At 73.7% G+C, this 57671-nt stretch carries 43 protein-coding genes and 2 pseudogenes (1 of these 45 running past the window's edge); 23 read left to right on the forward strand and 22 right to left on the reverse strand.

Annotation, left to right across the window (positions count from 1 at the left end; all coding sequences use genetic code 11):
- Positions 1-410: 410 nt before the first annotated feature.
- The 3 genes from ACFVGO_RS20160 to ACFVGO_RS20170 form a co-directional block, all read right to left on the reverse strand.
- The gene (locus tag ACFVGO_RS20160) at positions 411-1454 is read right to left on the reverse strand and encodes an LLM class flavin-dependent oxidoreductase (protein WP_359898374.1); all 1044 of its coding nucleotides are present in this window, start codon (positions 1452-1454) and stop codon (positions 411-413) included.
- 287 nt (positions 1455-1741) lie between these two features.
- Positions 1742-2131: an SCO5389 family protein gene (locus tag ACFVGO_RS20165; protein ID WP_380354479.1), complete on the reverse strand. Its 390-nt coding sequence runs from the start codon at positions 2129-2131 to the stop codon at positions 1742-1744.
- A 141-nt stretch (positions 2132-2272) separates the two neighbouring features.
- Positions 2273-3817, reverse strand: a complete 1545-nt coding sequence (locus tag ACFVGO_RS20170) for an MFS transporter (RefSeq protein WP_380633157.1) — start codon at positions 3815-3817, stop codon at positions 2273-2275.
- A 520-nt stretch (positions 3818-4337) separates the two neighbouring features.
- Between ACFVGO_RS20170 and ACFVGO_RS20175 the strand changes: the two genes are divergently transcribed.
- Positions 4338-4919 (forward strand): hypothetical protein, encoded by a 582-nt coding sequence (locus tag ACFVGO_RS20175; RefSeq protein WP_380633225.1) that lies wholly within the window; start codon positions 4338-4340, stop codon positions 4917-4919.
- Here ACFVGO_RS20175 and ACFVGO_RS20180 read toward each other — a convergent pair.
- From ACFVGO_RS20180 to ACFVGO_RS20190, 3 genes are all read right to left on the reverse strand, one after another.
- On the reverse strand, positions 4897-5625 hold the full coding sequence (locus ACFVGO_RS20180) for a prolyl oligopeptidase family serine peptidase (RefSeq protein ID WP_380633217.1): 729 nt from the start codon (positions 5623-5625) through the stop codon (positions 4897-4899). The genes ACFVGO_RS20175 and ACFVGO_RS20180 overlap by 23 nt on opposite strands.
- 361 nt (positions 5626-5986) lie before the next feature.
- Positions 5987-7177 (reverse strand): Ig-like domain repeat protein, encoded by a 1191-nt coding sequence (locus tag ACFVGO_RS20185; protein ID WP_380633159.1) that lies wholly within the window; start codon positions 7175-7177, stop codon positions 5987-5989.
- Positions 7178-7514: 337 nt separating this feature from the next.
- Entirely contained in the window at positions 7515-7766 is a 252-nt protein-coding gene (locus ACFVGO_RS20190) for a hypothetical protein (RefSeq protein WP_380633161.1), read from the reverse strand.
- Positions 7767-8216: 450 nt separating this feature from the next.
- On the opposite strand from ACFVGO_RS20190, the gene ACFVGO_RS20195 reads away from it, so the two are divergent.
- The gene (locus tag ACFVGO_RS20195) at positions 8217-9995 is read left to right on the forward strand and encodes a S8 family serine peptidase (RefSeq protein WP_380633218.1); all 1779 of its coding nucleotides are present in this window, start codon (positions 8217-8219) and stop codon (positions 9993-9995) included.
- 106 nt (positions 9996-10101) lie between these two features.
- Here ACFVGO_RS20195 and ACFVGO_RS20200 read toward each other — a convergent pair whose 3' ends face one another.
- From ACFVGO_RS20200 to ACFVGO_RS20215, 4 genes are all read right to left on the reverse strand, one after another.
- Positions 10102-11142 (reverse strand): zinc-binding alcohol dehydrogenase family protein, encoded by a 1041-nt coding sequence (locus tag ACFVGO_RS20200; RefSeq protein WP_380633163.1) that lies wholly within the window; start codon positions 11140-11142, stop codon positions 10102-10104.
- A gap of 120 nt (positions 11143-11262) precedes the next feature.
- On the reverse strand, positions 11263-11736 hold the full coding sequence (locus ACFVGO_RS20205; RefSeq protein WP_359898382.1) for a nucleoside deaminase: 474 nt from the start codon (positions 11734-11736) through the stop codon (positions 11263-11265).
- Between the two features lie 99 nt (positions 11737-11835).
- Positions 11836-12672 (reverse strand): alpha/beta hydrolase, encoded by an 837-nt coding sequence (locus tag ACFVGO_RS20210; RefSeq protein WP_359898383.1) that lies wholly within the window; start codon positions 12670-12672, stop codon positions 11836-11838.
- Positions 12673-12692: 20 nt separating this feature from the next.
- The gene (locus ACFVGO_RS20215) at positions 12693-13130 is read right to left on the reverse strand and encodes a universal stress protein (protein ID WP_380633165.1); all 438 of its coding nucleotides are present in this window, start codon (positions 13128-13130) and stop codon (positions 12693-12695) included.
- A gap of 182 nt (positions 13131-13312) precedes the next feature.
- Here ACFVGO_RS20215 and ACFVGO_RS20220 point away from each other — a divergent pair, with 182 nt between their 5' ends.
- Together ACFVGO_RS20220 and ACFVGO_RS20225 are read left to right on the forward strand one after the other, a co-directional pair.
- A complete protein-coding gene (locus tag ACFVGO_RS20220) occupies positions 13313-14134 on the forward strand; it encodes a helix-turn-helix domain-containing protein (protein WP_380633167.1) in 822 nt (273 codons plus the stop codon).
- A 36-nt stretch (positions 14135-14170) separates the two neighbouring features.
- Positions 14171-14347: pseudogene (locus ACFVGO_RS20225) on the forward strand (putative quinol monooxygenase); the annotation flags it as partial.
- Positions 14348-14657: 310 nt separating this feature from the next.
- Here the strand turns inward: ACFVGO_RS20225 and ACFVGO_RS20230 are convergent.
- Together ACFVGO_RS20230 and ACFVGO_RS20235 are read right to left on the reverse strand one after the other, a co-directional pair.
- The gene (locus ACFVGO_RS20230; RefSeq protein WP_380352965.1) at positions 14658-15266 is read right to left on the reverse strand and encodes an ester cyclase; all 609 of its coding nucleotides are present in this window, start codon (positions 15264-15266) and stop codon (positions 14658-14660) included.
- 164 nt (positions 15267-15430) lie between these two features.
- Entirely contained in the window at positions 15431-16156 is a 726-nt protein-coding gene (locus tag ACFVGO_RS20235; RefSeq protein ID WP_380633169.1) for an SDR family oxidoreductase, read from the reverse strand.
- A gap of 130 nt (positions 16157-16286) precedes the next feature.
- Between ACFVGO_RS20235 and ACFVGO_RS20240 the strand changes: the two genes are divergently transcribed.
- Positions 16287-17219 (forward strand): LysR family transcriptional regulator, encoded by a 933-nt coding sequence (locus ACFVGO_RS20240; RefSeq protein WP_359898388.1) that lies wholly within the window; start codon positions 16287-16289, stop codon positions 17217-17219.
- Between the two features lie 56 nt (positions 17220-17275).
- Here the strand turns inward: ACFVGO_RS20240 and ACFVGO_RS20245 are convergent, their stop codons facing one another.
- Positions 17276-17683, reverse strand: a complete 408-nt coding sequence (locus tag ACFVGO_RS20245) for an ArsR/SmtB family transcription factor (protein ID WP_380633171.1) — start codon at positions 17681-17683, stop codon at positions 17276-17278.
- 107 nt (positions 17684-17790) lie between these two features.
- Here ACFVGO_RS20245 and ACFVGO_RS20250 point away from each other — a divergent pair, with 107 nt between their 5' ends.
- From ACFVGO_RS20250 to ACFVGO_RS20310, 13 genes are all read left to right on the forward strand, one after another.
- Entirely contained in the window at positions 17791-19788 is a 1998-nt protein-coding gene (locus ACFVGO_RS20250; protein ID WP_380633173.1) for a heavy metal translocating P-type ATPase, read from the forward strand.
- A 270-nt stretch (positions 19789-20058) separates the two neighbouring features.
- Positions 20059-21498: a hypothetical protein gene (locus ACFVGO_RS20255; protein ID WP_380352971.1), complete on the forward strand. Its 1440-nt coding sequence runs from the start codon at positions 20059-20061 to the stop codon at positions 21496-21498.
- Complete coding sequence (locus tag ACFVGO_RS20260) at positions 21498-23039, forward strand: hypothetical protein (protein ID WP_380633175.1); 1542 nt, start codon at positions 21498-21500, stop codon at positions 23037-23039. The genes ACFVGO_RS20255 and ACFVGO_RS20260 overlap by 1 nt, the downstream gene beginning before the upstream one ends.
- Positions 23040-23093: 54 nt before the next feature.
- The gene (locus ACFVGO_RS20265; protein WP_380352974.1) at positions 23094-23489 is read left to right on the forward strand and encodes a hypothetical protein; all 396 of its coding nucleotides are present in this window, start codon (positions 23094-23096) and stop codon (positions 23487-23489) included.
- On the forward strand, positions 23486-23662 hold the full coding sequence (locus ACFVGO_RS20270; protein WP_380633177.1) for a DUF6760 family protein: 177 nt from the start codon (positions 23486-23488) through the stop codon (positions 23660-23662). Before ACFVGO_RS20265 ends, ACFVGO_RS20270 begins: the two co-directional genes overlap by 4 nt.
- 1879 nt (positions 23663-25541) lie before the next feature.
- Positions 25542-25973: a phage tail protein gene (locus tag ACFVGO_RS20275; protein ID WP_380352977.1), complete on the forward strand. Its 432-nt coding sequence runs from the start codon at positions 25542-25544 to the stop codon at positions 25971-25973.
- Positions 25974-26010: 37 nt separating this feature from the next.
- Entirely contained in the window at positions 26011-26745 is a 735-nt protein-coding gene (locus ACFVGO_RS20280) for a LysM peptidoglycan-binding domain-containing protein (RefSeq protein WP_380633179.1), read from the forward strand.
- Positions 26742-28457 carry a VgrG-related protein gene (locus tag ACFVGO_RS20285; RefSeq protein ID WP_380633181.1) on the forward strand — a complete coding sequence of 572 codons (1716 nt, stop codon included), beginning with the start codon at positions 26742-26744 and terminating at the stop codon, positions 28455-28457. The genes ACFVGO_RS20280 and ACFVGO_RS20285 overlap by 4 nt, the downstream gene beginning before the upstream one ends.
- Before the next feature lie 76 nt (positions 28458-28533).
- The gene (locus ACFVGO_RS20290) at positions 28534-28956 is read left to right on the forward strand and encodes a GPW/gp25 family protein (protein WP_380633221.1); all 423 of its coding nucleotides are present in this window, start codon (positions 28534-28536) and stop codon (positions 28954-28956) included.
- Complete coding sequence (locus ACFVGO_RS20295; protein ID WP_380633183.1) at positions 28953-31091, forward strand: hypothetical protein; 2139 nt, start codon at positions 28953-28955, stop codon at positions 31089-31091. The genes ACFVGO_RS20290 and ACFVGO_RS20295 overlap by 4 nt, the downstream gene beginning before the upstream one ends.
- A complete protein-coding gene (locus ACFVGO_RS20300) occupies positions 31088-31621 on the forward strand; it encodes a phage tail protein (protein WP_380352983.1) in 534 nt (177 codons plus the stop codon). The genes ACFVGO_RS20295 and ACFVGO_RS20300 overlap by 4 nt, the downstream gene beginning before the upstream one ends.
- Positions 31618-34935 carry a putative baseplate assembly protein gene (locus ACFVGO_RS20305; RefSeq protein ID WP_380633185.1) on the forward strand — a complete coding sequence of 1106 codons (3318 nt, stop codon included), beginning with the start codon at positions 31618-31620 and terminating at the stop codon, positions 34933-34935. The genes ACFVGO_RS20300 and ACFVGO_RS20305 overlap by 4 nt, the downstream gene beginning before the upstream one ends.
- Before the next feature lie 49 nt (positions 34936-34984).
- The gene (locus tag ACFVGO_RS20310; protein WP_380633187.1) at positions 34985-38890 is read left to right on the forward strand and encodes a beta-propeller fold lactonase family protein; all 3906 of its coding nucleotides are present in this window, start codon (positions 34985-34987) and stop codon (positions 38888-38890) included.
- An 8-nt stretch (positions 38891-38898) separates the two neighbouring features.
- Here ACFVGO_RS20310 and ACFVGO_RS20315 read toward each other — a convergent pair whose 3' ends face one another.
- Positions 38899-39339: a phage tail protein gene (locus ACFVGO_RS20315; RefSeq protein WP_380352988.1), complete on the reverse strand. Its 441-nt coding sequence runs from the start codon at positions 39337-39339 to the stop codon at positions 38899-38901.
- Positions 39340-39369: 30 nt separating this feature from the next.
- The gene (locus ACFVGO_RS20320; RefSeq protein WP_380633189.1) at positions 39370-40890 is read right to left on the reverse strand and encodes a phage tail sheath C-terminal domain-containing protein; all 1521 of its coding nucleotides are present in this window, start codon (positions 40888-40890) and stop codon (positions 39370-39372) included.
- Between the two features lie 295 nt (positions 40891-41185).
- Here ACFVGO_RS20320 and ACFVGO_RS20325 point away from each other — a divergent pair, with 295 nt between their 5' ends.
- Positions 41186-41875: a phage baseplate assembly protein V gene (locus ACFVGO_RS20325; RefSeq protein WP_380352991.1), complete on the forward strand. Its 690-nt coding sequence runs from the start codon at positions 41186-41188 to the stop codon at positions 41873-41875.
- Positions 41876-41926: 51 nt separating this feature from the next.
- Positions 41927-42058: pseudogene (locus tag ACFVGO_RS20330) on the forward strand (transposase); the annotation flags it as partial.
- 50 nt (positions 42059-42108) lie between these two features.
- Here ACFVGO_RS20330 and ACFVGO_RS20335 read toward each other — a convergent pair.
- From ACFVGO_RS20335 to ACFVGO_RS20360, 6 genes are all read right to left on the reverse strand, one after another.
- Positions 42109-43350 carry an IS110 family transposase gene (locus ACFVGO_RS20335; protein WP_380633191.1) on the reverse strand — a complete coding sequence of 414 codons (1242 nt, stop codon included), beginning with the start codon at positions 43348-43350 and terminating at the stop codon, positions 42109-42111.
- Between the two features lie 713 nt (positions 43351-44063).
- The gene (locus ACFVGO_RS20340; protein WP_380633193.1) at positions 44064-45305 is read right to left on the reverse strand and encodes an IS4 family transposase; all 1242 of its coding nucleotides are present in this window, start codon (positions 45303-45305) and stop codon (positions 44064-44066) included.
- A gap of 45 nt (positions 45306-45350) precedes the next feature.
- On the reverse strand, positions 45351-46190 hold the full coding sequence (locus ACFVGO_RS20345) for a hypothetical protein (protein WP_380633195.1): 840 nt from the start codon (positions 46188-46190) through the stop codon (positions 45351-45353).
- 234 nt (positions 46191-46424) lie between these two features.
- Positions 46425-46994 (reverse strand): hypothetical protein, encoded by a 570-nt coding sequence (locus ACFVGO_RS20350; RefSeq protein WP_380352998.1) that lies wholly within the window; start codon positions 46992-46994, stop codon positions 46425-46427.
- Between the two features lie 11 nt (positions 46995-47005).
- Positions 47006-49105: an AAA family ATPase gene (locus ACFVGO_RS20355; protein WP_380633197.1), complete on the reverse strand. Its 2100-nt coding sequence runs from the start codon at positions 49103-49105 to the stop codon at positions 47006-47008.
- Positions 49102-49731, reverse strand: coding sequence for a Pvc16 family protein (locus tag ACFVGO_RS20360; protein WP_380353000.1), 630 nt, complete (start codon positions 49729-49731; stop codon positions 49102-49104). Before ACFVGO_RS20360 ends, ACFVGO_RS20355 begins: the two co-directional genes overlap by 4 nt.
- Before the next feature lie 339 nt (positions 49732-50070).
- On the opposite strand from ACFVGO_RS20360, the gene ACFVGO_RS20365 reads away from it, so the two are divergent.
- Complete coding sequence (locus ACFVGO_RS20365) at positions 50071-50871, forward strand: siderophore-interacting protein (RefSeq protein ID WP_380353013.1); 801 nt, start codon at positions 50071-50073, stop codon at positions 50869-50871.
- 10 nt (positions 50872-50881) lie between these two features.
- Here ACFVGO_RS20365 and ACFVGO_RS20370 read toward each other — a convergent pair whose 3' ends face one another.
- On the reverse strand, positions 50882-52447 hold the full coding sequence (locus tag ACFVGO_RS20370; protein ID WP_380633199.1) for a hypothetical protein: 1566 nt from the start codon (positions 52445-52447) through the stop codon (positions 50882-50884).
- Positions 52448-52834: 387 nt separating this feature from the next.
- Between ACFVGO_RS20370 and ACFVGO_RS20375 the strand changes: the two genes are divergently transcribed.
- Positions 52835-54745: a glycoside hydrolase family 5 protein gene (locus ACFVGO_RS20375; RefSeq protein ID WP_380633201.1), complete on the forward strand. Its 1911-nt coding sequence runs from the start codon at positions 52835-52837 to the stop codon at positions 54743-54745.
- Positions 54746-55256: 511 nt separating this feature from the next.
- On the forward strand, positions 55257-57671 hold the 5' portion of the coding sequence (locus tag ACFVGO_RS20380; protein WP_380633203.1) for an amino acid adenylation domain-containing protein. Its footprint extends 630 nt past the window's final position; the window shows 2415 of its 3045 coding nt (coding positions 1-2415); its start codon is at positions 55257-55259; its stop codon lies off the right edge, out of view.

A 57671-nucleotide genomic window follows, 5' to 3' on the forward strand; every position in this document is an offset into this window, starting at 1 on the left:
TGTGTGGGGGGGGGGGGGGTGTCATGGGGGGAGGCGGCTCGAACCCCCCCCCCCGGGTCCGGTGGTCGCCGCGTCCCTGCGAGGGCCGAGTGGTGACCCGCGTCCTTCCCGCGTGGTACACGGCCGGGACGCCGCGGACCTGGTCGGTGAGCCCGCAGTTCGGACAGGGGTGCAGGGCGGGCGGCGGCGGTACGGGTGTGGCGTGGTAGGGCCCCATCGCGGTCTCCCCCCGGGGTGGCGTCCGGCCGGGCCGGCCGTCCGTCCGTACCGGCTTGGGACGCCGTGCCGGACGCGGTGGTTGCGGCCGACTCCCGCTGTCTGTACGCCTGTTGGGGGCAGGGGCAGGGGCAGGGGCAGGGGCAGGGGCAGGGGCAGGGGCAGGGACAGGGGCAGGGAAGGGGTCGGGCGGGTCAGCCCTCGGCGGGCGCCGGCTGTGGACGCCAGCCGAGGGCGGGCCCGAGCCGGGTCGCCAGGTCGGTGAGGATCTGCACGTAGTCCTCGTGTTCGAAGGTGAACGGCAGGGCGAAGGCGACCTCGTCCACCTCGCGGTAGCCGGCGTGGGCGTGCAGCCGTTCGACGAGTTCCTCGGTCGTCCCGACGAGGTCGGGGGCGAACAGCAGCCGGGCCGGGCCCTGCGGGGCGAGGGTGCGCGGGGTGCGGGCGAGGGCGTACGCCCGGTACTTGGCGCGTTGTTCGGGGGTGGCGCTGTCGGTGGGGATGACCACCAGGCCGTGGGAGACCCGGGCGCGCTCGCCGTCGGGGTGGCGCTCGCGGAAGGCGCGGATCTGGGCGGCCTGGATGGCGGCGAAGTCGAGCGGGCCCTCCTCGCTCTCCGGCTTCACGACACTGCTGGTGAGCAGGTTGAGCCCCTGCTCGCCGGCCCAGCGGGCCGAGCGCAGGCTGCCGGCGCCGTACCAGAGCCGGGACGCCAGGCCGGGGGAGTGCGGCTGGACGCGGCGGGAGTACACCTCGATGCCCTCGGTGCCGGCGAAGTCGGAGGCGTCCTCGCCGCGGACCAGGGCGAGCAGCCGTTCGGCGCGCCGGGGGCTGAAGTCCTCCTGCTCGCCGGTGTCCGGGTAGAGCGCGCCGCGCACCTGCTCGTAGTGGGTGGGCGGGCCGACGCTGAAGCCGGGGTTGAGCCGGCCGCCGGAGAGCACGTCCACGGTGGCCAGGTCCTCGGCGAGCCGCAGCGGGTTCTCCCAGCCGAGCGGGGTGACGGCGGTGCCTAGCTGGATGCGGCTGGTGCGCTGGGTGGCGGCGGCGAGGACGGCGATCGGGGAGGAGATGCCGTACTGGAGGTGGCGGTGGCGCAGCCAGGCGCTGTCGAAGCCGAGCCGCTCGCCGAGGGTGATGAGGTCGAGGGTGGACTCGTGGCCGCGGCGGGGGTCCGCTTCGTCGAAGAGCCCGATGGTCAGGAAGCCGAGTTTCCGCAGTGGGCGAGGGGTCGGCGACATGGTGGGCTCCGCGGGGGTGAGGGGCGGCCTGGTGAGGGCCGGTCGAGATGGTGCGTTTCGAACGTAAGCGGGCGCCGCGCCGTCCGACAAGATCGACGCACGATCCGGTCACCGGCCCGCAATACGGCGCAATGCTGGTGTCACGTGCGGCGGCTCCCACCCCGGTGGGCAGGGTGGGAGCCGCCGCGATCCGGGCCGCGCCCGGGCCGGCTCGAGTAGCGCCCGGGCTTTGCCCGGGCTTTGCCCGGGCTGTGCTCGGACCGCGTCCGGGCCGCCTCCGGGGGCTGTCAGCAGCTGCGCAGTTCCGGGCTCTGGTTGCGGATCTGGTTGTGCAGCGAGGTGAACTCGCGGTACGCCGCGCCGTCCTCGGTGCCGGGGCGGAAGGCGCCGACGCGGTGGCAGTTGACGAAGGCGAGCTTCACCCCGAAGTGGCTCTCCAGGCTGCCCCGGATCGCGTTGCTGGCGAGCGCGCGCAGCAGCTGGGCGCGCTGCTCGTCGCTGGGCGTGGTGTTGTCGGTGGTGAACTCCTCCTGGCCGGTGGCGAGTTCGGTGCTGAGCCCGGACACGACCTGGTAGGCGTACGGAAGGGAGGTGCGGACGGTCTCGAGGAAGTCGGCCTCGTCGACGCGGCCCTGCTGGGCCTGGGCGAGGAGGGCGGGGGAGACGTCGAGCGACATGGAGGTCCTCTTTCGGGGATGCGTGGGCTTCGACCGGTGGCGGGCAGCGGTGACCGGCGGAACGGGCAGCGCTCACCCGCACCGGTTATCGAAGATGAAAACCATTGCAAGAAGGACTCTCCCGGTCACCCCGACGCCCTGTCAAGCGCCGCCCCCCGAAGGACTGACGGCCGGCGGCACCGGCAGGTGGCCGACCTTGATCACGAACACCGCGATCAACACCGCCAGCGCCGCGAAGACCAGGCCCATCTGGAACGCGCTGGCGATGCCGTGCACCAGCACCTGCGAGGAGTACGGCGCCGGGAGCCGGCCGGTGGCCCGGAACTGGGCGAGCTGCTGCGGGGTGGCCTGCCGCAGGAACGCCCCGGCCTGCTGCCGGGCCTCGTTGCGGCTGGCCGTACCGAACACCGTGACCAGGATCGACAGGCCGAGCGAGCCGCCCACCTGCTGGGTGGTGTTGAGCATGCCGGTGGCCGCGCCGGTCTCGTGCGGGGCGACGTGGGAGACGGCGGTCAGCATCACCGGGACGAAGATCGAGCCCATGCCGAAGCCGAACAGCAGGGTCGGGCCGAGGATGCCGCCGACGTAGGTGCTGTCGATGTCGATCTGCGTCGCCCAGACCACCCCGCTCAGCACCAGCAGCGAGCCGGTCACCAGGAAGGGCTTGGGGCCCCAGCGCAGCTGGTTGCGGGCGGCGAACTGGGCGGCGGCGATGATCGCCACGCTGATCGGCAGGAACGCGAAGCCGGCCCGAAGCGGGCTGAAGCCGAGGATCTCCTGCACGAACAGGGTGATGAAGAAGAAGATGCTGAACATCGTCGCGGCCACGCAGAGCATCAGCCCGTACGCGCCCGAGCGGTTGCGGTCGCGGAACAGGTGCAACGGGGTGATCGGCTGCGGCACCCGCCGCTCGTTGAACAGGAACGCGACCAGCAGTGCGGCGGCGAGGCTGAAGGCGGTCAGCGTCACGGGGTCCGTCCAGCCGTGGTCGGAGGCACGGATGAAGCCGTACACCAGCGAGACCATGCCCGCCGTGGCGGTGAAGGCGCCGGTCAGGTCGAAACGCCCGGGGTGCCGCTCGGACTCGTTGATGTACAGCGGCGCCAGCAGCGCGATCGCGATGCCGATCGGCACATTGACGAAGAACACCCAGCGCCAGGACAGCCAGGAGGTCAGCATGCCGCCGAGCAGGAGCCCGATCGCGCCACCGGCCCCGGCCACGGCCGAGAACACTCCGAAGGCCCGGTTGCGCTCCGGGCCCTCCTTGAAGTTGGTGGCGATCAGCGCCAGTGCGGTCGGCGAGGCGATGGCGCCGCCCAGGCCCTGGAGCGCCCGGGCCGCCAGCAGCCAGGCCGAGGACTGCGCGACGCCGCCGAGCAGCGAGGCCAGGCTGAACACCAGCACGCCGACCATGAACACCCGCCGCCGCCCGAGGATGTCGCCGGCGCGCCCGCCGAGCAGCAGCAGCCCGCCGAAGGTGAGCGTGTAGGCGTTGATCACCCAGGACAGTTCGGTGGTGTTGAACCCCAGCGCCGACTGGATGTGCGGCAGCGCGATGTTCACGATCGTGATGTCGAGAACGACCATCAGCTGTGTCGCCGCGATGACGGTGAGAGCGATCCCCGGGTGCTGGCCCCGACGTGCGGTCGCGGGCGAAGCCTCGGCCAGGGCGCGCGAGGTGGCCATGGCGGTCCCCCAATGGGTTCGAGGGTGAACGGCGGGCAGGGGACGGATTCGTTCACCACTACCGACGGTATCCCCGGGGCATAGGGAACACAATCGTTCATTACGGACAATCGCGCGCGTCCCGGTCCGGTGTTCTTCCTGGCCGAGCCGACGGTGATCCGCACCCCTCCAGCTCGGCGGGTCTCAGGAAGCGGTACAGCGGCGACGAGGTCAGCTCCGGCGATCCCGGCTGCCCGGGAGAGCGGCTGATCCGCCTGGTTGTGCGCGGTGATCGCGTGTTCGACGGCCCGCAGGTCGGTGAGCAGCTCGGCGGTCTCGGGGACGGGTGTGCCGAAGGCTCGGCCGTCCCCGAGACGTGCCGCCCCCGGGTCTGCCGAGCGGCCGGTGAGCACCTCCAGGCCGGCCGCGTCGGCGGTTTCGACGGTGCGGATGGAGGAAGGCGCCTTCGTGCCCTTCGAGGCCGTCCGCATTGGCATCGCGGGCGGTGTGGGTCAGGTAGCGCCGGACCAGGCCTTCGGCCGTGGTGAGTTCGCGCTGGACGGCTTCGACGGTGCCGATCACCCACTACATCGTCGTGGATCTCGGCCCGCGCCTTGCGCAGCCGGGCCAGAACGTGTTCGTGCGAGCTGCCCCGCCGGGTCAGCCTGGTGTCCTGGTAGGTGACGGCGCGCCGCAGCACGTCGTCGTCGCACGGGAAGTGCACGTCGTCGAGTCGCAGTTGGGCGATGGTGACGCCGGGGAGGCCGGGACCTTCGCGCCCACTGTCTACCTCGGTCGCGCCCCGGCCGCGAGGAGTCAACTCGCCGAGGCCCTCAGCGGTGTCGGCGAGGACCGGGTCCGCCGGCGAGCGATCGATGCCGCCCTGCTCGCCGCCACCTGGCTGCGTACCGGGCACCTCGACCGGGCGTGCGCGGCCGGCCGGGACGCCGTCGCCTATGCCGCCAGGACAGGGTCAGGCCTGTGCATCGAGCGGGTGGCCGGCGTCCTGGCCGACCTGCGGGCCCACGACGACTACGCCCCGGCCCGGGAGCTTCGCGAGTTCGCCCGGGTCGTGCTGCCCGAGGCCGACGGCATGGCTGTCATGCTCTCGGGCGGCTCATGAGGCGGCGGTAGAAGTCGAGTTCGGCGCGGAGGGCCTGTTCCCGGGCGGCGGGCGCTGACAGGTAGTGGTCGCCGCCGTCCAGCAGCAGGCTGTCGTGGCCACCGCCGAGGGCGGCCAGGTCCTGGGCGAACTGCATGGCCTCCTTGGCGGACGTGATCGTGTCGGCGGTTCCGTGGATCGCCAGCACGGGACAACGGATCCGTTCCGGCGCCACCGCTCCGGCAGGCCCCCGCAGCACGGCCGCGTGGGGACGCTGGAACTCGGGGACGGACAGCTCCCACCGTGCGGGGTCGATGATCGCAGAGGTGGCCGTCGCGCCGGCGAACGGTCCGGGACGACTCGCTGCCTGGAGCGCCGTGTACCCACCGGCGCTCGCGCCGCTGATGAAGACCGCCCCGGGCAGCGCCACGCCGGCCGACCGCAGGTGCTCGGCCACCGCGGCACAGTCCTCGACGTCGTACTCGCCCCAGTGGCCGTGCAACGCCTGCCGGAACGCACGACCCCGGCCGGTGCTGCCCCGGTAGAGGACGTCGGCGACGGCGAATCCGTGACTGACGAAGAACTGGGTCGTCCAGTCCAGCCGCAGGGGCACATCGTCCGTCGGGCCGGGGTGTGCCCGCACCAGAAGCGACACAGGTGCTGCCGTCCCTGCAGGTCGGTGGAGCAGGAAGCTCACACGGTCGTCGCCACCCCGGGCGGCCTCCATCGACGGCGGGACGGGCGACCAGGGCGGGGCGGGCACGCACCCAGTGCCTATCGGGACAGCCGGGGCGTCGGCTTGCGCCGCGAGGTCGAGCGACCACAGACTCGGAGCGGACGAGGGGGTGGATCCGATCACGGCGAGTCGGCCGTCGTCGAGGCCGTTGCAGAAGCTCTGAAGGTGAGGCAGGTCGGCCGCGCGGGCTGCGGCGATCCGTCACGCTTCGTTACCACCGATTACGGGACAGAGTCGTTCGCTGGACATACCCGGCTCGCGGCACCTGGGACTGTTCGGATCATTGTCACCTGGGCGCGATACCGCGGTGCGTGGCCCCGCCTCGCAGCGGGGCCGGCGCTCTGCGGTGTTCTCAGGCCGTCACCGTCACCGTGGTGGTCTCGGGGTTGGTGCTGTTGCCCTGGTAGACGGTGTCGCCGCTGTAGACGGCGGTGATGGTGTGGGTGCCGGTGGTGCGGAAGGCGGTGACGGTCCCGGCCGCTGCGCAGTTGCCGAGGGAGAGGAACAGGCGTCCGGTGCCGAGGGTCGTGCCGGTGGTGGTGTCGGTGAACGTGACCGTGCCGGTCGGCCTGGTCGTGGCGGTCGTACTGGCCGGGCAGACGATGTCACTGAGCACGACCGGAGCGCCGACCCGGGTGCGGGAGGGCATCGCGGTCAGGGCCGTCTTCACGGGCTTGCCCGGGGTGGTGTAGCTGATGGTGATGCTCGGGGCGGCGCTGGTGGCGGTGGGGCCGGTGCCGCCGGCGGGGACGAGCGACGAGCCTCCGCCGCCTCCGCCCCCGCCGCCGCTCGGACTGATGAAGGGGTTGATGTTGCCGCCGCCGCCTCCGCCGTAGTAGCCGCCGCCGCCGGCACCGCCGGTCAGGGAGGCGCCCGGGCCGCCTCCGGTGCCGCCAGTACCGAGCGTGCCGGGCCCACCGCCGTAGAACCCGCCCCCGCCGGTGCCGCCGGCCCCGCCCTGGGTGGACGTCCCCGCCCCGCCGCCGTGTCCTCCGTTGCAGGTCGCGTCCGCGCCCGGCTGGCCGGCGTCTCCGCCCGGGCTTCCGGTGCACTGGCCGGCCCAGCCGGCTCCGCCGCCGCCCGCGGCCACGATGAGGCGGGAGTCGGTGGTGGTGAGGGGCGTGGTGCCGGGCTGGGTACGGACGTCGGAGGCGCCGCCGCCGCCTCCGCCGAAGTGGGTGCTGCCGCCGCCGTTGAAGCCGCCGGTGCACTGCGCGCTACCGGCGCACTGGGCGCCGCCGGTGGCGGTGCCGCCGACTTCGACGTAGAGGGTTTGTCCCCCGGAGAGCCCGGTGAGGGTGCCGGACACCTGGGCGCCACGGCCGCCGCCGACGCCGTTGTCCTCCACGCCGCCGGCCCCGCCGATCGCCGTGACGTCGACCTGCGTGACACCGCCGGGCACGGTGAACGTCTGCTCGGCGCCGGTGGAGGCGAACGTACAGGTGGTGGTGGGGCCGGACACGGTGCAGGTGCCCTGTGCGTGGGCGGGCGCGGGCAGCGCCAGCGGGGCGACGGCCGTAGCGCAGAACACGGCGGCCGCCACGGCCGCCACCCGGCTCCGACGCCCGGACGAACCGGCATGGTGCCCGTGCGTTGAGCTCGGCCGGTCGGCGACCTCCGACAGTGGGAATGTCACGATCAACTCCAGAAAAGGGAAGAGGTTCTCTCGGCGAGGGATCGCCTTCCGTCACTGTCGATCACACGGGCGGGGTCGCGGTTGCCCACCGAGCTGACACACCGCCGGTTCACACCGGCGGCCCCTGGCTAACCGTTCGGCAGCACCCGAGCCCGAAAGTGCGATCACAGCCCCGAAGGAAGCGCACGGGTGCCGGGCACGGACTCGTCACCAAGCGCTCAGCCCCGCCAACCGGGGCACTCGGTCACATCTGGTCAGCATCCCGGATCGGGAAGGTCTGTTGGGGGAGCTGGCGGGCGGTGGCCGGTCGGTGAAGGCTGAGCCGGACGGCGGCCGGGCGCAGGCCGAGGTCGGCGGCGAGCGCCTCGGGGGTGAGATCGGGTTCGCGCTGCAGGCGTTCGAGGACGGCTTGGCCGGCCCGGTTCTCGGTGGAGCACACGGTGCGGTAGGCAGCCAGGGCGCCGCCGCCGAGGGTGAACAGCCCTGCGGCGCACACCGCAGAACCGCTCCAGCCGCGGCGACGCGGACCTGTTCTCGCTCTGGATCAGGACGAAGGTCCGAGGGCGGCTGTACGGCTTGGAGTTCAGGGTCTGTTTCATCGCCGGCGAGCCCTGTGCCGACGCGGAAGTGCTTCGTGAACCGACGGACGCCGCCCGGCCGTTCATCGGCCCCGCCGGACCCATCGCGAGGGAGGCCCTGCCGGGTGCCCCGCGGCTGGCCGCGCACCCCCGACCTGGGGCGCCGCGGACCCCGCGACATCAAAACGTAACGTCTCCGTGAGAAGTCGTCGGGCGTAAAGTCTTCCCCAAGTCCAGCCCAATCTGGCATGTTTCCTTCAATTCCCGTGCGATCCCCCTCACGCACGGGCCGATTAGGAGGACACGTGTCACCCCTGATATCCCGGCGGCTCGGCCGCCCGGCCGCAGCCCTCGCCGTGCTCTCGGCCATGGCGCTCGCCACCCCCACCGCGTTCGCGACCGCTGCCACCACGACCACCACCCCCACCGTCTCCGGGGCCGTCTCCGCGCCCGCCGCCCAGGCCCCCGCCGCCCAGACCCCCGCCGTCGCGGGCACCGCGGCCGGCTGGGCCGCCGGCACCCGCGCCTACCTGGTGATCAGCGCCCCCGCCGACATCGCCGCCGCCAAGACCGCCGTCGCCGCCAAGGGCGGTACGGTCTTCGCGAGTTACGACGCGATCGGCGTCATCGTCGCCCACTCCACCAGCGCCGGCTTCGCCGCCGCGCTGCGGACCGTCACCGGCATCCAGCAGGTCGGCGCGACCCGCACCTCCGACGTGCCGGCCGACGCCTACAACCCGGCCCTGCCCGCCAACCCCGCCCAGGCGGCCACCACGCTCACCGAGTCCAACCGCTGGGACATGACCCAGATCAAGGCCGACCAGGCCTGGAACGTCACCACCGGCTCCCCGTCCGTCAAGGTCGGCGTGCTCGACACCGGCGTGGACGACCAGCACCAGGACCTCGCACCGAACTTCGACGCCGCCGACTCGGCCTCCTGCGCCTACGGCAAGCCCGACACCCGCACCGGCGCCTGGCGCGACGTGGACACCCACGGCACCCACGTCGCCGGCACCATCGCGGCCGCGAAGAACGGCAAGGGCGTCATCGGCGTCGCACCGGGCGTGAAGATCGCCTCGGTCCGGATCGCCGAGCCGACCAGCACCCTCTTCTACGCCGAGAACACCGTCTGCGGCTTCGTCTGGGCCGGCGACCACGGCTTCAAGGTCACCAACAACAGCTACTACACCGACCCCTGGCAGTTCAACTGCCCGAACGACCTCGACCAGGCGGCCATCATCGAGGGCGTCAAGCGCGCCCAGGAGTACGCCGAGGGCAAGGGCTCGCTGCAGGTCGCGGCGGCCGGCAACTCCGACTACGACCTGGCCAACAAGACCACCGACAGCGAGAGCCCGAACGACTCCACCAAGGTCACCCGGACCATCAGCAACGCCTGCCTCGACATCCCCACCGAACTCCCCGGCGTGGTGACCGTCGCTGCCACGGGCAGCGGCAGCGGCAAGGCCTCCTACTCCAACTTCGGCCAGGGCGTCATCGACGTCGCGGCGCCCGGCGGCGACGGCGCCACCGGCGTCTACTCGACCCTGCCCGGCGGCAAGTACGGCACCAAGAGCGGCACCTCGATGGCCTCCCCGCACGTCACCGGGGTGGCCGCGCTGATCGCGAGCACCAACCCGTCGCTCACCCCGGCGGACATCCGGGCCCGGCTGGCGAGCCAGGCCAACGACCTGGCCTGCCCCGCCTCCGACAGCCGCTGCACCGGCACCACCGCCGTCAACGGCTTCTTCGGCGAGGGCCAGGTCGACGCGCTGAAGGCGGTCGGCGGCGCCACCCAGCCCACCGGCACGTACTTCGAGAACACCGCCGACGTGGCGATCCCCGACAACACCACGGTGGAGAGCCCGATCACCGTCACCGGCGTCAGCGGCAACGCCCCGGCGGCGCTCAAGGTCGGCGTGGACATCAAGCACACCTACCGCGGCGACCTCGTCCTCTCCCTGGTCGCGCCCGACGGCACGGTCTACCTCCTGGAGGACTTCCCGAACAGCGACAGCACCGACAACGTCGCCAAGACCTACACCGTCAACGCCGCCGCGAGTGCGGCGAACGGCACCTGGAAGCTCCGGGTGAAGGACGGCGCCTCCGGCGACACCGGCACGATCGACGCCTGGAACCTCACCTTCTGAACCTGCTGAACCTTCTGAACCCTTTGGCCCCGCCGTTCCCCCCGGCCGCCCGACGCCCGAGCGCGTCGGGCGGCCGGATCGCGTGCGGGACGCCGACCACCGTGCGCTACTCCGCGACGAGCACCGCGACCCCCGTCACCCGGTCCGCGGTGAGGTCCGCGAGCGCCGCGTCCGCACGGCGCAGGGGGTAGCGGCTGACGTGGACCACCGGGCGGGCACGGGCCGCCTCCGCCAGGAAGGCCAGCCCGTCGGCCCGGGTGTTGGCGGTGACGCTGCGCAGGGAGCGCTCCTGGAACAGGTGCCGCTGGTAGTTCAGCGCCGGGATGTCGGTGAGGTGGATGCCGGCCACGGCGAGCGTGCCGCCGCGGTCCAGCGCGGTGAGGGCGACGGGCACGAGTTCGCCGACCGGTGCGAACAGGATCGCGGCGTCCAGCGGTTGCGGGGGCGGGTCGTAGGAGTCGCCGGCGAAGACGGCGCCGAGGTCCAGCGCCAGCCTCCGGGCCGCCGCGGCCCGGGTGAACACGGCCACCCGGGCGCCCCGGGCGAGCGCGACCTGGGCGGTCAGGTGCGCGGACGCGCCGAAGCCGTAGATGCCGAGCAGCCCGCCCGCCGGGAGTTCGGCCCGCTCCAGGGCCCGGTAGCCGATGATCCCGGCGCACAGCAGCGGGGCCAGCTCCTCGGCGGGCGGGCCCTCGGGCAGCCGGTAGGCGAAGCGGGCGTCCGCGGTGAGGTGCCCGGCGTAGCCGCCGTGCCGGTCCCAGCCGGTGTAGCGCGACGCGGGGCAGAGGTTCTCCCGCCCGCTGCGGCAGTACCCGCAGCTGCCGCAGGTCCGGGCCAGCCAGGCCACCCCGGCCCGGTCCCCGACGGCGAAGCCCTCGACCCCGGCCCCCGCCGCGAGCACGCGCCCGACCACCTCGTGCCCGGGCGTGCACCGGGCCAGCCTGGGGGAGAGGTCCCCCTCCGCGAGGTGCAGGTCGGTGCGGCACACCCCGCAGGCCTCCACCTCGACCAGGACCTCCTGCGGGCCGGGCGCGTCCAGCGGCCGCCGCTCCCGGACCAGTGGGCCCGGTCCCGGCCCGCCGACCGGCCCGGGGCGCTCCACCGCCCAGGCCCAGGTCTCCGCCGGTAGGGGTTGCGTGCTGCTCATCGCCGTCTCCTGCCGCTCGGCTTGCGGGGTCGGTGCGCGTCCGGGGTCAAGTTTCCCGCTCCGCGGCGGCCGCCGCGTGCTCGACGGCGGAGAAGCCGTCCGGGGAAGGTGGCGATCCGGTCAGCCCCAGTACCCCGTGTGCACGGCGGTGGCCTCCTCGAAGAGGTGCGGGCCGGAGACCTCCACGGTGCCGCCGCCGGCTGCGAAGACCTGGCGGCAGGGCAGGTCGAGCACCGGCTCGTCCGGGTCCACTCCCGCGATGGCGTTCAGCTCGGTGGCGGCGAGCGCGTAGACGACCTTCCGGATGCCGCTCCAGTGGATCGCGCCGGCGCACATCGCGCACGGCTCGGCGCTGCTGTAGAGGACGGTCGCGGAGAGCTGGTGCGGGGCCAGGGTGCGGCAGGCCTGGCGGACCAGGTTGGTCTCCGCGTGCGCCGTGACGTCGTGGTCGGTCAGCACGCTGTTCTCGGCCGTGAGCAGGACGCCTCCGGACGCGTCGGTCAGCAGCGCGCCGAAGGGGTGGTTGCCGTGGGCGCGGGCGGAGGCGGCGAGTTCGATGGCCGCGAGCAGGTGCGGGCGGGTGAGGTCGGTCATCGGCGTACTCCTCGGGGGCGGACCGGACGGGGTGACGGGGACGGGGCGTACGGGGTGCACGCGGTGGCGGTGCGCGCGGTGGCGGTCCGTGCGGTGCCACTACTTCGCCAGGAAGGCGAGCAGCGCCGCGTTGACCTCCTCGGCATGGGTCCAGAGCAGGCCGTGCGGCGCGCCCTCGACCTCCACGTACTCGGCGGAGGGCAGCGCCCGGTGGAAGGGGCGCCCGGTGCTGTCGATCGGCAGGATGCGGTCGGCGGTCCCGTGCAGGATCAGGGCAGGCACGTCGATGCGCGGGATGTCGGCCCGGAAGTCCGTGTACCAGGTGGACGGCGCGGCGGCGGCGGCGAAGAAGCCGCCGCTCGTCGCGACGTTCCAGCTGTTGCGGACGGCCTCCGCGCTGATCCTGCTCCCGAGGTTCTCGTCGAGGTTGTAGAAGTCCCGGTAGAAGGCGGTGTAGTAGGCGTACCGGTCGGCCTTCACGGCGGCGACGATGCCGTCGAAGAAGTCCTTCGGACCGGCCCCCTCAGGGTTGTCGTCGGTCTTCAGCAGGCAGGGCTCCAGGGAGCCCAGGAAGGCGACCTTGGCGATGCGGCCGGAGCCGTACCGGGACACGTAGCGGGCGACCTCCCCGGTGCCCATCGAGAAGCCGACCAGCACGGCGTCCCGCAGGTCGAGGGTCTCCAGCACGGTGTGGAGGTCGGCGGCGAAGGTGTCGTAGTCGTAGCCGGTGGTGGGCTGGGAGGACTGTCCGAAGCCGCGCCGGTCGTAGGTGATCACCCGGTGCCCGGCGTCCAGCAGCGCGGCGCTCTGCCGCTCCCAGGAGTGCCCGTCGAGCGGGAACCCGTGGATGAGGACGACCGGCTGCCCGGAGCCGTGGTCCTCGTAGTAGAGGTCGATGGGGGTGGAGTTCTCCTGGCCGACGGTGATGTACGGCATGGTGTCCGGTGTTCCTCTCGTCATGGGGCCCGGACGATGACCACGGGGCAGGCGGCGTGCTGCGCGCAGTGGGTGCTCACCGAGCCGAGCAGGGTACGGGTGAAGCCGCCGCGGCCGTGGCTGCCGACCACCAGCAGCTCGGCGCCCCGGGCCGCGTCCAGGAGGACGTCGGAGGGGTCGCCCATGACCATCGTCTGGCGGACCCGCACCCGGGAGTCCTCGCCGAGCACGGTGTGCAGCTCCTCGGCGAACCGCCGCTCGGCCAGCTCCCGGTCGAAGGCGCTGTCGACCACGGGCGCCGACCAGCCGAAGTGGCTCGGGGGTTCCCAGGCGCCGACCGCGTCCACCACGCCGCCGATCAGCGTGGCGTGCCGGGCCGCCCAGCGCAGCGCGGCGTACGACGACGGCGAGCCGTCGACGCCGACCACGACGCGGGGAGCGGAGTCGTTCGCGTTCATCTGCACCGTCCCTGGCCGGCCGTCCTGCGGATCGTCGCCCCCCGACCACGGTGCTGGCCGCCGGACGGCGCCGCCACCACGGCCCGGCACCCGGGTGACGGCCGACGGCCGGGCGGGTACCGTCGGTGGCCGCCGAGCGCCCGTGACCGGGGCGCGGCCGCGGTGGGAGCGGGGGAGGACGGGTGCGAGTCGAACACGCGGTGCCGGGCCCGGCGCTGAGGCCCTGGATCGACCGTTACTGGTGGTACCGGGCAGGCCCCGGCGAACTGCCCCGGCTGCTGCCCGGAACGGGTGCCGAGCTGTGGATCCACTGGGCCGGCGGGGTCCACCTGGACGACGGGGCCGGGCCGGTGCCGCTGCCCGCCGCGCACCTGGTCTGCCTCCGCGGGGCCCGCTGGGAGCCGGTCTCGCGGGAGGCGGGCGGCTTCGTGGCGGTGCGGTTCCGGGCCGGCGCCCTGCGGCACTTCCTGGCGCCGGGGGTCGACGAGGTGGCCGACCGGGTGGTGAGTGCCGCCGAGGTCTGGGGGCCGCCGGCCCGGCGGATGGCCGAGCAGGTGTGTCTGGCGTCCGGGCCGGCGGAGCAGGCGGCGGTCCTCGACCGGGCGCTCGCCGAGCTGCTCGCCGCCCACCACCGGGCCGACCCGTGGCTGGACGCCGCGGTGCGGCTCGTCCACCGGCGTCCCGGCGAGGTGCGGGTGGACGCGCTGGCCGAGCACCTCGGGGTCACCGTCCGCCGGTTGCAGCGGGCGTTCCCGGCGGCGGTGGGCGCGGGTCCGAAGGCGTTCCAGCGGGTGGCCCGGTTCCAGCGGCTCACCCGTACGCTGCTGCTGTCCGGCGAACGCCGTTACCTGCCAGGGGCGTTGGCGGCGGGCTACTACGACCAGGCGCATGTCGTCCGGGAGTTCCGGCACTTCACCGGCCGGCCCCCGACGGCCCTGCTGGGGCAGGGCCTGTCGCATTTCTACTATGAGCGGCTGCCCGCTCCCCGTCAGGCTGGGCCCTGACCGGAGGAACCGACGGAGAGCGGACGTGCGATGACCATGGTGGTGGCGATCCTGCAGGCCAGGACCGGACGGGAGGAGGCCCTCGCGGCCGCCCTGCGCGAGGTCGCGGAGCGCACCCGGGAGGAACCGGGGGCGCTCGCCTACGCGGTGGGCCGCCAGGAGGGCGGCGGCCGGTTCCTGGTCACGGAGCGGTACGCCGACCGCCGGGCGCGCGAGGCCCACTTAGGCCCTCTCTTTCGGATCACGCCAGGCGGTCGCCGCCGGAGCACGCACCTCGCCGGCTTGTCGTCGGTCGCCGATGCTCCGCATGGACTCCCTCCTCCGCACCGCCGATGCACGCACTCCAACGACGCCCACTGGTCCGACGTGATCCGAAAGAGAGGGCCTCGCCTCCTCCTACGTGACCGACCTGCTGGCGCGCTTCCCGGAACTCCTGGCGGACGAGCCGCAGGTCGAGTTCACCGACGTGGTGACGGCCTTCGCCCGGTGACCGCCCGCAGGCCCGCGTGCGCCCGGTACGGCCTCAGGCCCGGACGCCCAGCTGGGCCAGCAGGGTCGCGTTGTCCTCGATGTGCCAGTCCTCGGTGATCCGGTCGGTCCCGACGTGCTGGATGTCGATGGCGTTGAACTCGATGTCCTGGCCCTGCCCCCGCACGCCGTCGAAGGTGCCGGTGAAGTGGCCGCGGAAGACCAGTCGGGCGGTGATCCTGTCACCGCTGATCAGGAGGTCGGACAGCTCGCAGGTCAGGTCCGGCACCGCGGCGCGGAAGTTCTTCGAGGCGAAGGCCGGCCCGGCGGGGCCCTGCGGGCGGCCCGGCGGCAGCGTGTTGTCCCGGAACTGCCGGCTGATCGCCGCGTCCAGGTACCGCTGCTGCCCGGTGTTCCAGAACGTGTACAACTGCTGTGCCAGGTGGACCTCCTGGGCGGCGCGCCGGGCGCCGATCGAGCGGTCCGCGGTGAGCGCCTTCGGCTGGACGAGGCCGGGCGAACGGTCGATCAGGCGCTGCGGCCAGTCGCGTGCGGAGTCGTGGTGGCCGCTGTCGTGGACGGGGGCGGCCGCGGCGGTGCCGCCCGCCAGGCCGGCCGCCGCCGCGAGGACGGCGGCGGTACGGATCAGGGTGCGCGAGCGCATGGGAACAGCTCCTCGGTTCGGGGGGGGCACGCCGGCGGTTCCGGGCGTGCGGGGGTGGTCGGCCGGTCGGGAGCTCCGGCCGGCCGGGGTGGGGGAGTCATGCCGCCGACGGCGGTCCGGCGGTCCGGCGGTCCGGTAGCCCGGTAGCCAGGCGGCCCGGCGGGTCAGGCGAGTCGGCCGCCGCCGTCGACGTGCAGCACCGTGCCGGTGACGTACGGGTTGTCGATGGCGTAGCGGACGGCCTTGACCAGGTCCTCCGGGGTGCCGACGCGCCGGGCCGGGTTGCGCTCGGCGACCCCGCGCAGGAACGCGTCCTTGTCGGCGCCCAGGCCGTCCCAGGAGCCGGTGTCGACGATGCCGGGGGAGACGGCGTTGACCCGGACCGGCGCGATCTCCACCGCCAGCGCCTGCACCAGGAAGGCCAGCGCGCCGTTGGTGGTGGCCATCACCGTGCGCGCGGGCGCCGGGCGCCACGCGGCCACACCGGAGAAGAAGGTGAACGAGCCGCTCTCGGAGACCTGCCCGACCAGGTGCTTGGCCAGCAGCAGCGGGCCGATCACCTTCGCCGCGAACGCCCGCTGCACGTCGGCCGCTTCGAGCTCCCGCAGCGGGCCGTTGGCCGGCATCGCGGCGGTCGAGACCAGGTGGTCGAAGCGGCCGGCCCGGGCGGCGAAGGCGGCGATCGACGCCTCGTCGGCGATGTCCAGGGCGATCACCTCGGACGGTCCGGACAGCTCGCCGGCCGTCCACTCCAGCTTGCGGGGGTCGGGGCCGGCCAGCACCAGGGAGGCGCCGGCCGCCGAGGCGGACTTGGCGACGGCCTGCCCGGTGCGCGAACCGGCACCGACCACGACGAGCCGCTGCCCCCGGAGGGAGGTGGTGTAGGACATGGTGGAACTCCTTCGGATGATCGGGGAACGGGCCGCCCGCTGCTTCCCGCGGCGGCCGCAGCACGACCCTCTCCCGACCAGCAATGATGAGTCCAAGGCTTGTTTTCTACCTCGGCGATAAAATCCGTTCATGGCAACGCCGACGCTCAGACAGCTCGAATACCTGGCCACCGTGGTCGACACCGGATCGTTCACCCGTGCGGCGGAACAGCTGCACGTCACCCAGCCCGCGCTGTCCCACCAGATCCGCGCCCTGGAGGGCGCCCTCGGCGGCCCGCTGCTGGAGCGCCTGCCGCGCTCGGTGCGGCTCACCCCGATGGGCCGGGCGGTCCTGCCGCACGCCCGCGCCGCACTCGCCGAGGCCGAGCGGCTGCAGGCGGCGGCCCGCCGTTCGGCCGGCCTGGAGGAGGGCGAACTGGAGGTCGCCGTCGTCTACTCCGTCAGCCTCGGCATCCTGCCGCCCGTGCTGCGGGAGTGGCGCCGCCGCCACCCCGGCGTGCGGATCCGGCTGCGCGAGTACCCCCACACCGACGCGCTCCGGGAGGCCATGGCCGCGGGCCGCGCCGACCTCGCCATCGGCCCGGTGCCGAGCGGCTGGGAGGGGCCGATCCGGGAGCTCGGCGTCGAGGAGTTCACCGTCGTCCTGCCCGCCGACGACCCGCTGGCCGAACGCCCCGCCGGGACCGTCGCCCTCACCGAACTCGCCGACCGCGACTGGGTCCACTACGCCCCCGACAACGGCCTCGCCGACCTGCTCGACCAGGTTTGCGCCCGGGCGGGCTTCCACCCCCGGGCGGCGGTCCGCGCCGAACAGACCTCGGCCGCCCCGCTGCTGGCCGCGGCCGGGCTCGGCCCCGCCCTGGTGCCCGCCAACATCGTCCCGGCCCAGTTCGAGGGCGCCCTGCTGCGCCCGGACCCGCCGATCCTGCGGACCCTCACCGCCTACACCCGCACCCGCCCCGATCCGCTCACCGTGGCCTTCGCCGACCTGCTGGCCCGTCAGGCCCGGGTCGGCCCCGTGGTCTCCGGCCGGTCGGCCGAGGCCGACGGGGCGCGCACCTGAGGCCCGACCCCGGCGGTGGAACGCGCACCCGAGGTCCGATCGGGCGCCGTGGCGCGTCAGCGCGCGGCGGCGCCGCCGACCGGCTCGTGCTCGTCGTCCGCGTCCTGCGGGTCGACGGCGTCGCTGAGCCCCAGGCGCAGGTGCTCGATGTGGTAGACGGCCTGGTCGAGCAGCGCGGCGACGTGGTTGTCGTAGAGCGCGTAGACGACCTGCCGGCCGTTGCGGCGGCCGATGACCAGGCCGAGGTTGCGCAGCAGGCGCAGCTGGTGGGAGCAGGCGGACTGCTCCAGGCCGACCTCGGCGGCGAGTTCGGTGGCCGCGCAGGGGCCTTCGCGCAGCCGGGAGAGGATCAGCAGCCGGGAGGGCGTGGCGAGGGCTTGCAGGGTGGTGGCCACCCGGGCAGCGCTGGTCGCGTCCAGGCGCGTGTGCGGGACGGCGGTGGCGGGGGTGGCTCCATGACCCATGCGGGCCATCCTACAACTCATAGATGAACGAGCCTTCATATGTTCATGTATCGTGAACGAGTCAACGGCCCCGCCCTGCCCAGGCCTGCCCGAAGGGTCCCCCCGCCATGTCCACCACCACCCTGACCGGGCGTTCCGCGCCCCCGGCCGCGCCACGCCCGGACACCGCGCCGAGACGGCGCACCCGGGTGCTGTCGCTGCCCGAGGCCCGCTGGGCCGCCGCCGCGACGGTGCTCTTCCTGATCGCACTGCCGCTCCAGCTGACCGGCGCCCCCGCCTGGGCCTGGGGCCCGCTGTACGCCCTCGCGTACGCCACCGGCGGCTGGGAGCCCGCCTGGGCCGGGCTCCAGGCACTGCGGGAGAAGACCCTCGACGTCGACCTGCTGATGATCGTGGCCGCGCTCGGCGCCGCCGCCGTCGGGCAGGTCATGGACGGCGCGCTGCTGATCGTCATCTTCGCCACCTCCGGCGCCCTGGAGGCGCTGGCCACCGCCCGTACCGCCGACTCGGTGCGCGGACTGCTCGACCTCGCCCCGGCCACCGCCACCCGGCTGCTGCCCGACGGCGGCGAGGAGACCGTGCCCACGGAGGAGCTCGCCGTCGGCGACACCGTGCTGGTGCGGCCCGGTGAGCGGATCGGTGCCGACGGGCGGGTGCTCGACGGCGCGAGCGAGGTGGACCAGGCCACCATCACCGGCGAGCCGCTGCCCGTCGTCAAGGAGACCGGGGACGAGGTGTTCGCCGGGACCCTCAACGGCACCGGGGCGCTGCGGCTGCGGGTCGAGCGGGACGCCTCGGACACCGTGATCGCCCGGATCGTCCAGCTGGTCGAGGAGGCCTCCGGGACCAAGGCGCCCACCCAGCTGTTCATCGAGAAGGTCGAGCAGCGCTACTCGCTCGGCATGGTGGCCGCCACCCTCGCGGTCTTCGCGGTCCCGCTGGCCTTCGGCGCGGCCTTCATCGGCTCGCTGCTCCGGGCGATGACCTTCATGATCGTCGCCTCCCCGTGCGCGGTGGTGCTGGCCACCATGCCGCCCCTGCTCTCCGCCATCGCCAACGCCGGACGGCACGGCGTCCTGATCAAGTCCGCCGTCGTGATGGAGCGTCTGGGCCAGGTCGACGCCGTCGCACTGGACAAGACCGGCACCCTCACCGAGGGCACTCCGCGCCTCACCGACCTCCGGCCGCTCACCGGCTCCGGCCTCTCCGAGGAACGGCTGCTGGCGCTGGCGGCCGCGGCCGAGCACCCCAGCGAGCACCCGCTGGCCCGCGCCGTCGTCGACGCCGCCCGCACCCGCGGCCTGACCCCGGCCGCCGCCGAGGACTTCACCTCCACCCCCGGCGTCGGGGTCACCGCCACCGTCGACGGCCGGGTCCTGGCGGTCGGCGCGCCGGCCCGGCTGATCCTGGAACGCACCGACGCCGCCTCCGTCGAAGCCGCCGCGCTGGCCGCGGAGTTGGAGGAGGGCGGGCGCACCGCCGTCCTGGTCGAGGCGGACGGCGTCCCGGTCGGCGTGCTCGGCCTCGCCGACCGGCTGCGCCCGGACGCCGCCGCCACCGTCGCGTCCCTCCGGGCGCTGACCGGCACCGCGCCGATGCTGCTCACCGGCGACAACCCGCGCGCCGCCGCCCACTTGGCCGCCGAGGTCGGCATCGCCGACGTCCGGGCCGGACTGCTGCCGCAGGACAAGGTCGCCGCCGTCCGGGAGCGGGAGGCGGCCGGACGCAAGGTGCTGGTGATCGGCGACGGCGTCAACGACGCGCCCGCGCTGGCCGCCGCCCACACCGGCGTCGCGATGGGCCGGGCCGGCTCCGACCTCGCCCTGGAGACCGCCGACGCGGTGATCGTCCGCGACGAACTCGCCACCGTCCCGGCCGTGGTGGCGCTCTCCCGGCGGGCCCGCTCCTTCGTGGTGCAGAACCTGGTGATCGCCTCGGCGTTCATCACCGTCCTGGTGGTCTGGGACCTGGTCGCCACCCTCCCGCTGCCGCTGGGCGTGCTCGGCCACGAGGGCTCGACCGTCATCGTCGGCCTCAACGGCCTGCGGCTGCTGCGCGAGAGCGCCTGGACCGGGGCCCGGGGTTGGCGGGAGACCCTCGACTGAACGGTTCTGCGCGGAACTTCAACGACGGGCGGGGTCCGATCGGTCGGACCCCGCCCCTCGCGCGCACGCCGTCGCCGGACGGTGGCCGCCGGGCCGAAACGGTTGGGGCCATGAGGCTGTTCGCATGAAACTTTCGAGGCGTCACCGCTGCTCCGTGCGGCGTCGACAGCGGTTCTCCTACAGTGGCGCTGCCCGCCGCGCCACCCGGGTGCGGATTCCACCCTTCAGGCCAACTTCCCTTTTCCGTTGGCCGGTTCGAGGAGCACCCTCATGACCAATTACCCACCGGAGACGCTACTGAAGGGCACTCCGGCTCCGAAGCCCCATTCGATCACCCTGGGCCCTGACGGCTACCTGTGGGTGACGACGCACAACAAGAGGCTCATGCAGGTGAATCCGGATGATCCCGGAGCCCAGGACAACAAGGAGACGGCGGGTCAGCTCTCGGCGGGCATCGTGATGGTTCCGGAGGGAGGGAACGTCATCTGGTATGCCTCGCCCGCCCACGAGCAGGACTATGATCCCATCTACGAATGGGACGTCGTGAAGTGCGGCGAGATCGGCCAGCACAAGCTCGACGACGACGCCCGGGCCCAGACCCTCACCTGGGCGGTGCTGACCAAGGAAGTGAAGAAGCTCAGCGCGACCATCGACGGCAGCGGGGAATACCTCGACGAGGTCCCCTACGCCTGGAGCCCGTCTGTTGTCCCGGATCCGGGGGAAAACTACAACACCCCGATCTACTACGTGTTCTTCGCCGAGCCGGTCCACCGCCGGGTCGGCTTCGTCAAGGTGGGGGATCCCGGCCAGCCCAGCACCCACCAGCTTCCGAACGGGGACGAATTCGACACCTGGCTCTGGTCGGTGGCCGTCAGCGTGGACAAGACGGTCAACAACTATACCTACTGGGCCACCGGCCAGGTGTCCACGACGGGCAATTTCCTGCGGAAGAAGAACGGCCTCTACACCTTCACCCCCGGGCAGTCCGGCAAGCCCTGGCAGCGCATTCCACTTCCGGACCCGGATCCGAACCAGAACTCGCAGGTTCCCATCCACGTCATCACCGACTCCACGGCTGTCTGGGTGGGTACGCGAAACCCGAACCGCGTGTGCCGGTACGACATCTCCGACGGATCGTGGACCTCCTCGAAGACCCTGGACCACGAACCCCGTCAGCTGGCCTTCGGGCCGGACGGCAACATCTGGGCCGCGGCCGCCGGCGCCATCTACTGCTTCAAGAAGGACCTGGGCGTCAGTACTCTGCCGAGCCCCGATCTGGACAAGGGAAGTGAGGCCGAAGGCCTGTTCGTCGATGCCGAGAAGAAGCAACTGTGGTTCACCGACCCGGCGAAGTGCTCGATTGGTCAGTATGCGATCAAAGTCGCCACCGCCGCTGCGGAACTCGTGGAGATCAAAGAAGGCGCCGCCACCACGGCCGGCAAGAACAAGGTCGTCGACATCCCCATGATCGCCCAGTACGTCATCGACGGGCATGACACCCCGGGGATCCCCATCACCTGCAGCATCGACAAAGCCAGTGGCGCCACGTTCGTCCAGGGCAGCGGCGGCCTCGTGCGAGTCGTCCACACCAACCAGCGGGGTGTCGCCCTCTTCCCGAAGATCACCACCGGAACCAAGGACGTCACGCTCATCATGCAGTACTCGGCAGCCGAGAAGGCGGTCTCGAAGACCCTCACGGTGAAGTCCTGATGGCCGCCAACGCCCACAGCCTCACCAAATCGGCTCACCCCGCCGCGATCGCCTATCACCCGGGGGACGGGACGATCTGGTTCGTCACGCCCGACGCGGAGTTCGGCTCCTTCGCCCCTTCCGGTCTCTTCGAGAGCCAGCTCTTCGCCCCGATGCAGACCGACAGGAAGGCCGGAACCCTGGCCTTGGCCGACGGTCTGGCCTGGACGTACGCCACCGATGCCGAAGCCGGCTACGTCGTCACCTGTACCGCCGAGGGCGCCTACACGGACCGGAAGAAGCTCGAACCGGCGCATGCCGTGGCCATGGCCGTCGGCGTGAACAACCACGGTGAGGCGCGGGTCGTCTGCACCCGCGAGGGAAGGCGCGACCTCGTCCTCGCCGACACCGGCAAGGTCGCCACCTCCGAGCCCCACACCCATCCGCTGTACGGGCTCGCCATCGGCACGAAGACCCCCGCCACGTACTGGCTGAGCTGCCCCGAGGCCAAGACCGTGGTCAGCTACGACGCCGCGACGGGGAAGTTCGACGGCTCGCCCGTCACCCTCCCGGACGACGTGGTGCCGCAGCACCTGGCGATCACGGAGACCGGCGGCGACTTCCTGTGGATCGCGACGCAGCAGTCCACGATCCTGCGCCACGACCTGCACGACGGGTCCTTCCTGCCCGTCGACACCGGGAAGGTGGTGGACCGGCTCTTCCCGATGGCCGACGGAAGCCTGTGGTTCACCATGCCGTCCGCGGACGCGGTGGGTTACGTCCTGCCGGGGCGGACGGAGGCGAAGTACGTCCCCTTCGACACCGGCACCCGCCCGTCGGGGATCGCCGCGGACGGGCACGGCGTTCTGTGGGTGGGGCTGGAGGGCACGAGCGAGATGGCGTCCCTGTCCAAGTACCGGATGACCGTCCTGTCGGGCGAGTACCAGAGCGTGCCGGTCGGCGGGACGTTCCCGGACCGGCTGTCCGTCAGGGTCACCGCCCTCGACGGCACCGGGCACCCCGGGGCCACGGTGACGTTCACCGTACGGGACGACCAGGCGCGGTTCCCCGGTGACAAGGCCACCGCCACCGCGACCACGGGCGCGGACGGCAGGGCGACCAGTCCTCCGCTGACGGCGAGGAAAGCGGGGCCGAAACCCTGCGACGTGGTCGCCGAATGGAAGGACGAGGGCCTGCTCGTCCCGTTCAGCGGCATCACCGTGCGCCCCGAGGCCGGACCGGTCGACCACGTCGTCTACCTCTCGGGAGCGGGCCAGTCGGCGCTGCCCGGAGAGGACTTCCCCGAGCCGCTCCGGGTGCAGGCGGTCGACGCCTTCGGCACCCCGGTTCCGAAGACGGACGTGGTCTTCCGCGTGACGGACGACATGGTCTCCTTCGGCGGGAGCGCGACCGCGGTGGTCCGCAGTGGCACCGACGGGGTGGTCGAATCACCCGTGCTGACCGCGGGCGACGAAGCGGGACGAGCGGTCGTCGAGGTGTGGGCGACGAAGGCCGCCGCCGGTGTCGTCGTGCACGAGTACGTCCGTGACCTCGTCCACTGACCCCGCACCGCCCCGCGCCGGGCGGGGACGGAGCCCCGAGTCCCGGGAGGGACCATGACGCGCACGGACACCGGGCTGCGCACCGCATTCGACTTCGAACTGCCGCACGGTTACGTCGGGCCGGACGGCCGGGTCCACCGCCGGGGCCGGATGCGGATGGCCACGGCCCGCGACGAGCTGGCCCCCCTCGTGGACCAGCGGGTCCGGGAGAACCCGGCCTACCTCGGCATCGTGCTGCTCAGCCTGGTCGTCACCCGGCTCGGCGACCTGACGGACATCCACGCCGGAGTGGTGGAGGAGCTCTTCGCCGCCGACCTGGCCTACCTCCAGGACCTCTACCAGGAGATCAACGGCGTCGGCCCCGACCACCGGGCGGTGGCCTGTCCCTCGTGCGGTGCCCACTTCGCGGTGCGCGAACCGGCCCCTGGCGGGCGCCTGGGGGAACCGTGAGGCGCTCGGAGCGCCGGACCCGGGAGGAAATCGCCTACCTCGCCCACCACTTCCACTGGTCGTACACGGACCTCGTCGGCCTCACCCATGGCGAACGGCTGTCGTGGGTGGCCGAGGCCGTCCGGATCAACACCTCGGCGATCGGGCGGGGAGCACCACCGTGGGGCGGCTGAGGCGGGCGCTCTCAAGTCTGCTGGGACAGCTGCCGGAAGCGGCCCGTCCGGTGGCGGCGGCCATGCCGCCCCCGGGCGGGGACCGGGGCGCCCCCGAAGGCCCCCCGCTGGTCCGGGCCCTCCCGGTGCCGGTGACCGACCCGGTGTCCTTCCGGGACGGCCTGGCGGCCTGGCGGCCCGCACCGCTGGTCACCGCGGCCTCGGCGCTGCTTCCGCGAGCCGTGCCGGTGTGCGTCCGGCGGTCCACGCTGCCGTTCGCGGGCTCCGAGGCGGTGGCGGGGGACGGGTGGCCGCAGGACCTGGTGCCGGCCGCCCCGTACGTCGATGTCGTGCCGGGGAGCGCGGAGTACGTACCGTCCCCGGCGGCGGCCGGGGACGGTACGTCGGCGCCCGCCCGCGCCGGTGCGCTGCCCGCTGCCCGGCCCGGTGGCGGGAATCCGGTCCGTGCGGCGCTGCGGTCGGTGGGGGACCGCCTGCGCCGCCGGGACGTACCGAGGTCCGGGGCCGGTGCCGCCGACCGGCCGACGACCGGTGGCCGAAGGCCCAGGGGGTTTCCCCGGGTGGTACAGGCCCCCGTTCCCGACGCCCCCGCACCGCCAGCCCACCGACCCGTGGGCCGTGGAGCGCCGAGGAAGCGCCGGATCCTCCCGCCAGCCTGGTTCCCGCCGTCGACACGCCGTCCACGCCCGGCCGCTCCCGGGCCCGTCCCTCCGGAGCCGGCCCGACCGGCATCGTCCGGACGGGCCGCACCGCCGCGGCCGGTGTCGCCGGTCCTGCCGGAGCGGAACCCGGCGGTGCGGTCGACCGTCGCGGGGCCGACGGAACCTCCCTCGACGCTCGGCCAGGCCAGCGGCCCCGCCCAGCCCATCACCCCCCGGCCCGTCACTTCCCCGCCCGGAGGCGGGGCCCGGAGCGCCCGCCCCCGTGCCGACGGGCGGGAGCGGGAAGGGCCGGACCCAGGGCTCCCGCTTGCCCCGGTTGCCGGGCCCAGACCGGTCCGTGGCGCGGACACCGTCCGGACGGCCGCGCCCGAACCGCCTCCGACCGGCAGCCTGCCACCGTCGCAGGAGCGTGCCCCCGCACCCGGCACCCGGCCGGCGCCGCTGCCGGTTCCCCCTGCCGTCCGTTCCGGCGGTGCACCCCCGACTGACGCCCCGACACCGCGCCCGGCGCCGCCCCGAAACCGTCCGGCGGACCGTGAGCACGGACCCGGACGCGACCTGACCGGCCGTCCGTCCCTGCCGCCCGGCGCGGCGGCCGCCGTCGGAGCGCCGATGGACCGCCTGCCCCTGACCGCGGTCCCCTTCTCCCCGGCCCGCACGGCGCATCAACCTCCGGCCACGGACGCCCCGTGGCAGCACCTCACGGGCGACACCCCGTCCGGTGCTCCACCGAGCCCCCCGGACCGGCAGTCGTACGCCGCGCCCGGCCCGGGCCCCTTCCACGCCGCCGCGGCGGTCCACCCGGCGGCCACGGCGGGGCCGCCCCCCGGTCACGGACCGGTGGCCGACCGCACCGACCTCCTCGCGGCTCCCGCCGCTGTGCCGAGGAGTCGTCCCGACCGTCCCGACCGGCCTGATCCGGCGCGGGAACGGTCTCCCGGCGGACCTCCCGGCAGTCCTTCCGCCGCCGCGCCGCCCGTGTCCGGGGCCCTGGTCGCCGAGGTGGTCAGGCGCGTCGTCCAGGTCCACGCGGACGTCCTGGCAGGGCTGTCGTCCGGCCACGGGGAGGGCCGGCGCCCGTGGTCCGTACCGCCGGGCGGACATCTGCCCTGGGGCGGTGACCGCCCCCCGCGGTGAACCGTCCCGCCCCGTCCGGCCCACGTACCGGCCCAGCCCGAGTCCCGCCCCAGCCCCGCCGACGCCCCGGAGCCCCTGCCATGAGCGACCAGCCGTTCGCCGTCACGTCCCTCTTCCAGCTCTCCATCGGCGACCACGCCCTCGGGTCGTTCACCTCCTGCGACGGCCTGGGCTGCGCCATGGACATCGAGGAGCGGGCTGAGGGCGGTGAGAACGGTCGCGTCTGGCACCTCCCGACCCGGCTGCGGTACACCAACGTGGTGCTGGGCCGGCCCCTGAACCGCCAGACCACGCTGGTGTGGGCGTGGCTGCAGCTCCAGGTCCTCCAACCGGTCCGGATGCGCGGCCAGATCGTCGCGCTCGGCCCGGACCGTCGGCCCCTGGTGCGGTGGGTGCTGGACGGTGTGCTGCCGGTCCGCTGGAACGGCCCCTCGTTCACCGTCGACGCGTCGGAGCCGGCCAGGGAGACCCTGGAGATCGCCCACGACGGGTTCCTGGAAGTCACCGTCTGACCCCGCCCCCCGCCGACCTATTGCCGAAGGGAGACCCATGCCCGCCCTGCCGCTGTCGGGTACGCCCGTCCGTGCCGTCCTGGTGATCTACGATCCGCCGGCCGACGAGGGGAATTCCGTCGGACGTGAGCGCGACCGGATCACCCTGCAGTTCAACCCGGACCGCGTGTCGCTCGACAAGCAGGCCCACTGGGACCGCAGCGCTCCCTCGAACGCCCCCGCCGGCAGCCCGCAGTTCGTGTACTCCGAGCCGCGGACCATGACCCTGGAGGTGTTCCTCGACGCCCCGGGGCCCGGGGGCGGGGTGGAGAAGGCGACGGAGAAGCTGCTGGGCTGCTGCACCCCGGCGGCCCAGCCCGCGGCGACGGACACCGCGTCGGCGCCCTGGGTGCGCCTGGAGTGGGGGCACGGACGCAGTACGGCGTTCCTCGCCCTGGTCACCCGGGTCGGCGTGACGTACACGCGCTTCTCCACCGACGGCAGGCCGCTGCGTGCCGAGTGCTCGCTCGTCCTGGAGGAGGTCGGCGGCCGCACCCCGCGGCAGAACCCGACGTCGGGCGGGGACGGCCCGGTCGCCACCCACCGTCTGGTGGCCGGGGACAGCCTGGCCAGCCTGGCGTGGCACACCTACGGCGACGCCACCTGCTGGCGGGCCATCGCCCGGGCCAACGGGATCGACGACCCGGACCGCATCCCCGTGGGTACGGTGCTCGCCCTGCCGGTCCTGGACACCACGACGGACGCGGCGGCGGACGGGGGCGAGGCCCGGTGACCAGGAGCCACCAGGCGCGCCCGCTGATCGAGGTCCAGGGGCAGCCGCTCGCGGGCCCGTGGGAGGGCCGGCTCGTGGACCTCGTCGTGGAGAGCGCCGTCAACACGCCCGCCACGGCACGACTGCGCTACAGCGACGGCAAGCACCGGTTCTTCGAGCGGACGGGGGTCAAGGTGGGCCGGTCCCTGACGGTCGCCGTGTCGACGGGCCGTCACCGCACCGGCGCACGGATCTTCGACGGGGAGGTCACCGCGGTGGAGACCTCCCTGGACCGCGCCGGAACCTTCGCCGTCGTGCACGCCACCGATCGCGGACACCGCCTGGAGCGGGGCCGACGGACGGAGGCGGACGGCCCGAGGACCCTCGCCGCGGCGTTGGACGAGGCCGCCCGGCGCCATGGCCTGCACGCCGACACCTCCGGCCTCACCGGCCCCGGGATCCCCTACCTGGCGCAGCCCAACCTCACCGACTGGGAACTGCTGACCCATCTCGCCGACGAGCGCGGCCTCCACCTCGCCGTGGACGGCGAGACGGTGACGATGCGTCCCCTGCGGCCCGCGTCGCAGGCCCCCTCGCCCGACACGGGGGCGGACCGCAGCGTGTTCGTCCTGCAACGAGGGGTGAACCTGCGTTCGCTGCGGGCCGCGGTGTCCTCGGTCGGACAGGTCAGCCGGGTCCGGGTCACCGGCTGGGATCCGGCCGCCAAAGCGCCGGTGGCCGAGCGGGAACCGGCGCTCTCCAGCCCGGAGGTGCACCCATCGGCGAGCGCGGGCAATCTCGCCGAGGTGTTCGGCGGCACCCCCGAGCTCCTGGTCGCCGGCCCCTACTCGCTCCCCGAGCAGGCCGGTGCCGCCGCCAGCGCCCTGGCCGACCGGACGGCCGCCGGCGCGGTGCGCCTGGAGGCGCTGGCCGACGGCGCCCCACAGCTGCGGGCGGGCCGGCCCGTCACCCTGCGCGGGGTGGGGGCGCCGTTCACCGGCCAGTACACGGCCACCTCCTGCCGGCACACCTACGACCGCAAGCACGGCTACCTCACCGAGGTCCGGGTGGACGCGCCGCCCGCGCCGGTGGTGCCGCCCCCGCCGCCGCTGTGCAGCCGGGGCGTCGCCGTCGGCCAGGTCACCGACATCCGCGAGCCAGGGCAGGGCAGGCGCGGTGCCGTCCGCCTGAAACTGCCCTGGCTGTCCGAGAGTTACCAGAGCGACTGGGTCCGCACCGTGCAGTGGGGCGGGCTCGGTGGGGGTGGTGTCTTCGTGCCGGAGGTCGGTGACGAAGTGCTGGTGGCCTTCGAGCACGGGCGGCTCGACCGCCCGTACGTGATCGGCGGGCTCTACAACGGCAAGGACGAGCCCAGCCCGGACGAGCTGCCACTGGTGGACGCCACCAGCGGGCGGGCGAACCGGCGGTCCATCGCCGCCCGCACCGGCGACCGGGTGGAACTGCTGAGCACCGAGAACGGACCGCGGGGAGTACGGCTGCGCAGCGGCGACGGGAAGCTCACCGCCCACCTCGACCGGGGGGAGACCAGCATCTGCCTCACCGCGGGCGACCCCGGCCGCGAGGTGCTGGTGAGGCTCGACGGGCGCGCGGGCGGGACGGTCACGGTGGACGCCGGGGACGAGGGCGTGCTCGTCCTGCGGGGCGGGACCGTGCGCATCGAGGCCGGATCGATCGAGCAGCACGCCGGGCTCGGGAACGGCGGCGGCACGTAGGGGACGGGCGCCCCGATGACACCCGCAGGGCCACACGACGAGGAGCACCGCAGTGGACAGCACACCCCCGACCGCGATGCCGGACATCATCGGCGCCGGCTGGAGCCATCCGGCCCGGCTGACCCCGTCCGGGACGGTCGCCCTGGCCTCGGGCGCCCGGGACGTCGAGGAGGCCATCGGCATCATCCTGCGCACCGTGCCGGGGGAGCGGCCGCTGCGCCCGCAGTTCGGCTGCGACCTGTACCGGTTGCTCTTCGCGCCGCTGGACGCGGGAACCGTGGCCCGCGCGGAGCACGCGGTCCGCACCGCACTGGACCGCTGGGAGCCGCGCATCACGGTCGAGGACCTGGGCTTCGCCACCGACAGCGAGCGGGAGGGCGTCCTCTACATCGACGTCCACTACCGCCTGCGGGCCACCAACGAGCCCCGCAACCTGGTCTTCCCCTTCTACACCCTGCCCCAGGAGCCCGTCCCGGCCGCGACCGGGGGGACGTCGTGACGGCGGAACCCGGGCTGCCCGTGCCCGATCTGGACGACTGGCCGTTCCAGGCGATGGTCGACGCGGCCAAGCGCGCCCTGCCCGGCCGGGCGCCGCACTGGACCGACCACAACGTCTCCGACCCGGGCGTCACCCTGCTGGAGTCCTGCGCGGCCCGGGTGGACACTCTGCTCTACCGGGTCGGCCGGACGACCCCGGGCCAGCGGACGCGGCTGCTGCGCCTGATGGGGATCCGTCCGGCGCCCGCGACCCCGGCCCGCTACGCCGTCCGGCTGTGCTCCCGCGGCGCCCAGGAGACGGTGCCGGCCGGCACCCCGCTGGCCGTCCCCGGTCGCGGCGGCCTCGTGCTGACCACCGTCCGCGAGGTGACGGTGCCCGCGGCCGGCGAGGGGGTGTGGGTGGAGGCGGTGGAGGTGCCGGAGCGGATCACCGACGAACTCGGCGTCTCCGACGGGACGCCGGGGCAGCGGTTCGCCACCGGCCGGCGGCCGTGGACCGGTCCGGGGGACGGCTCGCCGTACTCGCCGCTGGAGGAGCTCACGGTCGGAGGGAGCGTCTGGCCGGCGGTGGGCGGTTTCGCCCGCACCCGGCCGGACGAGGCGTGCTACCTGTGGGACGAGACCGCGGCCGAGGTCGTGTTCGCCCCCCGGATGCCCCTGAAGGACGGACCGCGGCAGGCCGGAGCGGTACCGGGGAAGGGGAATGCCGTCCGCGCCCGGTACACCGCCTACCGGGGGGCTCGGGCCCATGTGCCGGTCGGCACCGTGCTGTTGCTGCCGGCGCAGCTGTGCCCGGCGATGACCGCGGTCGTGGCGGCGGTCGTCGCCGACGGGCAGGACGCGCAGGACTGGCGGCAGGCGGTGGACCTCGCCGGCCTCCAACTGGCGCCGCTGCAACGGGCCGTGACGGTGTCCGATCATGAGCGGCTGCTGACGGAGCGGGCGGGATCGGTGGTCCGCTGCCGGGCGACCGCCACCGTCCGGCCGGCGGGTTCCCGGGTCCCCGGGGCACTGGAGCCCGCCCGGCGGCCGGACACCGTCACGGCGTGTGCCGTCGCGGCGGTCGACCCCACGTACGCCGTGCACTACACCGTCGACGGCCAGGGCGTCCACTGGACCAGGGTGCCGCTGGACCCGGTCTTCCATCCGGGCCCGATCCTGCCGCTGCCGCCTCCGCCCGTGCCCCGGCCGGGTGATGAGGACACGCCGCCGGAGTTCGCCCGGAAGCGGCTCGACGCCGTGCTGTTCCTCGCCGTGGACGTCCCCCGCCTGTGGTTCTCCGCCGACACGTGCGGGTGGACCGGTGGAGGCCCGCAGGCGATCGGCACGGTCTTCCCCGGGCTGCCCGCCGAGTTCACCACGGGGGTGGACGCGGCGACCGCGACGGCCCTGCCCGGCGGCGGGTTCCGGATCTTCCTCTTCCGCGGCGACTCCTTCCACCACCGCTGCTACACCTACGCGGACCAGGTCCTCACCCCGACGGCGGAGCGCGGTGTGCAGTCGCTGATCGCCGAGGCGTTCCCCCAGCTCCCGCCACGTCTGACCCGCGATCCGGACGCCGTGGTCACCATCGGCGAGGTCTTCTACTTCCTGAAGGGCCCCCGCACCGAGGCCACCGCCTGGCGCAGCGAGAACGCCGCGCTGCGCGTCCTGGTGATCGGCACCCTGCCGGCCCCGACGGACCGGGCGTTGACGGACGGGGAACTCGCCGCGGGGGACGAGGTCGAACAGGCCCGCGCCGTGCTGGAGGGGGTGCGGCTGCTGGGGGAACGGATCAGGGTGGGCCCGCCGGACTGCACCGACTTCTCGGTGACCGTCGTCATCCGCTCCTGGGACGCCACACCCGCCGGGACGAAGACGGCCGAGACGGCGGTGCGCAAGGCGCTGTTCCGTTTCTTCCACCCCACGGCCGGAGGCGCCGACGGCAGCGGTTGGCCATGGGGACGGCTGGTTCAGACCGGCGACGTGTACACCGCACTGGCGGCGGTGCCGGAGGTCCGTGAGGTCGCCGACGCCGCCGTGGAGGACAAGGACGGCGTGGAGCGGCCCGTCATCGGCGTGCCGGACAGCGGGCTGGTCCGTCTGACCGCTGTCGGCTGCACGGTCGCCGACGAGCAGAACGGAGGCACCCGGTGAGCGAACAGCCCGTCGCCCGGGCGGAGGTACCGGAGCCCCGCCCGCTCGCACTGCCGTCGGTCTACGCCGACGACACGGTGGTCCGGGCGTTCGCCGGCGGCGTCGGCGCGGCGCTGGCGCCCACCGAGCACCTCCTCGACCACCTGGAGGACGTCTTCGACCCGTGGCTTTCGCCGCCGGACTGCCTGGACTGGCTGGTCCGGATCACCGGAGCCCGGGTCGAGGCGGACTGGGACGAGGTCCAGCGCAGGACCGCCGTCGCCCTCGCCCCGTGGCTGGACGCCCGCCGCGGCACCCTGCGGGCGCTCCTGCGGGAGGCCGAGGAGATCTACGACTGGCATCCGGCGGTGGACGATCCCGGGGGCGTGTTCACCGGTACGGAGGTCCCGCCGGCCGCCGCCGCGGTCACCGTCACCCTGACCGCCGGAACCGCGCAGACCCAGGCCGCGTACACGGCCCGGCTCACCCGTCTGGTGGAGGCCCACTGCCCCGCGCACGTCCCGTTCCGCGCCGTGGTGGTCGGCTCATGACGGCGTGGCAGTCCCCGGCGGGGAGCACCGGAGGCCCGGGGAGGGGCACGCCGCTGCCGTACGACCCCAGGACGCGGGAGGAGACCACGGGCGCCGCGGCCGCCGCCGTCCGGGCCGCCCTGCCCGCCTGGACGGGGCAGGACCGCGGCGAGCCGGGGTACGCGCTCCTGGAGTCCTGCACGGACATGGCCCAGGCCCTGCGCGACCGGTTGAACCTGGCCCCCGACCAGCGCCGGGCCCGGATGCTGCGCCTGCTCGGGCCCCGCCCGCTCCCGGCCGTGCCGGCCCGCGCGGAGGTGCAGTTCCAGCTCTCCGCCCCCGCCCCGGAACCGGTGGTGATCCCGGCCGGGACCGAGGTGGCGACCCGGCCGGCGGGAGGAGGCGAGCCGGTGGTGTTCAGCACCCTGGAGGAAGGGGTGCTCAATCCGTGTGTACTGCTGGCAGCCGGCGTCTTCGGGGAACAGGCCGCCGGGGACGGGGTCGTCGAGGGCGTCCTGATCGCGCTGGACCCGAGCAGGCAGGACCGGTTCGATCTGGCCGGCACCCCGTTCGGTGGGCCGCCCCTCAACCTCAACCTCCCCTACTTCGGTGACTGGCCGTTCTGCACGGACCCCGAACCGGTCCGGGAGGCCCGCCTCCCGGACCTTCGCGGCTCCGGGTACCAGCCGCCCTACCTGCTTGGAGTGCTGTCCGGTGCCGTGCCCGGCACCCGCATCACCCTGGAACTGACCCCGGATCCGCAGGTCCACCTCGTGGACGTGGATCTGTCAGACGGGGTGTGGGAGGCATGGCAGGGAGACCGCTGGGCCCCGTGCCGGGTCGTGGCCCAGGACATCGGCCGGCAGGGCGAGGCGCGGTTCACCCTGGAAACGCCGCCGACCCACGCCCCCGCCCTCCTGGTGGCGCACGCGGACCCGGTGGACCGGATCCTCCCGGAGGACGGGGCCGGCGCGGTGTGGCGGCTGGCCGACGTCGGTCTGCTCCGCTACCTGCTGCCCCTGGTGTACCCGCTGAGGAGCGTGGTGCTCCGACCGGTCCTCACCACGCTGCTGCCCGCCGTCCAGGGCAGCACGGTGCTCGACGAGGCCCTGGGAACCGCCACCGGCCTGGCCGGTGAACGGCTGTGCTTCGTGCGGCCACCCGCGCTCCACCCCACTGAGCCATTGGTGGTCGAGGCGGAACGCGACGGGCACCGCCGGACCTGGAGCTGGGTCGCCTCGCTCGCCGATTCCGGCCCCGAGGACCGGCACTTCACCCTCGTGCCCGGTACCGGGCAGGCCGTCTTCTCCGTGACCACCCCCGGAGAACGGGGCCCGCGCCGGCACGGCGCGCCACTGCCCGTCGGCGCCCTGGTGCGCGCACCCCGGTACCGCACCGGGGGCGGAGCCGTGGGGAACGTCGCGGCCCGCACCATCACCGCGCTGCGCAAGCCCCTGCCGTACATCTGCGCGGTGACCAATCCGGCCCCCGCCACCGGTGGTACCGAGGCCGAGTCCCTCCAGGACTGCGCCGTCCGGCGCCCACTCGGCTCGCCGGTACCCGAGCGGGCGGTCGTCCCCGGCGACTACGAGGACCGGGCACTCGCCGCCTCGGCGGGCATGGCCCGCATCCAGCACGTCCGCCCGGCCGGGGACGACGCGCTGGACCCGGCCCACGTCTACCGGCTGTCCGAACCCGCGAAGCTCACGGTCCGCTTCACCCTCGACGCGGGAACCGACAGCGTCCCCGCGGGCACCGAGGTCGCCACGGCCGACGGCACCGTGTTCACCACCACCGGCAAGGCCGAGCGGGCCGCAGGCCTCCAGGCCGGTCTGGCACCGCTGCGTCTGGACCCGCGGACGACGGGCGCCGCCGACCCGCTGGAGGTGACCGGCCCCTACCGGGCGACGGGGCCGGTGGGCGGCGAGTTCCGGCCGGGCGGCCGCCTGGTGCTGGCTCTGCTGCACCTGCCGCCCGGCGAGCCGCTGAAGGACCTCACCCTGCGGGTCCGGCCCCAGGACCAGGACCGCACCGTCAAGCCCGCGGACCGGATGGCGCTGTCGGTGTTCCTGCCCCGCACCGGCACCGCGTGGTGGACCCCCGACACGCCCGCGGCCTACGCCTGTGACGCCCCGGAAGCCCTCCCCGGCGACGCGGCGGTGCTGGCGCACCCGATCCACCTCTCCTCCTCGCCGGACTGGCGGCCGGACACCCACCCTCCGGCAATCCGGGTCGGGGACGCCGTACCCCACTTCGGGAACTGCCCCGATGACGCAGGGTCATGGCTGGTCCTCCAGATCGACGACCCCCTGGGCAAGCCGACGACCACGTACACGGTGACGGCCGACACCGGGACCACCGCGGACGTCAAGGCCTCGCAGTACCGCACCGAGAAGGCCGGGTCCCGCCCGGCCGTGCACAAGCCGGGGCAGTACTACGACGGTGTGCTGAAAGGTGCGCTCTGTGCTCCCCTGCCGACGGTCACGGTGGACGGGAAGCCCTGGACGGCGGTCCCGTCGTTCACCGGGAGGGGCGCGCAGGACACCGTGGTGGTGGTCAACCCCGGCAGCGGCCGTATCCACTTCGGCCCCTCCGTGCCGGACTCGAACCACATTCAGCGGCAGCACGGCGCGGTACCGCCGGAGGGTGTTCTCATCTCGGCGGCCGACTACCGCACGACCCTCGGCTCCAAGGGCAACGGCATCAAGGCGGGTACCGTGAACCGGCTGCCCCACCCGGTGGCCGGCGTGGCCGCGGTCACCAACACCGTCGAATCCGCCGGGGGTGTCGACGGCTACACCGACACCAGCGGCGGAACCCTCCAGGCCGGAGTGCACCTGCGCTGCATCCCCTTCGTCACCCCGGACCGGCGCGGCTGGTTCCCCTTCCACATGCTGACTCCCTCCCAGGACGCCTACGACACCCTCCGCCGCGCCCTGCATACCCGCCAGCCTCCGGGGGTGCCGGTGTGGCTGAGCCCTCCGGGCTACCGCGGCATCCAGGTGCTGGCCCGCGTGGTGCCCACCGACTACCTCACCGACCGCGACCGCGCCCTGCTCGCCGAGGCCGCGGAACGCGCGCTCTACCGGTGGTTCGACCCCGTCCGCGGCGGCCCGCAGGGAGCCGGATGGCCGCTCGGCCGCCACGCGTACGCCGGGGAGGTGCACCACGTCCTGGAGGACGTCCCCGGCGTGGCCAGGGCCGACATCGTGCGGCTCTTCGAGGTCCGCCCGCCGACCAGCAGCAACGCGGCGGAGGTGGACGTCGTCGACTGCGGCCTCGAGGAGACCGTCTACTCGACCGGCCACCACGTCACCGTCGCCGAAACCCCCTGACCCGCCGTCCGGCACGCCGGCATCGACTCAGAAAGGCCGCAACCCACCGATGCAATCGCCCTCCGACCCGGACCGGACCGACGGAACCGACGGAACCGACGGAACCGACGAGACGAACGGGACCGACAGAAGCGACACGGACACCGTCCCCGGGAAGCTCCTCGCCGTCGACTGGGCCTCCGACACCCTGATCGTGGCGACCCTGGACCCGCACACGGGCCTGCTCACGGTCGCCACGGCGAAGACCGGCGCCAACCCCCGGGCGGTCGCCGCGGGCCCCGGGGGCGCCGTCGCCCACACCGCCAACCACGCCGCGCCCGCGGCGGCGCTGTCCTGCGTCCCGCTCGACAAACTCTCCGACGCCACGTCCTACGGGTCCGCCCGGGGGGCCTGCGCGGTGCTGGCGGACCTCCACGACGACCACGTCTGCGTGGCTTCGTCCGGAGACCGTCTCGTCCAGGTCTACCGCGGCCGGGACACCACACCCACCGGCCGTGTCGCCGTGCCCGGCCGGCCGTTCGCCCTGGCGGCCGGGCGCAGCGGTGCCACCCGCGTCGGGGTGGCACTCACCGAACCCGACACCGCGGGCAGGCTGCTCGTCGTCGTCGACCTCGCTGACCCCGCGCAGCCCGCCCTGCTCCCGCTCCCGCCGCAGGACACGGTGCCCGGGACGGTGCGGGACCTGACGGCCTCACCGGACGGGAAGTTCCTCTACGCCGTGAGCCGGCTCGACGGCGGCTCCGGGAGCCTGACCGTCGTGGACCTGGCCGGTGCCCCGCACGTCGTCCGGACGGTCCCGGTGGAGGCCGACCCGGTGGCGGTGGCCGTCAGCCGCGACGGCCGCACGCTGGCCGTCGCCTGCCAGGGGGCCGCCTGCCTCTGGGCGGCCGCGCTGGACGCGGGCACCGGGCTGCCCGGCGCACCCGTCGTCCTGCCCGTGGTGCTGCGGCCCTCAGCCCTGGCCCTGTCCTCGGACGGCGGTCTCGCCTGCGTCACCGGCCGCACCACCGGGCGGGTGAGCACCCTCCGCCTCGACCTCGCCGACCCCGCCCGTCCGGCCGGCGGCAACCGGCGCGACCTCGCCGGCGGCGCGACACCGAGCCACGTCGCCTTCGCCACCGACGACGCCCACGCCTACCTGACCGACCAGGGGAACCTGCTCACCCTGCGCACCGGGCCGGCCCAGGACGGCACCATCGACACCGGCAGGGCATCGCGTCCGGTGGCCGCCGCCGTCACCCCGGATCACGCGTGGCTCTGCACCGCCGACTCGGCGGCCAACCACGTCACGGTCACCGAGCTGGCCAAGGAAGGACCCGCGAAACCCCTCACCCTCGCACCGGACACGCTCCGGCCCTGGGGGATCGCCACCGGCGCCGTCCCCGGCAGCGAGCCGTTCATCTGCGTGACGAGCCCCGACACCGGCGGCCTCGCCGTCCTCGTCCCGGAAAAGGGCCACCGGCTCGGCGACACGGACCACGTCACCACCCGGGTGATCGCCCTGCCGCCGGGGACGGAACCCCGCGGGGTCGCCGTCACCCCGGACGGCCGCCACGCCCTGGTCGCGGACTCCCGCAGCGGCCCGACGGCGAAGGACCTGCTGGTCATCGACCTCGTCGGAGGCTCCACCACCATTCCCCGGGCCGTCACCGCCTGCACCAGGCCGGTCGGCGTCGCGGTCGCCGACGACGGCAACACCCTGTACGTCTCCGACTGCCCCGAGGGGATGGGCTGGGGCGACGACTGGGGCCGCATCAGCCTGCTGCGCCGATCGGCCGGGGCCTGGACGCTGGACCAGGCCGCCTCCGTCACCGTCGACAGCAAGCACCTGCAGGGCCCGCACGAGATCGCCGTCCGCCGCCACGGCACGGAGACCACGCTGTACGTCACCAACTACTCCGAGGCCGGGGGGACTGGTCATCAGGCCGCCGACCGCACTGTCTCGGTCTTCACCCGGAGCGACGGCGGCACCTGGACGCACCGGTACCTCAAGGGCAAGGACGCGAACAACCGGGCGGTGAGCCGGCCGCACGGGATCGCGGTGTCATCGGACGGGAAGTGGCTGTACGTGTCGAGCAGTGCGACAGGCTCGGTGGCCCAGTTCAGTCTGGACGGCGGGGCCTCCGTGCTGGAGCACTGGTTGGAGACGTCGAAGCAGGACGACAACTGGGCATCGCTGGCCCTCTCCGCGGACGGCGCCTACCTCTACGCCACCTCGCAGGGCACCAATGAGGTGTACGGCATCGCCGTGCCGCAGACGGCGGACGCCCAGATGACGGTCGTGGCGGGGTTGGAAGGGGTGAAGGCACCGAGAGCGGTGGCGGCCTCCGGCACCGACACGCTGCACGTCGCCACCTCCGCGACCGGAGGGACCCCGCAACTGTTCACCGTCACCCTCGACCCCCACAACCGGTTGAGCGCACTGCACGCCGTCCCGGACGAGGTGCCGCTCGCCGCCGGGGGGTGCAACGGCGTGGCGGCCCTCGCCGCGGACGGCCCCGTCTTCCTGACGGACGACAAACCGGGCACCGTGGAGGTCCGCGGCGCCCAGGTGAGGCAGCTGCCGCTGGGGGACGCCGACTCCCGGCTGTGGGACGTCGTCTGCACACCGGACGGGCGGTACGCGTGCGTCACCGACCGGCACGCGAGCAAGCCCGCCGTGCACACGGTGCGGCTCGCCGACCCGTGGCCGGTGACGGCCGTGACGGTTCCGGCCGACCCGATGGGTGTCACCTGCTCCCCGGACGGCCTGCACGCCTACACCGCCTGCCACCTGGGCAACGGCGTCGGCGCGCTGGTGCGACCTCCGGTACCGCTCGACAGCCCGCCCGTGACCCTCACCCCGTCGGCCGCCCCCAAGGCCGCCGCCGCCCACCCGGACGGCGAGCACCTCTACCGGGTGTGCGGCGACGAGGTCGTCCCGGTCCGGCTGACCGGCACCGACGACGGAACGAAACTGGCCGTTCCCGGTGTGTGCGCCCTGGCGGTCCGTGCCGAGGGGAAGTTCGGGTACGCCCTCTGCACCGGGACCCGGTCGACGGTGCAGGCCCTGGACCTCTCCGCCCCGAGCGCGCCGAAACCCACCGGAACGCCGCTGGAGTTGAGCGCGGGACCGACACCGACGGCGTTCGCCCTGCACCCGTCGCTGCCCGGCCTGGCCTACGCGGCCGGCAGCACGGGCCGCGGAACCGGTGTCCTGTGGGCCCTGGGCCTCACCGCGCCCGACAGGCCGGCATTCCTCGGCACTGTTCCCGTCGGTGTCCCGGTCACCGCCCTGGCCCTGCTCCCGGGCAGCCCCGGGCACCTGTACCTGCTGGCCCCGGCCGGTGCGTCGGACAGCGCCCTGCACGTGTGGGAGCTCCCCGCCGACGACCCGTCGACGGTGGTCGAACGCCCCCGGGCCCGGCTCGACCTGGGGGGCCGTCCGCGCTCGATGGCCCTGCACCCCGGTGGCGGTCACGCCTACGTCAGCACCGAGGACCACCGGGTGCACCTGGTCGACCTGACCGACCCCGGCGCGCCGGCCCTGGTCGGCAGCACCGACGTCACGGAAGCCGGCGTGCTGGCCGCGAGGCCGGACGGGAACGGAGCCTGGCTCGTCCGGAGCGCCGAGGTCTCCGGGGTGGGACTCGGCACGCCTGCGGCCGGTGCCACCTGGACCGGGCTGACCGCACCGCAGCGGCTCGCCGTCTCCGCGGACGGCAGCCGGGTCCTGGTGACCGGCGAGAACAGCGGGGTCCTGCACCTCGTCGACGCCGCCACCGGCCGGTTCCGCCGGTCCGTGACGAGCGGCTCCAGCCTCGCCGGTGTCGCCGTGCACCCCGACCCCGCGAAGGACCGGGCCTACGTCGCCGACACCGGGAACGGCAGGCTGGTGATCGTCGACACCGCCGCCCCGAGGCGGACCGGCAGCCAACCGGTCGGCCTCGACGTCCGGCAGATCATCTGCGAGTGACCGAACGGTCAGTCGACCGTGATGTCCTCATAGGTGATCGTCACCTGCTCGGTGGCGGGCCCCGATTCGGTGGCACCGAGCGTCGGCCCGGTCCACCGGGAGGCCCACGCGTTCGCGAGGTGGATGCGTCTGACCGTGTTCCGCTTCGCGTCCATCAGCGAGACGGTGACGTTCTGACGAGCACTGTCGAGATCGGCGTTGACCAGCGTCGCCTTGATCCAGTCCGTGAACGCCTTGCTCTTGTCCATGCCCCTGGTCACGGTGATCTCCCCGCTGCGCCGGGCACCGGGTTGCTTGCGCACCACCAGCTGCCCCGTCGCGGAGACCTGGCGCACCTCCACCACGTCCTGCTCCAGGGTCAGCCCGGACACGTCCTGGACCGTCTCCACCTGGAACTTGCCGAGCTCGATGGCGAAGGCGTTGGCACTGAACGAGTCACCTGTCAGCATCGTGATCCACTCCTCTTCTCAGTCGCCGGGTCAGCTGCTCTGGCCCGGCTGGCCGGTGATCTGCGTGATGGTGAAGTGGACGAACTCCGCCGGTCGTACGGGAGCGACGCCGACCGCGCAGATCACCTTGCCCACGTCGATCGTGTCGGAGGTGTTGTTGGTGTCGTCGCAGATGACGTAGAAGGCCTCCGCCGGGGTGCGGCCGAGCAGGGCGCCCTGCCGCCACTGGTCGGTGAGGAAGCTGGCCACGGCGTGTCGGAGGCTGGCCCACAACCGCTGGTCATTGGGTTCGAACACGGCCCAGGTGGACGACTGCTTGATGGACTCGGCGAGGAAGCAGACCAGGCGCCGCACGTTCAGGTAGCGCCAGTCACGGGTCCTGGACCGGGTGCGCGCGCCCCACACCAGCAGCCCCTGCCCGGGCAGGACCCGCATGCAGTTCAACCCCAGCTCGTTGAGCTCGCCGTGCTGCGCGTCGCTGAGCAGGGTGGGGAGTTCCAGCACGCCCCGGAGGTTCTGGTTGGCCGGCGCCTTGAACACCCCGCGCTCCGCGTCGGTCCGTGCCCACACCCCGGCGATGTGCCCGCACGGCGGAACGGTCGAGCGTTCGCCGTTCAGGTCGAGGACGGTCAGCCAGGGGTAGTAGACGGCGGTGAACTCGGCGTCGGTCGAGTCCTGGGACGGGAGGAGGCCCAGGAAGGTCTTCACCTCTTCGCTGTTCAGGTCGCGGGGCGGCTCCACCACGGCGACCCGGTTGTGCATGTCGGAGCAGTGGGCCACCACCATGCCGACCAGTTCCGCGAACTTGTCGTGTGCGCCTCCGGCGCCGATCCACAGGTCCGGGGCGGCGACCATCGAGACATCGTGCAGGGTGCGCAGCCCGGCCAGCCCGGTCCTCTTCAGGTCGTCACCCTGGAGTGCGGCCTTGAACTCACCCTCACGGATGAGCGGGACGATGTAACAGGCCGTTCCGCCGTTGGCGAAGAACCCGTACACCGCGTCCGGCAGGAACGACGGTCGGGCCTGGAGGATCGCCCAGTATTCCTCCTGGATCTCGTCCTCGTGCTTCTTGGCCGCCACGAACGCCTTGACCGCGTCGTCCCAGCACAGATAGGCGTCAAGGGACTTGGTGAGCTTCGTGATGGAGTCGGAGAGCACTTTCTTGTCCGACTCGGTGAGCTTGTCGCCGTTCTTCTGCTTGTTCTGGACGGCGAGGAGCTTGTCGAATTCGGGTTCGGCGAGCTCCTTCGGCACGGCCAGACCCTTGAACTTCTCCTGGGCTTCCTGTCGCGACTGGTCGAGCTTCTCGCGGTACTCCGTGCTCTTCTTGAGTTCCTTCTCCAGGGCGTCCAGGGTCACCCCCGGTTGGCGGTGGAACAGGTCCACGAATTCGGTCCAACTCCGTACCAGCCGCGGCGTCGGGGGATCGTCCGGGGTCTTCACGGTGAAGCCCAGGAACGCCGGGGTGGAGGTTCCCACACCGGTGATCGTGTGAATGCCGCTGGAGAGTTCGTCGACGTAGACGCCAGGGGCCAGGGGATTCGGGGACATGGGCGTCACACCCTTGTGGCTCGGGCCGTCCGGCAGCGGGCGGCCGATCGGTCAGGTCACCCGAACCGGCGGAACGAGGGGTTCCGTCGCGCGCAGGTCGTTGTGTGTGCGGCGCTGTCACGCACGTGCGCCCAGCGAACCATTCGTGCACCATCGGAATGCCGCGACATGAGCACAGGTCGCCCGGAGGCACCACAGCGGGGACACGGGTGGGCGGCCCGGTGGCTTTTTGGCCGGCGCCGGGCGTCGCCTCTTCCCGCCCTCCCGATGGGGCAACGGATCAACAGGAGGTCGTATGAACGCCGACAGCACGTCGCCGAACCACGGCGTCGTCGAGGCATGGGTGGCAGAGGTGGAGCCGGACGGCGGAAGCCGGGTCAGGCTCCGGTTCCCGGCGTCGGGCCGTGCGGAGGCCGGCGGTTGGTGCCAGGTCCTGGGAACGGCCGCGGGGCCGTTCCCCGCCCCGGGAGACCGAGTGCTGGCCGCGTTCGTCCAGGGCGACCCGGACCGCGCGGTGGTGCTGGGCCGCCTGCTCGGCGGGGAGTACGGGGCGGACGCGGAGGCAGGCGAAGACCGCCGACGGGTGATCCGCTCCGAGCACGGCCATGAAGTGGTGCTGGACGACTCCTCGGCCTCGGCGGCCGTCACGATCAGGTCGGCCGCCGGGCACGTGGTGGACCTGGACGAGGAAGGGTCCACCATCCGGATCACGCTGGCCCCGGGCGGAGTCGTCACGCTGGGGGGAAAGGGGGACTACGAGGTCACGTCGTCGACGAAGATCCTGCTGAAGGCACCGGAGGTGACGGTGGACTCGCCCGCCATCAACCTCGGCGGCGATGCCACCGCCCAGCCGCTGCTCCTGGGCCAGGCGCTGCTCACCGCGTTCAACACGCACACCCACGCGACCGCCGGCACCGGAACGCCATCCCCGCCGGTGCCGCTGCTCACCCCCGCTGTCCTTGCCAAGAAGGCCCGCACCAGCTAGGAGCTGTCCGGCCGGTCATGTGACTATCACCTGCTCAGGCGTTGTGGCCGGTGGCGGGACCATCGGCAGGTGATCGACGGGATCCTGCACCGGGTGCGGACCGGTGTGCACTGGCGTGATCTGCCCGAGCGGTTCGGGCCCTGGAAAACGATCTATGAACGCCACCCCTGGGCAGGCCCCGGAAGACGCCCGACAGCGTGGCCGCCGACAAGACACCCCATGCAGCTATCGGGTCAAGCAGCTGCAGCGAGTGGTGACGGTTTCGGCGGAGCGAATGCGATCGCTTCATCGAACGTCTGGCGGCTGGTCAAGCAGTGGTGGAGCTGACCGAGCATGCGGTTGAACAGGTGACGGAGGGCCGCGTAGTAGCGGTCACCGGTCTCCCGTCGCCGGTTGTAGTGGGCATGGGCACCGGGCGAGGCGGTGAGCGCTGCGAAGGCCCAGTGCCTGCCGGTTGCGGCCAAGCGACTGTTCTTGATCCGGCGATGGCTGACGCGCCGGCTCTTGCCGGACTCCCGCGTCACCGGGGCACTTCCGGCATACGCTTTCAGATCCCGAGCGGTGTCGAACCGGGTGCGGTCGTCGCCGATCTCGGCGAGTATCCGGGCGCCGGTGAGCACGGCCAGGCCCGGAAAGCTCGTGATGATCTCCGCATCGGGATGCTGCAGGAAGAGCTCCTCGGTGGCGCGCGCCAGGTCGTCGCAAGCCTGGCAGGCCGCCTCGAGCTGGCCGAGCAGAGCGAGTGTCTGGCGTCCCATCGCTCTTTCCACCAGGGCCGGTTGGTGCAGCCAGGACTGGCGGAACACCTCTTGCAGCCGGTCGGTCTCGGCCTCGATCCGGCGCTGGCGGCCGGCCCGCATGACGGCAGCCTTGAGCCGACTGCGGGTGAGCTTGGCGGCCTCGGCCGGGGTGGGGGCGATTGCCAGGATCGCGCGGGCCTCACGGGACAGCAGCCGCTCGCGCTTGCCGGCGAACGCCTCCAGGACCGCCGGGTAGTACTCGCGCAGGTGCGATCGCAGACGGTTGTGGGCACGGGTGCGGTCCCAGACCGCGTCCTGCTGGGCCCTGGCAAGGACGCCGATCGCCTTGACCAGGTCGGAGTCGCCGGGTAGAGGCCGGTGGAGTTCGGCGTCGGTGCGCAGGATGTTCGCCAGCACGACGGCGTCCTGGTGGTCGGACTTCTTGCGAGAGACGACGTGCCGGTCTCGGTAGCGCGCCACGGCCATCGGGTTGATTGCGAAGACCCGACGCCCGGAAGCCCGCAGACAAGCCACCAGGAGCCCGCGCGAGGTCTCGATCGCGATCGGGATCGGATCGTCCGGGCTGTCGCCGTGCTCGGCAAGCAGTCGCAGCAGGTCCTGGAAGCCCGCCGCGTCATCACTGATCCGAAGCTTGCCCAGCAGGTGGGCTTCGGAGTCGACCACTGCCACGTCGTGATGGTCCTCGGCCCAGTCGATCCCGCAGGTCACGTGCATGCGCACCCCTTTCGAGCCTTCGCTGTCCGTCGGCGTCGAGCCGCGGCAGGACCACCCGGCGACCTAATAGAAGCGCTCGCGGGCGCACCACCCCATCAGCCGTCCGTGGCCCCAGCTGCCCCCGGGGTCCTCGCTCTCGTGAAGAGCTCCACGGCTCCGGCTGATCAGGAGGTGGCCCTGGGAACGGCTCGAACAACGGCACCGTACGACGACCGCGTACCAAACGGCAGGGGCCGCGCATGCGTCCCTCTTGTCGAAGCGCTCCCAGGCGCCGCTTACAGACCAGACGTCCCGCCCGGCCCCCGCCAGGACCGCCCAAAAGCCGGCCCACGACGCCTATTAGGCGTACTCGTCCAAGGCCAACCGAGCCGCGACGCGAGCCGCCGCGAACACGACGTGATCACCGAGACCAGCATCGGCACGATCGCGCGCGACCTCATCCTCTGGCTGGCCGCCCGAAGCTTCCCAGGGCGGCCAACCAGGCACACCTTCGACGCCTTCTAAAACACGGCCTAGACGCAATACCGGTGATTTAGGTGGGTTTTCGGTTGGTTGGGCCGGTCTTGGTCGGTCCGACCAGCTGAACGGTGGGGGCCTGGGGCGGGGCCGGGCTATGGTGCTCGGCTCGTTTGAGGGCCCAGTTCGAAATCTTGCGTTTGATGACGCGGGGGTTGGAGCGCAACCGTCTTGCGGGCAGGAGTCGTTCGCCGATCTCACGCAGGCTCTGGGTGGTGGCCCGGGCGAGTCGGTAGGGGGGAAAGCGCCGCCTGCCCGGTGACGTGGCGGCGGACGATGCGAAGGCTGCGGGTGAAGGAGATCCGGTCGGGATCGTGCCCGATCCGCAATGCGGCCTGGTGCATCAGTTCGCGCAGGGCGTGGTGGACCAGCAGGAAGGCGAAGACCTCCTGCTCGACCCCGCGTGGATGTTGGGAGCGCAGGACGAGCCCGGGGCTGCCTTGGTGGTTCTTGATCTCGTCGAGGGTGTTCTCGATCTCCCATCGTTGGGCGTAGAGGGCTGCGAGTTCCACGGCCGGGGCGTCGGCGGGGTCGAGGATGCTGGTGATCAGCCGGTAGACGGTGCCGTCGCCGCCGTCGTGGCCGAGGGTGTACTCGATGACCCGCACCCGCTCGGGGTCGGCCCGTCGGTAGTGGTCCCGCTTGGCGACGATCTCCGAGAGGTAGGAGCCGTCGTCGAGCGCCGCGACGACCGGCAGCACGACCACGCTCCGCACCCGCCACAGCAGGTCGGCGCCGCCCGCCTTCGCGGCCCGCCGCAGGTCCAGGCCGCAGAATCCACGGTCGGCGAGCACGAGCATGTCCTCGGCCAGCGCGGGGAACAGCCGCTCGGCCAGGGCGGCCTCGTGGACGGACAGCGGTGCGACGTCAGCCGCGAACACGGCATGGGTGCCGCATTCCGCCAGCGCCGCCACCCGCGCCTGGGGATACGCACTCCTGCCCTGCCCGCGGCTGGTGCCCGGACGTCCGAAGAAGTCGGCGTTCGCCGTGGTGTCGGGCAGATCGAACGTCGTACCGTCCACTGCGACCAGCCGCCAGCCGCGATACCAGGCGCCTTGCGTCCCACGAACCGCTACCGGCCGACAGACCCTCGCGAACAGGGCTCGAAGCGGCTCCGGTCCCAACCGCAGACGGGCCCGGCCGATGGCCGCCGTCGTCGGCACCCGCCAGGCACCGGCCCACCGGCCCTCCCGCTCCAGGCCCTGGACGAGAAGCCGGGCCACCTCCTCATAGCCCTGCCCGAAGAACAGGCACATCGCCAGGACGAAATAGACCACCACCCGGGCGGGCAGCAGCCGGTGCCGCTGCTCGACCCGACAGCACTCGGCGACCACCTCATCGATCAAATCGGGCGGGAATGCCCGCGTCAGCACCCCCAACGCAATCCGGTCCGAGAGCCGGTCACTCGCCGGCGACTTCACCTGTCCAGGCCGTGGCACAACCCACTCAACGACCGAATCGGACCAAAGTCACCAGTATTGGGCCTAGACGGGAGGCGGGGGCGGGGGCGGAGGTGGGGCGCTCGCCAGCGGCGGAGCGGAGGCCGGTTCCGGCGCCGGGGCCGCGCCGAAGTCGCGGTTGAGGGTCTCCATGATCGCTGCTGCCCAGCTCCGGGAGACCTGTGAAGTGCCCTCCTTCTTTCCGAGCAGGTTGGTCACGAAGAACTGCGAGGAATTGGACGAGCGTGAGGTCCAGTTGAAGGACTTGACCCGGCCGTCCTCTCCTTGGAACACGGAGAAGCCCACACATTCCGCCTGCGGCACACCGACGATCTCGGCGAGCTGGGTGTGGCTCGCGGTGCCGGTGGGGGGACGGGACGGGCCGGCGGCGATCCTCTCCGCCACCGTCCTCGCCCTCTCCTGGGCCTGGTCGGTGGCTTGGTCGACAGTCGACGGGACCTGCCCGCCGCTGCCGCCGACATTGTGGACGACGGGGGTGGCGCGGTAGCCGGTGATTCCGCCGATCGGGAAAGGGGTCGACCTCCTGGCCGGCTTCAGTGCCACCAGATGGATGGTGCGGGTGGGCAGGTGCACCAGCCCCGTGAAGGCGTTGTCGGGCGCGCCGGATTCCCAGATGCTGCGGCTGACGGGGTCGATCCGCAGTGCGTGAGGGGGCGTCAGGCGCGGCTGTGCGAGGATCCGTTCGTCCGGCGTCCAGTTGGGATTGAGCTGGGCGGTCGGGGCCTCGGTGACTCCGTGGACGGCCAGGAGTTCCGCGATCCTCCGGTCGATCGCCGCGGCCAGTTCCGTGCCCTCCCCGGCGGACAGGCGTGCGGTGCGCAGTTGGGGAAGCGTGGCGTAGGCGAGGAAGAGGTCCGTGCGCACGGGGCCGGGACGCCGGAACGTCGTCGTCGCGAGGTCGAGTGCGGGGCTGGGCTGCCTGACCGGTGGTCCGGCGACGGGTCCGGTCGAGCCCGGGAGGCTTCTTCGGCGCGGAGGGTGGTGCGGCACGGCGGTCTCCTCGATGGTGTTCGGCGTGAATCGCCGGTGCGCGCCGCTGTCGACGACGGCCGAGCGGGGTGATCACCGGCCTCTGCTCGGGGGCGGATCCGGGACCGGTCAAACGTTGCAGGCGACGACTCGCCAGGTGACGAGCTTCACCGCGAGCCATTGATTGAAGTACTGGACCGCGTCGCCGGGTCGAGCGAAACCTTCCGCGCCCTTCTTGGGCTTCGCCTTCACCCACGCCGCCAGGGTGGCGGTCTTCGCCAGCCCGAAGGACATCACCCCGTCCTGGGGCTTCGCGAGGACGCCGGTGTAGGAGAAGAGGTCGGCTTCCAGCGACACGGAAGGATCAATGGCGAACTCGACCAGGTACCCCGGCTTGCCGAGATACTTCTCCGCGTACTCCCGCGTGGGGGACAGCCCTTGGTAGCCCTTCTCCTGCACCGGCATCCGATCCGTCCGCTCCAGGTGGCGGAACTCCGCTTCCGTCATGGCGCGGTAGAAGCACGTCCGATCGGTGCGGGACTCTGCCGAGTAACGGGTGAAAGCGGCGCCCTTTCCGGTCTCCCGGGAGAAGGCGAGGAGGCCGCCTCGTCTGGAAACCTCCCGCCCCGTCCTGTGGGCGGGCGGTTGCTGGGACCGGTTGTCGTTCAGCGGTCCGGCTTTCTTCGGCTGTGCGTACACGGGGACTCCGGTCAGTCGGGGCCGGGTAGGGAGAACTTCTGCTCGTCGACGTAGCGGTTCAGTTTGTGGTGTTCGATCCGTACGGCGTCCAGCAGGTCGGTGGTGCCGATGGGCCGGCCGTCGTGGGCCGCGTGGTAGGCGGCGGTGGTGGCGCAGCAGCGGATCTCCCCGCCGGTCAGCTCGAACCTGCGGGCGAGCAGGGTGAGGTCGAGGCCGTCGGCGCGCGGTGCGGACGGCCCGAGGCAGGTGTCCCACAGGGCCCGGCGTCCCTCCTCGTCCGGGAGGGGGAAGGGGATGACGAAGTCGAAGCGGCGCAGGTAGGCGTTGTCGATGTTGGCGTGGAGGTTCGAGGTGAGGAACGCGACCCCGTCGAAGGCCTCCAGGCGCTGGAGGAGGTAGGCGGTGGTGGCGTTCGCGTGGCGGTCGTGGGCGTCGCGGACGGCGGTGCGTTTGCTGAACACGGCGTCGGCCTCGTCGAAGAGGAGGATCCCGTTGAGTCCTTCCGCCGCGGCGAAGAGGTGTTCCAGGTGCTTCTCGGTGTCGCCGATGTACTTGCTCATGACGGTGGACAGGTCCACCACGTGCAGGTCGAAGCCGAGGTCGGCGGCGACCACCTCGGCCGCGAGGGTTTTCCCGCTGCCGGAGGGGCCGGTGAACAGGGCGCTGACGCCGTGTCCGCGGGCGGCTCCCGGGCGCAGGCCCCATTCGCCCAGCACTCGGTCGCGGTGGCGCACCCGGTTGGCGAGGGCCCGCAGGCTGTCGGCGGTCGGGTCCGGGAGCACCAGGTCCGTCCATCCCGCGGCGGGATCCACCCGGCGTGCGAGGCGGCCCAGGGCGCCGTCGTGGTGCAGATGGGCCGCGGCGGTCAGATCCTTCGGGGCCGGGGCGCGGTCCATGGCGTGGGCCTGTCGGCGGGCGGTGGCCACGACGGCGGGGATCAGGTGCGGCGCCAGCCGGTAGGAGGCCATGAGGCCGGCCGCGCGGTCCGGGTCCAGGCCCGGAAGGCCGGCCAGCTCGGCGTGCCAGAGTGTGGCCCGTTCGGCGGCCGTGGTCGCGGGGCACTCCAGGAACACCGGGGCGAGGCGTGCCGATGCGGCGTCCCCGGGGTTCGTGCCGGCCAGGGCCAGGGGGAGCACGGGCGCGGCTTCGCCGAGGCGCGACCAGAGCTCCGGCGCGCGGCCGTGGTCGGACGTGGTCGAGGGCGGCAGGACGACCAGCAGGGCGGCCTCGCGCAGCCGGGCTTCCAGGACGGCTTCGGCCAGCAGGGCGTCCGCGTCGGAAAGGGCGCTGAGGCCGTCCCAGTCCAGGCGCAGGAGCGGGCGGCCGAGCGCGTGCGCGGCCGCCGCGGCGACGGTCTCGGCTTCCCCGCCGGCGTGCCCGGGCCGGTGGCGGAGGTGGACGGGGCGGCGATCGGGTGCGCCCAGGATCGCCGCGAGGCGGTCGGCGGTGGCTCGGGCCGGGCCCGGCAGCGGTGGTGGCGTCGGGAGGGGGTTCAGGAACGGGCGCAGCCGACGGGGGAACGCGTCGTGCCCGAGGAGGTGGTCGGCGGCCCGGTCGGGAACGCACAGGGCCCTGGACAGGAAGGGGCGGCCTGAGTCCTCCACGGCCAGCAGCCCGCCGGAGCGCAACGGCCCGGTGGGCGAGACGACGGCCCTCGCGGTGGTCGAGAGGGGGGACACACCGCTGAGGGTGAGGGCGAGGGCGACGGTCGCGTGGGGAAGCGTGGGGTCGTCGTTGAGGCAGGCGTAGAACCGTTCGAAGCGGCTGTCCAGGTCGGGGGCGAGCGCGACGAGGAACACCGACAGGTCGACGGGGCCCAGGCCGAAGGCGCGCGCGAGACGGCGCAGTGGCGATGGCCCGGTGGTGTGCTCCGCGGGCGCTTCGAGCGCGGTGAAGGGCACCGCGTCCTGGTCGTCCGGCGGGCCGGGGGAGTCCGTCGGTGTCGTGCGCGAGGACAGGGCACGGTGCACCCGCCGTTCCAGCCAGGCCAGCGGCTCCAGGAGGCAGGCCTCTCCGGTGGGGCCCGTCGCGGGCAGGGGCCGAACCGGACTCTCGGCCGGCGGAGCCTCGGAGGACGGAGCCTCGGAGGGCGGAGCGGCGGTCTGCGTCATTGCTGGTCCCCGGTGCGCACGGTCATGTCGAGTGACAACGCGTCGCCCGCCGGACTGCGCGTCTCCTCCGGGCGCTCCGTTCCGGGCCGGACGACGACGACCGGGTCGTGCCAGACCACCGGGACCGCTGTCGGTGGTTCGAAGGCGGGCAGCGGAACACTCACCGTGGCGTGCAGGGAAGGGGAGAGCGAGTTGTCCACCGCGTTCCACAGCTCGGCGTGCGTACGGTCTCCGGCCCACGGCAGCCCGACGTGGAACAGGGCCGTGGAGTCGGAATCGGCGGTACCGAGGTCGAGGGAGTGTACGTGGGTCAGGGCGGCGAAGAGCTGCCCCAGCAGACCGTGGTCGTCCTGCGGGGTGCCGCCCCAAGTGCTCATCAGATAGGACACCTGGGCATAGCGGGGAGGATCCGACTCCAGGACGAGCGGCAGGGGCCATCCGCCGACGCGGACGCTGCCGGCCTGACGGCGTTCCAGGTCCTCACACACGTCGTAGAGATAGATGTTGACGGAGTTCTTCGGGGCCTGGGTACTCCAGGCGCGGGTGGGCACCGTGAAGTCGACGCGCACGCCTGGCAGGCGGCCGGTGATGACCTTCTCCAACGCCAAATCCACGAGGTTGAACACCGAGTTCCCTTCGTCCCGGGGGCCGGGCGGCGCAGTCCGGCCGGTCCGCAGCACCTGCAGTGTCCGGCCTGGGCGGCGACACGCCCGGCAGGGGACGGGGGAGTCCGCCCGTCCGGCCCATCCGGAACGGCGGTCGGGAGCCGGGGACGGTCCGGCCCCGCGCTCGTACCGACCGCCCGGGGGCGGGTGTTCGCAGCAAGAATATTAGGTTAGCCTCACCTAAGTTGCGATGCGCGTCGGGAGAGTACGAACCGGCGCGGCCGCGGCGTCCGCCCGTTCCGATGGAAGGAGCCCGCCCTGTCCACCGTCACCGCTCCCGCCCGCTTCGCGCTCTTCCCCCTGCGCGTCGCCCGCACCACGAGCCTCACGCCGCACCTGGTCCGGATCACGCTCACCGGGGAGAGCCTCACCGGGTTCGTCAACGGCGGCCTCGACCAGCGGATCAAGCTGCTGCTGCCGCTCGCCGGCCAGACCGAGCCGCTGATCCCGCCCGGCGACGGCGACTTCGGCTGGTACCACAGCTGGCGGGAGATGTCCCCGGAGGTGCGCCCGGTGCTGCGCACCTACACCGTCCGCGGCCGGCGCCGCGAGCCCGACGAGATCGACATCGACATCGCCGTGCACGGGGACGCCGGCCCGGGCTCCCGATGGGCCGTCAGGGCCGCGCCGGGCGACCGGGTGGTGGTGTACGGGCCGGCCGTCGAGCAGGCCGGCGGGGTGGAGTTCACCCTGCCCGCCGACCCCGGCTGGGTGCTGCTGGCCGGGGACGAGTCGGCGCTGCCGGCCATCGCCGCCATCCTGGAGGAGCTGCCCGAGGATCTTCCCGTCCGGGTCTTCGCCGAGGTGGACGGACCGGGGGAGGAGGCCTACCTGTCGCCCGGCCGGGCCGGCGTCGAGATTGTCTGGATCCACCGCCGGGACGACGCGCCGGGCCTGACCGAGGCGGTGCGCGCCGCCGAACTGCCGGGCGGCCGGCCGTACGCCTGGATCGCCGGGGAGGCGGCCGGGGTCCGCGAGCTGCGCCGCCACCTGGTCGGCGAGCGGGGGATGGACCGGCGCGCGGTCTGCTTCATGGGCTACTGGCGGGCCGGGCGCACCGAGGACCAGCGGGGCGAGGACGGCCCGGAGGAGGAGGCGTAGGGCGGCGGGGTCAGTCGGTGGTCCGCCGCTGCTGCTCCGGAAGGGGCACGATGGGCACGACCGGTTCCGGGCCGACCGCGCGGATCCGTCCGACCGCCGCCGGCCACCCCGTCCACCCCTTCCCCGCCCGTCTCACCGCTCCGTCGTGCCAGGACAGGGCGAGCGCGGAGCCCGACTCCAGCGACAGCTTCCGTCGGCGGAGCGGTTCGAGGCGGTCGGGGCCGGCGAAGGCTCCGGGGGAGAGGCGGAGCCGGTCGAGGCCGTCGATGCCGACCGAGCTCAGGTCCCAGCCGTCCTCGCGTCCGCCGCCGTCGGTGGGCGGTACGGCGAACTGGACGGTGGCCCCGGCGGCCGAGCGCTCGTGCCGGCGCTCGTCGAAGTCGACCGACAGCAGCCGCAGGACGGCCGTCCGGGGCAGCTCCGGTGGTGGCTCCGGTGGTGGGGTCCAGGGCCCGGGCGGTCGCGGGCCGGAGCGCCGGGCCAGCTCGACGGCCAGCTTCCTGGCCCAGGCGCCGGTGGGGCCGCCGCGGCTGTTCACGTGGAGGATCCCGGCGAACCAGTCGGTCAGCGGCTCCCCGCCGCGTTCCACCCAGCGCAGGATCAGCCGGCGGAACGCCCGTCCGCCGTGCGCGCCGGCGGCGAGCAGTTCCGTTCCGGCGCCCTCGAAGACGCGGCAGAGCGTGAGGATGTGCCGCTGGTCGACCCGTTCCACCCGGCGGGCGCGGGAGATGCCGGCCAGCGCCTGCCGTACCAGCGCGGAGGCCAGCCGGCTGCTCGCGTGGTGGGGGAAGGCGAGGGCGAAGGCCGGGCCGAGCGGCCACTCCTCGGGGCGGCGCTCGTCGCGGTGGCGGGGTGTCACGGCGGCGGCGGACCGGCCGGGTTCGCTGAGGTGCCAGCAGGCGTCGCCGATCCTCAGGACGGCGCGTTCGGCGACCAGCCGGCCGTGCTCGCCGGCCAGCACCTCGACCCGGCCGTTCCCGGTGTGCCAGGTGAGGGCGCCGGTGGGGCCGCTGCCGCTGGTGAAGGAGAGCTCGGAGACGGCTTCGAGTTCGATGCCCAGCCGGGCCCCGGCGTGGACGCGTTCGCCGGCGTCGTACCGGCGCGGCAGCTGAACCGTCAGGGCCGCGTCGAGCCGGTCCCGGCGGAACTCCGCTTCGAGGCCGAGGAACCGGCAGTCCGTCGGATCGTACGGGGAGAGGGCGGCTCGGGCGTCCTCGCCGAGGGGCCGGCTCCAGGGCGGCGCGATGTGGCCCCGGACGTCCCAGGAGGGCAGGCTCGGATCGTCGGGCCGCGGGGGAAGCAGCAGCCCCGCCGTGCCCGGGTCCTCCGCCGCCCAGTCGTGGCGGTCCGCGTCGTGGTCGGCGATCCACCGCAGCGTCCGCCGGGCGAGCAGTGCCCGTCCCGTCCCGGGGCGGGCGGCGAGGGCGGCGACGGCGGGTTCGACATCGCTCCAGAACCTCGTCTCCCGGGCGATCAGGGCCCGGTCGAAGGTACGGGCGTCGACGGCGGCGGCGGCGACCCGGGCGAACGTGCGGTCGATCAGCCGGGCCAGGGCGCGCAGTGCTGTGGGCGGCACGATCCCCCCAGTGGTGTCGCCGTACGGGCGTGGGGTCGATGGTACGGAGCCCGCCGGCGGTCCGGAGCCCGTTGGGGGATTTCGGCCGGCCCGGGCCCGCCGACGCCCGGCCGGACGCCGGTTGGCTGCGCCCGCCCGGCCGGGTGCTGCTGTGGATCGCGGCGGGTGCCCGGCTGCTGACGGCTTGCCGGCGTCCTCGCCGCCGCGTCGCGGCGGCCCCGGGTGCGGCGCGCCCTGCGGCGCGTCCGCTGACGTTCACCCGGATTTCCCCGGGAGGACGGCACGCGCCCTTCCCGCGCCTGGGGTTCCGTCATATCGTCGTCCCCCGTCGACGGCGCCGGTGCGCCCGGTCACGGCCCGAGCCACCTCACCACAGCGGGGACGATCATGAAGAGTCTTGCGGCGCGTCTGCTCGCCCTGGCCGCGGCCCTGCCGGTGCTCGCCGTCCTGGCGGCGGGCCCCGGGGTCGCGGCGCCGGACGGCGGCCCGGAGGCCCGGCCGGCCGCGTCCTGGACCGGACCGCTGAGCACCCGCGGGCGCTACGTGGTGGACGCCAACGGTGAGCGCTTCAAGCTGAAGTCCGCCAACTGGGCCGGTGCGCAGGGCACCTGGCAGGGCAGCGGGAGCGCCGACGATCCGGCGAACAACCAGGCCGGGCAGGTGTCGCACAACATCCCGCTGGGTCTGGACCGGGTGCCGGTGGCCCGGCTGCTGGCCGACTTCCACGGGCTCGGCGTCAACAGCATCCGGCTGCCGTTCGCCAACGCGATGATCCACGACACCGTCCCCGTCCCGGACTCCGCCGTCGCCGCCAACCCCCAGCTGCGCGGCCGGACCCCGCTCCAGGTCTTCGACGCCGTGGTGGCCGCGCTCACCGCCGACGGCTTCGCGGTGATCCTCAACAACCACACCACGAGCTACCGCTTCTGCTGCGGCCTGGACGGCAACGAGCGCTGGAACAGCGGCCAGTCGACCGCGCAGTGGGAGGACGACTGGCTGTTCATGGTGAACCGCTACAAGGCCGACAAGCGGGTGGTCGGCGCCGACCTGCGCAACGAGGTCCGCCGGGACGTCTGGGACGACCCCAACTGGGGCCTCGGCGACGCCCACGACGAGTACGCCGCCTTCGAGGAGGCGGGCAACCGCATCCTCCAGGCCGACCCGGACCTGCTGGTCGTCATGGAGGGCATCAACTGGTACGGCGTCCCCGCCGCGGGGTTCAGCCACGGCCGCCCGATGCTCACCCCGGTGCGCAACCTCTCCAACACCCTGATCGACTCCGGCAAGCTGGTCTACTCCGCGCACTTCTACGCCTACACCGGCCCGGCCAACACCGGTGCGGGCAGCGGCCCGGGATCCACCGCCGACCCGCGCTACCAGGACTTCACCCCGGAGCAGCTCGCCCGGGTGGTGGACGACGAGGCGCTGTTCGTCACCGGGGCCGGGCAGCACTTCACCGCCCCGGTGTGGATCAGCGAGTTCGGCGCGGGCGGCCGGGGCTCGACCGACGCCAAGGAGCAGGCCTGGCTGCACGCGTTCACCGACATCCTGGTCCGCGAGGACACCGACTTCGCCGTCTGGCCGCTGGTCGGCTGGGCCGACACCGCCGGCCGCCCGCTGGACACCTGGGCGCTGCTCTCCTACGGCCCCGACGGCAGGCGCACCGGCCTCACCGACCCCGGCGACTGGCGGGCCGCCGACTGGACGAGGCTGATCGACGCCCCGGCGGCGAGCGGCCCGGTGCCCGCGGTGACCCACTGGAACATGCTCGCCCTCGACCACGGCGACCAGGACCTCTCCCGGCGGATGCTCGCCCGCGCGGACTGGAGCCCGGGCAACCGCAAGGGCAACTGCCCGGACGGCCAGCGGCTGACCGCCCTCGCCCGCGGCGACAGCCGGGCGCTGTGCACCGACGCGGGCGAACCGGCCGCCGGCAGCGGCGACTGGACCACCGTCACCGACGAGCGCTACGTCACCGGGGGCGACTGGGCGTCCGGCTACGACAAGCTCCAGTGCCCCGACCGCACCTTCGCGGTCGGCTACGGCGTGCACGGCAACGGCATGGCCGCCCTGCTGTGCGCACCCGCGGCCGCCCCGCTGCCGCTGAACGGCCGCACCCTCTGGTTCGACCGGGGCGACAACCGGCCCGCGACCGGCGGCTCGGTGGCGAGCGACTGGGCGCCGGGCCGCTACAAGGGCCAGTGTGCGGACGGCGAGTACCTGGCCGGTGTCGCCTCCACCTGGCAGCGCCTCCAGTACGGGGCCCCGGCCGCCCTGCTCTGCCGCCCGCTCGCCTGATCCGGCGCCGGCCCGGGGCGGTTCCGCGCCGCCACGCGGACCCGCCGGGGTAGCGCCGGGGGGGCGCCGGGGCGGCGCGCCCCGGGCGGGGCACGGCCGGGCGAGGGCGCGGGGCCCGTCGGTGCCCCGTGGTCCGGTCGGCGGGCGGTACGACGATGACGAACGATCAGAAGGCCTCCCGGGACGGCATTCCCGCAGGCTGGACGCGTTCATGACGCCTTTGTCAGCGGGGTGGACGACCCTTGACGGCGGTGGGCATCTCTGCCAACCTCTCGGCAGGTCTGGACCAAGATCGGTCTTTTTCATCGGGGGAGAGGACCGGCTCCGAACCGGTCGTGCGCAGGGGGGATCTGCGGGCCGGGAGGGTCGAGGCCGGAGCGGCCCGTCGGCCGGCCGGGGGCCGGTCGGACGCCACCCGGAGGCCGGGTCGCCAGAGCATCCGCGGTGCCGGCCACGTCGGCGCCCGGCCACGGGGAACGCGCCATTCACCGACTGCCGAATCGAGCCGCACATGCCACACTCCCTCCCCCTGCCCGCCTCGCCCTTCCAGCGGGGCGTCTGGTTCACCGAGCGCCTCGGCCAGGCGCACGGGGTGTTCCACATGCCCGTCCTGCTCTCCTTCGACCGGGTCGACGCCGAGGCCCTCGTCCGGGCCGTCTCGACGGTGACGGCACGTCACCCCGCCCTGTCCCGGGTGTTCGTGGAACGCGACGGCAGCCTCGTGCTGGAGCCCGGCCCCGCCCCGGTCCTCGACGTGGTCGACGCCTCCGAGGAGTGCGCGCGGGGCCGGGAGAAGCGGCTGGCCGAGGAGACGGCACGACCGTTCGACCTCCAGGCGGGCCCCTTGGCCCGGTTCACCCTCTACCGCGGCAGCGGTGAGGCGGCGGAACTGCTGGCCGTCGTGCACCACGCGGTCTTCGACGGGGAGTCGAAGGACGTCCTGGTGGCGGAACTCGCCGCGGCCTACGGGCAGGCCCTGGGCGAGGCCGCCCCGGCCGCCGACCGGATCCCGTCCGCGCCCCTCTCCCCGCCCGACCCCGACCTCGTCCGCCGGGCCGCCGACTGGTACGGCCCGCGGTGGGCCGCGGCGACCGAGCCCGTCCTCCCGGGACTGCCGCACGCCGTCACGGCCCCGGCGTCCGGCGAGTCCGACGCGTGGCGGATCGACGCGCGGGGCCGGGCGGACCTGGCCGAGGCCGCGGAGCGCTGCGGCGTCACCGTCTTCGAGTTCCTGCTCGCCGCCCTGCACGCCCTGCTGCTGCGCTACGGCGGCGAGGCCGTCCCGGTCGCCGTGCCGCTGTCCGTCCGGACCCCCGAACAGGCCGGGGAGATCGGGCTGTTCGTCAACGAGCTGCCGGTGCACGCACCGGCCGGGGTGACCGCCCGGACGTCCTTCGCCGCCTTCGCCCGGGCCGTGCGGGCCGAGGCCCGCGGCGGGTACCCGTTCCGTCCGGTGCCCTTCGGCGCGGCGGTCGGCGGCCTCACGCCGCGCGCCGGGCTGGCCCCCGTGTCGTTCGGCTACCGGCGCGGCGCGGCCGCGGACCCGGTGTTCCCGGGAAGCACCGTCCGGGTGGACCGCGCGGTGTTCAACGGCGCCGCCCGCAACACCCTGCACCTCCAGGCGGTCGACACCGCCGACGGGCTCGCCTTCTCGCTCCAGTACGCTCCGGCGGTCCTGTCGCCGGACGCCGTGGACCGGATCGCCGGGCACTGGACGGCCCTGCTGGAGGCCGCGACGGCCGCGCCCGACACGCCGCTGAGCGCCCTGCCGCTGCTGGGCGAGTGCGAGCGGCGCCTGGTGACCGAGGAGTGGAACGCCACCGCCCGCGCCTACCCGCGCGGGCGCACGGCGCTGGACCTGGTGCGGGAGCGGGCCGCCGAGACGCCGGACGCCGTCGCCGTCGGCGCGGGCACCGAGCGGCTGACCTACCGCGCGCTGGTGGAGCGGATCGACGAACTGGCCGCCGTCCTGGGCGGGGCCGGGGTCCGCAGCGGTGACGTCGTGGCCCTGCACCTGGAGCGCTCCGCCGACCTGCCCGCCGTCCTGCTCGCGGTGCACGCCGCCGGGGCCGCCTACCTGCCGCTCGACCCCGGCCACCCCGCCGACCGGCTCGCGTTCCTGCTCGCCGACTCGGGCGCCGCCCTGCTGGTCGCCGACCGGGAGCCCGCCGCCGACGTGGTGGCGGCGGCACCGGCCGTCCTGCGCCTCGGCGGCGGCCGCACGGAACCGACGGCCCCGGGGGCGGAGCCGGCCCCGCCCGGCGACCTCGCCTACGTGCTGTACACCTCCGGCTCGACCGGGCGGCCCAAGGGCGTGGAGATCGGGCACCGGGCCCTGGTGAACCTCCTGACCTCCTTCGCGGACCGGCTGGGCTCGGGACCGCAGGACGTCTGGCTCGGCCTGACCTCGCTCTCCTTCGACATATCCGGGCTGGAGATCCTGCTGCCGCTGGTCACCGGCGGCCGGCTGGTCCTCGCGCCGGACGGCGCCGCCCTGGACGCGCCGGGCACCGTCGGGCTGATCCGGCGGGAAGGCGTGACCCATCTGCAGGCGACCCCCTCGGGCTGGCGCGTGCTGCTCAGCGCCGGGCCCCTGCCGGCCGGGCTGACCGGGATCGTGGGCGGGGAGGCGCTGCCGCTCCCGCTGGCCCGCGAGCTCCGGGGCTCCCTCGGCCGGCTGATCAACGGGTACGGCCCGACCGAGGCGACGATCTACGCCACCTGCGCCGACGTCCCCGTGGAGCCGGACGCCGTGGTGATCGGCCGGCCGGTCGCCAACACCAGGGCGTACGTCCTGGACGCCGACGGCCTCCCGGTGCCGATCGGGATCCCCGGAGAGCTCCACCTGGGCGGCGATGGCCTCGCGGACGGCTACCGGGGGCGGCCCGAACTGACGGCGGAACGTTTCGTCGGGGACCCGTTCGCC

This window comes from Kitasatospora sp. NPDC057738, from assembly GCF_042798815.1.
Classification (GTDB): Bacteria; Actinomycetota; Actinomycetes; order Streptomycetales; family Streptomycetaceae; genus Kitasatospora; species Kitasatospora lactacystinica.

What these genes read in the sequence shown, in the direction of transcription:
- ACFVGO_RS20375 (WP_380633201.1), top strand. Translation starts at nt 52,835, where the DNA reads ATGAAGAGTCTTGCGGCGCGTCTGCTCGCCCTGGCCGCGGCCCTGCCG.
- ACFVGO_RS20250 (WP_380633173.1), top strand. Translation starts at nt 17,791, where the DNA reads ATGTCCACCACCACCCTGACCGGGCGTTCCGCGCCCCCGGCCGCGCCA.
- ACFVGO_RS20200 (WP_380633163.1), bottom strand. Translation starts at nt 11,142, where the DNA reads ATGAGCAGCACGCAACCCCTACCGGCGGAGACCTGGGCCTGGGCGGTG.
- ACFVGO_RS20290 (WP_380633221.1), top strand. Translation starts at nt 28,534, where the DNA reads ATGCCGGACATCATCGGCGCCGGCTGGAGCCATCCGGCCCGGCTGACC.
- ACFVGO_RS20180 (WP_380633217.1), bottom strand. Translation starts at nt 5,625, where the DNA reads ATGGAGGCCGCCCGGGGTGGCGACGACCGTGTGAGCTTCCTGCTCCAC.
- ACFVGO_RS20160 (WP_359898374.1), bottom strand. Translation starts at nt 1,454, where the DNA reads ATGTCGCCGACCCCTCGCCCACTGCGGAAACTCGGCTTCCTGACCATC.
- ACFVGO_RS20305 (WP_380633185.1), top strand. Translation starts at nt 31,618, where the DNA reads ATGACGGCGTGGCAGTCCCCGGCGGGGAGCACCGGAGGCCCGGGGAGG.
- ACFVGO_RS20205 (WP_359898382.1), bottom strand. Translation starts at nt 11,736, where the DNA reads ATGACCGACCTCACCCGCCCGCACCTGCTCGCGGCCATCGAACTCGCC.
- ACFVGO_RS20255 (WP_380352971.1), top strand. Translation starts at nt 20,059, where the DNA reads ATGACCAATTACCCACCGGAGACGCTACTGAAGGGCACTCCGGCTCCG.
- ACFVGO_RS20165 (WP_380354479.1), bottom strand. Translation starts at nt 2,131, where the DNA reads ATGTCGCTCGACGTCTCCCCCGCCCTCCTCGCCCAGGCCCAGCAGGGC.
- ACFVGO_RS20215 (WP_380633165.1), bottom strand. Translation starts at nt 13,130, where the DNA reads ATGAACGCGAACGACTCCGCTCCCCGCGTCGTGGTCGGCGTCGACGGC.
- ACFVGO_RS20325 (WP_380352991.1), top strand. Translation starts at nt 41,186, where the DNA reads ATGAACGCCGACAGCACGTCGCCGAACCACGGCGTCGTCGAGGCATGG.
- ACFVGO_RS20315 (WP_380352988.1), bottom strand. Translation starts at nt 39,339, where the DNA reads ATGCTGACAGGTGACTCGTTCAGTGCCAACGCCTTCGCCATCGAGCTC.
- ACFVGO_RS20320 (WP_380633189.1), bottom strand. Translation starts at nt 40,890, where the DNA reads ATGTCCCCGAATCCCCTGGCCCCTGGCGTCTACGTCGACGAACTCTCC.
- ACFVGO_RS20310 (WP_380633187.1), top strand. Translation starts at nt 34,985, where the DNA reads ATGCAATCGCCCTCCGACCCGGACCGGACCGACGGAACCGACGGAACC.
- ACFVGO_RS20275 (WP_380352977.1), top strand. Translation starts at nt 25,542, where the DNA reads ATGAGCGACCAGCCGTTCGCCGTCACGTCCCTCTTCCAGCTCTCCATC.
- ACFVGO_RS20280 (WP_380633179.1), top strand. Translation starts at nt 26,011, where the DNA reads ATGCCCGCCCTGCCGCTGTCGGGTACGCCCGTCCGTGCCGTCCTGGTG.
- ACFVGO_RS20335 (WP_380633191.1), bottom strand. Translation starts at nt 43,350, where the DNA reads ATGCACGTGACCTGCGGGATCGACTGGGCCGAGGACCATCACGACGTG.
- ACFVGO_RS20240 (WP_359898388.1), top strand. Translation starts at nt 16,287, where the DNA reads ATGGCAACGCCGACGCTCAGACAGCTCGAATACCTGGCCACCGTGGTC.
- ACFVGO_RS20195 (WP_380633218.1), top strand. Translation starts at nt 8,217, where the DNA reads ATGGCGCTCGCCACCCCCACCGCGTTCGCGACCGCTGCCACCACGACC.
- ACFVGO_RS20210 (WP_359898383.1), bottom strand. Translation starts at nt 12,672, where the DNA reads ATGCCGTACATCACCGTCGGCCAGGAGAACTCCACCCCCATCGACCTC.
- ACFVGO_RS20260 (WP_380633175.1), top strand. Translation starts at nt 21,498, where the DNA reads ATGGCCGCCAACGCCCACAGCCTCACCAAATCGGCTCACCCCGCCGCG.
- ACFVGO_RS20355 (WP_380633197.1), bottom strand. Translation starts at nt 49,105, where the DNA reads ATGACGCAGACCGCCGCTCCGCCCTCCGAGGCTCCGTCCTCCGAGGCT.
- ACFVGO_RS20235 (WP_380633169.1), bottom strand. Translation starts at nt 16,156, where the DNA reads ATGTCCTACACCACCTCCCTCCGGGGGCAGCGGCTCGTCGTGGTCGGT.
- ACFVGO_RS20245 (WP_380633171.1), bottom strand. Translation starts at nt 17,683, where the DNA reads ATGGGTCATGGAGCCACCCCCGCCACCGCCGTCCCGCACACGCGCCTG.
- ACFVGO_RS20265 (WP_380352974.1), top strand. Translation starts at nt 23,094, where the DNA reads ATGACGCGCACGGACACCGGGCTGCGCACCGCATTCGACTTCGAACTG.
- ACFVGO_RS20230 (WP_380352965.1), bottom strand. Translation starts at nt 15,266, where the DNA reads ATGCGCTCGCGCACCCTGATCCGTACCGCCGCCGTCCTCGCGGCGGCG.
- ACFVGO_RS20170 (WP_380633157.1), bottom strand. Translation starts at nt 3,817, where the DNA reads ATGGCCACCTCGCGCGCCCTGGCCGAGGCTTCGCCCGCGACCGCACGT.